The following is a 56,497-nucleotide window of genomic DNA, read 5'->3' on the forward strand; positions in this document are numbered from 1 at the left end:
GGGCACCGATCCGTCGGCGCCCGCGCTGCTCGTCCACGGCCACCTCGACGTGGTGCCCGCACAGGCCGGTGACTGGACCGTCCACCCGTTCTCCGGCGAGGTCCGCGACGGCGTCGTCTGGGGCCGGGGCGCGGTGGACATGAAGAACATGGACGCGATGATCCTCGCCGTGGTCCGCGCCTGGGCCCGGCAGGGCGTGCGGCCCCGCCGGGACGTGGTGGTCGCGTTCACCGCCGACGAGGAGGCCAGCGCCGAGGACGGTTCCGCCTTCCTCGCCGACCGGCACGCGGCCCTGTTCGAAGGGTGCACCGAAGGCATCAGCGAGTCCGGGGCGTTCACCTTCCACGACGGGGCCGGCCGGCAGATCTACCCCATCGCCGCCGGTGAGCGCGGCACCGCCTGGCTGAGGCTGACCGCGCGGGGCCGCGCGGGCCACGGCTCCCGGGTCAACCAGGACAACGCGGTGACGCGGCTGGCCGCCGCCGTCGCCCGGATCGGCGCGTACGAGTGGCCGCTGCGGCTCACCCCGACCGTCCGCGCCGCCCTCGCCGAACTCGCCGAGCTCTACGGCGTCGAGGCCGACCTGGGGAACGTGGACGCGCTGCTGGACAAGCTCGGTCTGGCCGCCGAACTGGTCGAGGCCACGGTGCGCAACAGTGCCAACCCCACCATGTTCGACGCCGGGTACAAGGTCAACGTGATTCCGGGCGAGGCCGTCGCCCATGTGGACGGACGGTATCTCGCGGGCGGCGAGGAGGAGTTCCGCGCCACCCTGGACCGGCTCACCGGCCCGGACGTGGACTGGGAGTTCCACCATCGCGAGGTGGCGCTCCAGTCGCCGGTCGACTCACCGACGTTCGCCGCGATGCGGGCCGCCGTCGAGGCGTTCGCGCCCGAGGGCCACGTGGTGCCGTACTGCATGGCCGGCGGCACCGACGCCAAGCAGTTCTCGCGGCTCGGCATCACCGGCTACGGGTTCTCGCCGCTGAAGCTGCCCGAGGACTTCGACTACCACCACCTGTTCCACGGAGTCGACGAACGCGTCCCGGTCGAGGCGCTCCACTTCGGCGTCCGTGTCCTCGACCGCTTCCTGCGGTCGGCGTGAGCGAGTTGGGAGCGAGTGTGCAGACCCTGCCGTACGGTTCCTGGCCCTCGCCGGTCGACGCGGCCCTCGCCGCCGCGCACGACGGCAGGCCGGAGTACGTGGGCTTCGTCGGGGACGAGGTCTGGTGGACCGAGCCGCGCCCGGCCGAGGGCGGACGACGTGCGCTGGTGCGGCGGAGCCCCGAGGGCGACGAACGGTCCGTGCTGCCCGCGCCGTGGAACGTGCGCAGCCGGGTGATCGAGTACGGCGGCCGGCCCTGGGCCGGGACGGTCGTGGACGGCGTGGTCTCGGTGGTCTTCGTGAACTTCGCCGACCAGCGCCTCTACCGCTGGGAGCCCGGCGGCGAGCCGCGCCCGCTCACTCCCGTCTCGCTGGTGGGCGGCGGACTGCGCTGGGCGGAACCGCGGTTGGTCGTGGAGCGCGGCGAGGTCTGGTGCGTCCTGGAGGAGTTCACCGGGCCCGGTCCCACCGACGTACGGCGGGTGCTCGCCGCGGTGCCGCTGGACGGCTCGGCGGCCGAGGACCGCGGCGCGGTGCGCGAACTCACCGGCCGGCGGCACCGGTTCGTCACCGGGCCGCGCCTCTCGCCGGACGGCCGGCGGGCCGCGTGGCTGGCCTGGGACCATCCGCGGATGCCGTGGGACGGGACCGAACTGGTGCTGGCCGACGTGGGGGAGGACGGCTCCTTCGGCGCGCCCCGGACCGTCGCCGGCGGCCCCGAGGAGTCGATCGCCCAGGTCGACTGGTCCGCCGACGGCGCGCTGCTGTACGCGAGCGACCGCAGCGGCTGGTGGAACCTCTACCGCGACGGCGAGCCCCTGTGCCCGCGCGAGGAGGAGTTCGGCGGCCCGCTGTGGAAGCTGGGCCAGCGCTGGTTCGCCCCGCTGGAGTGCGGACTGATCGCCGTGGTGCACGGCCGGGGCGCCGCCGCCCTCGGCATACTCGACCCGGAGACGGGCGAACTCGTCGACGCGCCGGGCCCCTGGAGCGAGTTCGACGCCACGCTCGCGGTGCACGGCGACCGGGTCGTGGGGGTCGCCGCCGGGCCGCACACCGCCTACGAGGTCGTCGAGCTGGACACCCGGACCGGACACGCCCGGGTGATCGGCGCGGCCCACCGGGACGCGGTCGACCCGGCGTACTACCCGCGGCCGCGGGCCCGCACTTTCACCGGCCCGGACGGCCGTGACGTCCACGCGCACGTCTACCCGCCCCGGAACCCGCGGTGCGCGGCGCCCGCCGGCGAGCTGCCGCCGTACGTCGTGTGGGCGCACGGCGGCCCCACCAGCCGGGCGCCGCTGGTGCTGGACCTGGAGATCGCCTACTTCACCTCGCGGGGCATCGGCGTCGTCGAGGTCGACTACGGCGGCTCGAGCGGGTACGGGCGGGAGTACCGCAACCGGCTGCGTGAGCGGTGGGGCGTCGTCGACGTCGAGGACTGCGCGGCCGTCGCGCTCGCGCTCGCCGAGGAGGGCAGCGCCGACCGCGCCCGCCTCGCGATCCGGGGCGGCAGCGCGGGCGGCTGGACCACGGCCGCCTCCCTGGCCGGTGCGGCGGCCTCCTTGGCCGGTACGGCGGCTGCCTCGACAGGCGCGGCCGCGTCGCCGACCGCTGCGGCGGGCTCCGCGGCGGGCGGCACCGCTTCCCCGGCGGGCGGCACCGCCTCCGGGGCCGGCGCCGGCGTCTACGCCTGCGGCACGATCCTCTACCCGATCCTCGACCTGACCGGATGGGGCTCGGGGGAGACCCACGACTTCGAGTCGCAGTACCTGGAGAGCCTGGTCGGGCCGCTCGCCGAGGTGCCCGAGCGGTACGCCGAACGGTCGCCCGCCGAGCACGCCGACCGGATCACGGCGCCCTTCCTGCTGCTCCAGGGCCTGGACGACGTCATCTGCCCGCCCGCGCAGTGCGAGCGGTTCCTGGCCCGCCTGGCCGGACGCGGGGTGCCGCACGCGTACCTCACCTTCGAGGGCGAGGGGCACGGGTTCCGGCGGGCCGGGACCATGGTGCGGGCCCTGGAGGCGGAGCTGTCGTTGTACGCTCAGGCGTTCGGCCTGGACCCGGCAGGCGACCTCCCGACCCTGGAGCTCGGCACGTGAAGGAACTCCTCCGCCCCGCACGGCTCGCCCCCGGCGCCCGTGTCGCCGTCGTCGCCCCGAGCGGCCCGGTGCCCGAGGAGCGCCTCCAGGCCGGTCTCGACGTGCTGCGCGGCTGGGACCTGGACCCGGTCGTGGCGCCGCACGTCCTCGACCGGCACGGCACCTTCGCCTACCTGGCCGGGACGGACGCCGACCGGGCCGCCGATCTCCAGACGGCGTGGTGCGATCCCGCGGTGGACGCGGTGCTGTGCGCCCGGGGCGGGTACGGCGCGCAGCGCATGGTGGACCTGCTCGACTGGGACGCCATGCGCGCGGCGGGACCGAAGGTCTTCGTCGGCTTCAGCGACATCACCGCGCTGCACGAGGCCTTCGCCGCCCGGCTGGGCCTGGTCACCCTGCACGGGCCGATGGCGGCCGGCGTCGACTTCATCAAGAACGCCCGGGCGCAGGAACACCTCAAGGCGACCCTGTTCGCGCCCGAGACGGTCCGCACCATCGCCTCGGGCGGCACGGCCCTGACCGGGGGGACGGCCCGGGGCGTGACGCTCGGCGGCTGCCTGTCCCTGCTCGCCGCGGACCTCGGCACCCCGCACGCGCGCCCCTCGGCGGCCGGCGGCCTGCTCTGCCTGGAGGACGTGGGCGAGGAGACGTACCGCCTGGACCGCTACCTCACCCAGCTCCTGCGGGCCGGCTGGCTCGACGGGGTGCGCGGGGTGCTGCTCGGCTCCTGGGAGGGCTGCGACGGCCGCGACCAGGTGCGCGCCCTGTTCATGGACCGGCTCGGCGACCTCGGGGTGCCCGTCGCCGAGGAGTTCGGATTCGGGCACTGCGCCGGGGCGGCGACCATACCCTTCGGAGTCGCGGCCGAACTCGACGCCGACGCGGGCACCCTGACCCTCGACGCCCCTGCCCTGCGCTGAGGGGGACGCGCGGCTCCGCCGTGTGCTGAGCCGAGCCCGCGCCATGCGCTGAGCGGGGCCCGCGTCCGCCCCGCGTCGAGGGGGACGCGCGTCCGCCCCGCGTCGAGCGGAGCCCCCACCCCGCGTCGAGCGGGACCCGCGCCCGTGGGCGCGGTTTCCGGGCTTCGCCGGGTGGCCGACGCGGGATCTCGGGCTCGGCCGGGTGGGGCCGCGGGGTTTCGGGCTCCGTCCGACGCGGGATCTCCGGGCTCCGCCGGGTGGCGGCGGCTCCCGCGCTTCGCCGGGCGCGCGGTCCTCGGAGCACGCCGCTGAATGGCCGTCAGAAACCACCGATCCGGTGATTGACGTCGCCTGACACGTGTCACAGCATGATCCCGGCCGGTACTTACCGATCGGTAGGTCGGGTTGCCCTCAGTGTGGAGGTCCTGTGTTCCGTCGCGCGCCCAGATCCCGCGCCGTCCTCGCCGCCGCGCTCGGTGCGGCGCTCACCGTGCCCCTCGCGCTCGCCGCCCCCGCGAGCGCGACCACCGGCCGGTACAGCGTCACCCCCCTGAAGTTCACCGTCCGAGCGGGCGACCGCGCCTGCACGGTCGACGCCGACCTGTACCGGCCGGCCGGCGCCGACCGCGCCCGTCCCGCACCCGCCGTGCTCGCCACCAACGGTTTCGGCGGCAGCAAGAACGACGGCACGACGAACGTCATCGGCACGGCCTTCGCCCAGCGGGGGTACGTCACCCTGGTCTACTCCGGCCTCGGCTTCGGCAGGACCGGCTGCCTGATCTCCCTCGACGACCCGGGCATCGACGGCCGGGCAGCCTCCCAGCTGATCGACTTCCTGGCCGGGACCCGGGCGGCCGACGACGGCACCCGGGCCGACTACGTCACCCTGGACCGCGCGGGCGACCCACGCGTCGGCATGGTCGGCGGCTCCTACGGCGGCGCCGTGCAACTGGCCACGGCCGCCGAGGACCACCGGGTCGACGCGCTCGTGCCGATGGCCACCTGGAACGACCTGGTCTACTCCCTCGCCCCGAACAACGCCGTCGGCGCGGCCGCGGTGCCCGGCGCCTTCAAATGGCAGTGGACCAACGGCTTCTACCTCATCGGCGAGAGCCGGCCGCTGACCGAGCCCGGCCTCGACCCCTCCCGCGTCAACTCCGTGGCCTGCCTGCACTTCGTGTCCGGCGCCTGCGACACCATCCACACCCTCGACTCCGGCAGCTACCCGGCGGACCGCACCGCGCGCCTGCTCTCCTACGCCAGAAGCGTCTCCCCGGCCTCCTACCTCGACCGCGTCAAGGCGCCCACCCTGCTGGTCCAGGGCCAGGCCGACACCCTCTTCAACCTCAACGAGGCGACCGCCACCTACCGGACGCTCCGTGCCCAGGGCACCGAGACCAGCATGATCTGGCAGTCCTGGGGCCACAGCGGCGGCGACAACGGCCCGGGCTCCGGCGAACTCGACCTAGCCCGGGGCAACCTGGAGAGCAGCTACGTCGGCCGCCGCGTCCTCGCCTGGTTCGACCGCCACCTGCGCCGGCAGCGCGGCACCGGCATCGAACCGGAGTTCGCCTACCACCGCGACTGGATCACCGACCCCGAGCACGCCTACGCCACGGCCGACCGGCTCCCCGCGCTCGGCCGGGAACTGTACCTGTCGGGCGACGGCCGGCTCGTCGACCGGCGCGACCAGGTGACCCGGGGCAGCCGCACCTACGCCAACTGGGCTCTTCCCACCAGCCACTCGGAGAACTCGCTGGCCGCGGTCACCGGGCTGCCCGACCCCGCGCCGTACGACACCGAGGGCACCTACCTCGGCTGGACCAGCGAACCGCTGGACCGCACCGTCGACGTCGTCGGCGCGCCCCGGGCCACGCTCAGGGTCCTCTCCCCGGCCGCGGAGCGCACCCAGCACTCCTCCGACGCCGCCGACAAGCTCGTGCTGTTCGCCAAGTTGTACGACGTGGCCCCCGACGGCGCCCAGACGCTGGTGCACCGACTCGTCGCGCCGGTGCGCGTGCCCGACGTGACGCGGCGCCTCACGGTGACGCTGCCGGGCATCGTCCACCGCTACCGGCAGGGGCACCGGCTGCGCTTCGTGATCGCGGCCAGCGACGACGCGTACTTCGGGAACCGGGGGATCAAGCCGGTCACGGTGGTCAGCTCGCCCGGGGACACCGGGGTGCTCCGGCTGCCCGTCGTGCCCGACTGAGTCCGGCACCCGGCTCCCCGTCATGCCCGACTGAGTCCGGCACCCGGCTCCCCGTAAGGTGGCGGGATGCCGCACACCGCCTCCCGCCACCTCGCCGAGGGCCCCCGCGTGGCCATCCGTCCCTTCACCCGGGAGGACGCCGCCGAGTTCACCGCCCGCGCCCGTGAAAGCCGGGAGCTGCACCGTCCGTGGCTCTTCCCGCCGGCCACCGCCGAGGCCTACGCCGCCTACGCGGCACGCCTCGCCGAGGACCCGGCGCGGGCCGGCTTCCTGGTCTGCGAGAAGGACGGCGGCGCCATCGCCGGGTACATCAGCATCAACAACATCGTCCACGGCGCCTTCCGGTCCGGCGCGCTCGGCTACGGCGCCTTCGCGCACGCGGCCGGGCGCGGCCTGATGAAGGAGGGCCTGGACCTCGTCATCGGCCACGCCTTCGGGCCGATGGGGCTGCACCGGCTGGAGATCAACGTCCAGCCGGGCAACACCGCGTCCATCGCCCTCGCCCGCTCCTGCGGCTTCCGCCTGGAGGGCTACTCGCCCGACATGCTCCTCATCGACGGCGCCTGGCGCGACCACGAACGGTGGGCGCTCACCGCCGAGATGCGGGCTTGCGGTTGACCTTCATCGTGTCGAGGTCCGTGACGGTCGACCTCAGGCCGCGGAAGCCGTAACCGAGGCCGCGCAGCGTCGTCTCCGCCCGGTCCTCGGCGATGGCGGCGGCCATCTCCTCGCCGTCCGCGGCGTCGGACACCACGACGTAACGCATCGAGAAGTGCTTCAGCGGCGCCGGCTCGTACGACAGCGAGCCCTCCTCGGTGAACCGCATGCTCGCCATCGCGTGGTCGGCCGCCTCGGCGAGCAGCCGCTCCCGCGCCTCGTCGGTCAGCCCGTCCCAAGTGCCCCGGACGATGACCCGGTAGGTGTGCTGCTCGCTCATCGGTCCCCTTACTCCCCGCTGTCCGCCCGAACCCCGTCGAAGGACCGACTGTACGTCGCCGGCGGACGCGCCGCCCACCGGATTTCGGCGGGCGCCTTTGCGCAATCCTGACCGGTGGAGCCCCTGGTCGGGACGGCGCCGACCGGGTTCCATGGTGATCGTGACGACGATCCGACAAGAGGTACTGACACTGCCCGTCGCACCGCCGGGGCCGGACAACCCGCTGCCGGCGCTGCGCCCGCTCGACGAGGTCCACCGCATCGACGACCGGGACAAGGAGGGCCTGCCGCACGACATGGCCCGGCAGATCGGCCACGCCCCGCTGCGCGGCCTGCTGCCGGTGCGGGTCCGCGACGGCTACGGCAGAGCACGCGAGACCCGTCGGATCGACGCCCTCGTGCTGGAGAACGACCGGCTGCGCGCCACCGTGCTCCCCGGCCTCGGCGGCCGGATCGCCTCCCTGCTGCACAAGCCGACCGGCCGCGAACTCCTCTACCGCAACCCGGTGTTCCAACCGGCCAACTTCGCCCTCAACGGGGCCTGGTTCTCCGGCGGCATCGAATGGAACATCGGCGCCACCGGTCACACCACCCTCTCCTGCGCGCCCCTGCACGCCGCCGCCGTCCCCGCCCCGGACGGCGGCGAGATGCTGCGGCTGTGGGAGTGGGAAAGGCTGCGCGACCTGCCCTTCCAGGTCGACCTGTGGCTGCCGGACGGCTCCGACTTCCTGCACGTCGGCGTCCGGATCCGCAACCCGCACGACCGGCCGGTACCGGCCTACTGGTGGTCCAACATCGCCGTCCCCGAGGAACGCCGGGTGCTCGCCCCCGCCAGTGAGGCCTACCACTTCGGCTACGAGCGCCGGCTGCGCCGGGTACCGGTCCCGGCGTACGACGGGGCCGACCGCACCTATCCCCTCAACAGCACCTACGCTGCCGACTACTTCTACGAGGTGCCCGACGGACGCCGCCGCTGGATCGCCGCGCTGGACGAGGCCGGCGACGGGCTGGTGCAGACCTCCACCGACGTGCTGCGCGGCCGCAAGCTGTTCGTCTGGGGCGCCGGCCCCGGCGGCCGGCGCTGGCAGGAGTGGCTGACCGAGCCCGGCACCGGCGGCTACTGCGAGATCCAGGCCGGTCTCGCCCGCACCCAGCTCGAACACGTACGGCTGGAGGCGGAGAGCGAGGTGGCCTGGCTGGAGTCCTACGGGCCGCTGAGCGCCCCGCCGCCCGACGGGGAGTGGGACACGGCCGTGCGACGCACCGAGGAGCGGCTGGAGGCAGCCCTGCCGCGCGCCGCCGTCGACGCCGCCCACGCGGCCTGGAGGCCGTACGCCGACGCCGAGCCGGGCGAGCCGCTCGCCACCGGATCCGGCTGGGGCGGGCTCGAAGTGCTGCGCTCCGGCTGGAAGCTGCCGGGCACACCGTTCACCGCCGCCACGATGGGCCCGGCCCAGGAACCATGGCGGGAGCTGCTGCGCTCCGGCTCCTTCCCGGAGCCGGAGCGGCCCGGACCGCCCGGCGACAGCCTGGTCGCCCCGCACTGGCGGGACCTGCTGGAGACGGCGCCCGCCACCGCGCTCGCCGAGTACCACCTGGGCGTCGCCCAGTGGCACGCCGGCGACCGGGCGCAGGCGGTGCGCAGTTGGGAGCGGGCACTGGAACTCGCGCGGTGGCGCTGGCCGTCGCTGCGCTGCCTGGCCGTCGCCGACCAGGAGGCCGGCCACCACGAGCGGGCCGCCGACCGGTACGCCGAGGCCTTCGACGACCTGTGCCGGGAGCGGCGCGAGGACGAGGAGCGGACGGCGGCCGGCGCGGCGCTCGGCCGCGAGGCGATCGAGGCGCTGCTCCGGGCGGGCCGGACGGCGGACGCCCGCGCGGTGTGGGACCGGCTGGACCCGGCGACCCGGGAGCGCGGCCGGTTCCGGCTGCTCGAGGCCGAGTTGCTGCTCGCCGAGGGGCGGTCCGAGCAGGCGCGCGCCGTCTTCGACGCGGGCTTCGAGGTGGCCGACCTGCGGGAGGGCGACGAGCGGATCGGCCGGGTGTGGCACCGGACCGGCGGCGGGGAGCTGCCCGCGCGCTACGACTTCCGGATGCGCCCGGAGCCCTCCTGAGGGCGTGGCGGCCGCTCCCGTCCTACGGGGCCGGCCGCCACTCAGCCGCGGCGGTCCACGTACTCGTACACCGTGCCGTCGGGGTGCATGGCGAGCAGGTTGCGGCCCGCCGGCGTCGGCACGGGGCCCGCCAGGATCCGGGCGCCGAGTTCGGTCAGGACCCGGTGGGCGTCCTCGACGTCCTCGACCGCGATCGTCGCCGCCACCTTGCGCAGCACCGCCAGCTCCGACTCGGGGCCGCTCATCAGCAGGAAGCAGCCGACGGCGGCCACCTGGACGCCGCCGCGTTCGAAACGCAGGGCTCTGCCGCCCGCGAGACGTTCGTAGAAGGGGACCGCGGTCTCCAGGTCGTCGACGCAGACACGCAGGCTGGTACCCAGAATCTCCATGCGCAGGAGCCTAGTTGGTGAGGGAGCCGACGCAGGAGGGCGTCCTCGGACCGCGCCGGGCCGGTGGTGACGCGGCGTTACCCGGATGCGCGCGCGGGTACCCGCAGGGAATGGAGCGCTTGGATCACCTGGAGCATCTGGACAAGCAACTGGTCGATGAGCTGGCGCAGGTGGCGCGCGAGACGGTGCGCGACGAACTGCGCGAGCAGACCCGCAGGCAGCGCCGTACGGCCATGCTGTACGCCGCGTCCGGCGCCGCCGCACTGTACGCGGGCGCGGCGGTCGCGCTCGCCGTGGGCCTGGCCCTGGCGATCGGCCTGCCCGGTTGGGCGTCGGCGCTGATCACCGCGGCGGTCATGGGCGTCGTGGCGTACGCGCTGCGCTGCGCCGCCCGGCCCGCCGGGACCCGGCCTGGGCCCGGGGCCGTGCCGGAGCCGGAGCGCACGGGCGGCCTCGCCTCCGGCCCCGCCGGCGAGCACGGCGGTGCGGGGAGCCGGTCCGTGCCCGCCCCCTCCGTGCCCCCGATGCCGGCCACGCCGCCCGCCGTCCCGCGGCCGACCCGCCCGGGGGACGCGGACGCCTGACGGGAACCGCCTCGACCGCGTGCGACCCGGTGCGACCCGGCCGGGCCCGACGGAACGGGCCCGGCCGGACGGACCTCCGACGACCAGCGCCCGCTCACCGGCCGTGAGCGGGCGCCCGTCCGGGCGGGCGGTCCGGGTGGCCCGGAACGGGATTCCCTCCCCGGTTCCGCCGTCACCGCGGCAGCTGCGGCAGCACCTTGGTGCGGTAGAAGTCGAAGAACCCGCGCTGGTCGGGGCCGATCTGGTTGACGTAGACCCGGTCGAAGCCCGCGTCGGCGAACGCCCGCAACGCGGACACGTGCTGGTCCACGTCGTCGCCGCACACCACCCCGTCCCGGACCATGTCCTTTGTGACGAGCGGCTTCAACTGCTCGAAGTGGCGCGGAGTGGGCAGTATCTGGCCCATCTCGCCGGGCAGTTGCTCGTTGTACCACAGCTCGTGCACGGTACGGACGCACTCCTCCCGGTCGTGCCCGAAACACACCTTCGTGCCGCCGCTCACGAGTTTGGCCCCGCCCCCGCCCTTGCGGTACTGCGTGACCATCTCCTCCTCCGGCGTCATCGTGATGTAGCCGTCGCCCACGCGAGCGGCGAGCGCGGTCGCCTTCGGGCCGAAACCGGAGATGTCGATCGGGACGGGCTCGTCGGGGACGGTGTAGAGGCGGGCGTTCTCCACCGTGTAGTGCGTGCCGTGGTGGGTGACCTCCTCGCCGGTCAGCAGCCGGCGCATCACCTGCACCGCCTCCTCCAGCATTTCCAGCCGGACGCCGGCGGGCGGCCACCGGTCGCCCAGGACGTGCTCGTTGAGCGCCTCGCCGGTGCCGACGCCGAGCCGGAACCGGCCCCCGGTCATCACCGCGCTGGTCGCGGCGGCCTGCGCCACCACGGCCGGATGGATCCGCACGGTCGGACAGGTCACGGCCGTCTCGACGGGCAGGGACACCGCCTCGGACAGCGCCCCGATCACCGACCACACGAAGGGGCTCTGGCCCTGCGCGTCGTTCCACGGGTGGTAGTGGTCGGAGATCCACAGCGCCTGGAAACCGGCCTGCTCGGCCATTCTGGCCTGCTCGACCAACTCCGCCGGGCCGTACTGCTCGCACGACAGGTGATAGCCGTACTCGGGCATGGGAGGACACCTCCGGGGCGTGGGCGGGTGAGGACGCGCTGCCGAGTACCCGGCGGCGACCGCGGAAACCGCGGGGCGGCCCGGCTGCGGCCGGCACACCGGGTCCGGCCTCCGGTTCCTTCCGGGTTCGGCCGCGGGGCGCCCGGCCGGCGGCTCCGGCGGCGGGCCCCCGGTCACCGGGCCCCGCCGCCGCTTTGAACACGGCTCCCGGCTCCCGGCGCCGTCCGCCGGGGGCGCGCCCCCCTCACGTTTGGCCGTTCCGGCCAGGGGGACGCGGAAGGCTCCGCACCAGGTACGCGACCGCGCCGGAGGCGAACCGTGACTCGACCCCGCATAGTGATCGTCGGCGCCGGGTTCGCCGGGTACCGGGCGGCCCGGACCCTGTCCCGGATGTCCCGGGGCAAGGCCGACATCACCCTGCTGAACCCCACCGACTACTTCCTGTACCTGCCGCTGCTGCCCCAGGTCGCCGCCGGCATCCTGGAGCCGCGCCGGGTCACCGTCTCCCTCTCCGGCACGCTGCCCCACGTGCGCCTGGTCCTCGGCGAGGCCGACGCCATCGACATGGACGCGCGCACCGTGCATTTCACCGGGCCCGAGGGGCACGGCGGCACGCTGGCGTACGACCGGCTGGTGCTCGCGGTCGGCAGCGTCAACAAGCTGCTGCCGATCCCGGGCGTCGCCGAGCACGCGCACGGCTTCCGCGGGCTGCCCGAGGCGCTGTACCTGCGCGATCACGTGACCCGGCAGGTCGAACTCGCCGCGGCCGAGGACGACCGCGACGCCTGTGCCGCCCGGTGCACCTTCGTCGTCGTGGGCGCGGGCTACACCGGCACCGAGGTCGCCGCGCACGGCAAGATGTACACCGACGCGCAGGTGCGCCGGCATCCGCTGCGGCAGGGCATGCGGCCCCGCTGGATGCTGCTGGACATCGCGCCGCGGGTGCTGCCCGAGATGGACGAGCGGCTCTCCGGCACCGCGGACCGGGTGCTGCGGGAACGCGGCGTCGAGGTGCGTATGGGCACCTCCGTGAGGGAGGCGACGCACGACGGGGTGCTGCTGACCGACGGCGAGTTCGTGCCGACCCGTTCGCTGGTGTGGTGCGTCGGGGTCCGGCCCGATCCGCTCGTGGAGAGCACCGGGTGGCCACTGGAGCGCGGGCGGCTCGTGGTCGACCCCTGCCTGCGGGTTCCGGGGCGGCCGGAGGTGTTCGCGTGCGGTGACGCGGCGGCCGTGCCCGACCTGGTCGATCCCGGCGAGTACACCCCGATGACCGCCCAGCACGCCTGGCGGCAGGGCAGGACCGCCGCCGTGAACGTCGCCGCCTCGCTCGGCGTCGGCGTGCGGCGCGCCTACCGTCACCGCGACCTGGGGTTCGTGGTCGACCTCGGCGGGGCCAGGGCGGCGGCCGACCCGTTCGGCATCCCGCTGTCCGGCCCGGTGGCCGGCGCGGTCACCCGCGGCTACCACCTCGCGGCGATGCCGGGCAACCGCGTCCGGGTGGCCGCCGACTGGCTGCTGAACTCCCTGCTCCCGCGCCAGGCTGTCCAGTTGGGGCTCGTACGGTCCTGGTCGGTGCCGCTGGAATCGGCGTCCCCGGAGCTGGCCCGCGTGCCGGGCGCCCCTGGCGCCCCGGCCACCGCGCCGTCTGCCGCCCCGGGCCGACGGGCGACGACGCAGGACACGGCGGAGGAAGGCACCGGGCGCGCCGGGCCGGCACCCGGCACGGGCGCGGCCGCCGGCACGGGCGCGGCCGACGGCAGGGGCGCGGCCGACGGCAGGGGCGCGGCCGCCGGCGCGGGCTCGGAGCCCGCGAAGAGCCGCCCGGGCGTGGAGCCCGCGCGAAGTCAGCCCGGCGGGGAGCCTGCGCGCAAACAGCCGGGCGGCGAGCCCGCGAAGAACCAGCCGGGTCCCGAGCCGGCACGGAAGCAGCCGGGCGGCGAGCCCGCGAAGAACCAGCCGGGTCCCGAGCCGGCACGGAACCAGCCCGGCGGGGAACCCGCGAAGAACCAGCCGGGTTCCGGGGCCGCGCGGAAGCAGTCGGCCGCGGAGTCCGGGCGGAGCGGGCCGGAGGCCGAGCGGAAGCAGCCCGGCGGCGGATCCGGGCGGAGCCGGCGACGGGCCGGGGGCCCGGCGGAGGACCAGCCGGGCGGGAAGTCCGGGCGGAACCGGACGGGCGGGAAGGCCGCGCGGAAGCAACCGGGCGGCGGACCCGCCGCGGAGCGGCAGCCGGGCCGCGGGCGGGCCACCGGGCGGCAGCCGGAGGACGGCCCCGCCACCGAGCCGCGACCGGGCCGTGGCCCCGCCGAGCCGCACCCCGCCCCGGGCCCGGTCAGGCGTAGTGACATTCCTGCGGAAGGAGACTCATGAACAGCGACGAACTCGTCGAACTCGGACAGCAGTTGAGGGTCGACAGCGTGCGAGCCGCCGCCGCGGCGGGCTCCGGGCACCCCACGTCGTCCATGTCCGCCGCCGACCTGATGGCCGTACTGCTGGCCCGCCACCTGCGCTACGACTTCGACCGGCCCGAGCACCCCGGCAACGACCGCTTCGTGCTGTCCAAGGGGCACGCCTCCCCGCTGTTGTACTCCGTCTTCAAGGCGGCCGGCGCCATCGACGACGAGGAGCTGCTGACCTTCCGTGAGCTGGGCAGCCGGCTGGAGGGACACCCCACGCCGCAGCGGCTGCCGTGGGTGGAGACCGCCACCGGATCCCTCGGGCAGGGACTGCCGATCGGCGTCGGCATCGCGCTGGCCGGCAAGCGGCTGGACCACGCCGACTACCGGGTGTGGGTGGTGTGCGGCGACAGCGAGATGGCCGAGGGGTCGATCTGGGAGGCCGCCGAGCACGCCGGGTACGAGCGCCTGGACAACCTGACCGTGATCGTGGACGTCAACCGGCTCGGCCAGCGCGGCCCCACCCGGCACGGCCACGACCTGGACGCGTACGCCCGCCGCTTCCGCGCCTTCGACTGGCACACCGTCGAGATCGACGGCCACGACGTGGACGCGATCGACCGTGCCTACGGTGAGGCGGTCTCGACCACCGGCCAGCCCACCGCGATCATCGCCCGCACCCTGAAGGGCAAGGGCGTGAAGGACACCGAGGACCGCGAGGGGCTGCACGGCAAGCCGCTGAAGGACGCCGACGAGGCGATCGGGGAACTCGGCGGCGTCCGCGACATCCGCGTGCGCGTCCAGGAGCCGCCGTCCGCCCGCTCGTTGCACAGCGTGGGGGACGGCCGCCTCGAACTGCCCCGCTGGGACAAGGGTGAGGAGGTCGCCACCCGGGACGCCTACGGGCGGGCGCTCGCGGCCCTCGGCGCCGCCCGCGGTGACGTCGTGGCCCTCGACGGCGAGGTCGGCGACTCCACCCGCTCGGAGTTCTTCGCCAAGGAACACCCCGAGCGCTACTTCGAGTGCTACATCGCCGAACAGCAGATGGTCGCGACCGCGGTCGGCTTCGCCCGGCGCGGCTGGGTGCCGTACGCCTCGACCTTCGCGGCCTTCCTCACCCGCGCCCACGACTTCGTGCGGATGGCCGCCGTCAGCGGCTCCGGGATCAACCTCAACGGCTCCCACTCGGGCGTCTCGATCGGCCAGGACGGGCCCAGCCAGATGGGGCTGGAGGACCTGGCGATGATGCGGTCCGTCCACGGCTCCACGGTGCTGTACCCGAGCGACGCCAACCAGGCAGCGAAGCTCGTCGCGGAGATGGCCGGTCTGGACGGCATCCGCTACCTGCGCACCTCGCGCGGTGAGAGCCCGGTGATCTACGGGCCGGACGAGGAGTTCCCGGTCGGCGGCAGCAAGGTGCTGCGCTCCTCCGGCGAGGACCGGCTGACGGTCGTCGCCGCGGGCGTCACCCTGCACGAGGCGCTGGCCGCCGCCGACGCCCTCGACCGGGAGGGCATCAGGGTCCGGGTGGTCGACCTGTACTCCGTCAAGCCCGTCGACCGGGCCACACTGCGCCAGGCCGCCGAGGACACCGGCTGCCTGCTCACCGTCGAGGACCACCGCGCGGAGGGCGGCCTCGGCGACGCGGTCCTCGACGCCTTCCTCGACGGGCGCCCGGTGCCGCGTCTGGTCCGGCTCGCCGTCCGTACGATGCCCGGCTCGGCCTCGCCCGCCGAGCAATTGCACGCGGCCGGCATCGACGCCGAGTCGATCGCCGCCGCCGCCCGGCTGCTGGTGGAGGAGGCGGTGGTGCGGTGAGCGACGGGCCGTGCACGCCGGGCAGTCCGCGCGGGCGACCGGCGGCAAACCCGACAAATGCGCAGGCCGAGTGTCCTGTGTGAGGGACATGTGTGGTCATGAAGGTTTGGCCGGAGAACCTGCGGCCACCCGAAGAGGAGAGGTGGCCATGTCGAATACGAGAAATACGTCCGAGTCACAGGACTCACACAAGCCACAGAAAACACAGGAGTCACGTACCGAGAACGACAACAGCGCGACCGACGGCAACGCGACCGACGGCGGCACGGACCGCGACCGAGCGGCCGAACGCCGGATGAGCCCCGTGGAGGTGCTGCGCGAGGCACGCGCCCAACTCGCGGAACTCACCGGGATGACCGTGGAGTCCGTCACCTCCTTCGAGCGGACGGAGGACGGCTGGTCGCTGGAGGTCGAGGTCCTCGAACTCACCCGGGTGCCCGACACCATGAGCCTGATGGCGAGCTACCTGGTCGAGCTGGACCACGAGGGGCTGCTCACCGGTTACCGGCGGCTCGGCCGCTACGAACGGGGACGGGCCGACGCACACCGCGGCCGGTAGGCCGTCCGCGCACACCCGTGATCGCGCACCACATCCCATTCACAGACAAGGAGGCACGGCAGGCATGACCGTTGTCCCGGCACAGACTTCCGGCGGTGGAGGCGGCAGCAGCGGCCTCTACGACGTACTGGAGCTAGTCCTCGACAGGGGGCTCGTGATCGACGCGTTCGTGAGGGTCTCCCTGGTAGGCATCGAGATCCTGAAGATCGACGTGCGTGTCGTCGTGGCCAGCGTGGACACGTATCTGCGCTTCGCCGAGGCGTGCAACCGGCTGGACCTGGAGTCCGGCCCGCACAAGAGCCCGGGCCTGCCCGACCTCGTCGGCGAGGTCACCGAGTCCGGCGCCCGAGGCAAGTCCAAGGGCGCGCTGTCCGGCGCCGCCCAGACCGTCTCCGACGCCTTCAAGCAGGCCCGTTCCGAGGGCGACACCGAGTCCCGGCCGCGTCCGCGCAAGGCCACGGCGGCCCGCAGGAAGGAGGAGCAGGAGTGAGCACCTACGTCTACGGGATCGTCGCCGCCTCGCATCCGCCGTTGTCCGAGGGCATGGGCGGTGTCGGCGACCCGCCGCGGCCGGTGCGGGTGCTGACGGCGGGCGAACTCGCGGCCGTGGTCAGCGACGCGCCCGATGGGCTGCGCCCCAAGCGCAAGGACCTGCTCGCCCATCAGAACGTGCTCAGCGAGGCCGGTGCGGCCGGGTGCGTGCTGCCCATGCGGTTCGGCAGCGTGGCCCCGGACGACGACGCCGTCACCGGCGTGCTCACCGAGCGTGCGGAGCACTACACCGAACGTCTGCGCGCGCTGGACGGCAAGGTCGAGTACAACGTCAAGGGCAGCCACGTCGAGGACGCGGTGCTGCACCGCGTGATGTCCGAGCACCCGGAGATCCGTGCCCAGGCCGAGGCCAACCGGTCGTCGGGCGGCGGAAGTTACGACGACAAGATCAGGCTCGGCGAGCTGGTCGCGTCCGCCGTCAAGGCCCGCGAGGCCGACGACGCCGCCCAGGTGATCCGGGCCGTCGAGGGACGGGCCGCCGCGGTCAGCGAGGGCCCCGAGTCCACGGGCTGGCTGGTCAACGCCTCGTTCCTGGTGGACCGCGACGAGGCGGCCCGGTTCCTGGAAGCCGTCGAGCGGGCCCGCGAGGACCTGCCCCACGTTGAACTGCGCGTCAACGGACCGTTGCCGCCCTACAGCTTCGTCGAGCCAGGCCCGGCAGAGCCGGCGGGTACCGCGGCGGGAGTCGACGCGGGAGCGGAGTGACGCCATGGGACTGATCTCGGAGGTGCTGCTGCTGCCGTTCGCTCCGGCACGCGGCGGCGCCTGGGCGATCAGGCAGGTGCTGCACGAAGCGGAGCGCATCTATTACGACCCGGCCACCGTGCGGGCCGAACTCGCACAGCTGGAACAGCGGTTGGAGGCGGGCGAAATCTCCGAGGAGGAGTTCGACCGCCAGGAGGACGAGCTGCTGGACCGGCTGGAGATCGGTCTGCGCGGGGGCCCGGGGACAGGCGAGGGGACGGCACGATGAATCGGATGGGACTCGGCCTCGCGGTAGGGGCCGGATACCTGTTGGGACGTACCAAGAAACTGAAGATGGCCGTCGCCGTGGGCAGCATGGTCGCGGGCAAGAAGCTGAACCTCGGCCCGCGCGGCATCGCGGAACTGGTCAACCAGCAGCTCAAGGGCAACCCCCAGTTCAAGGAGATCGGGGACCAGCTGCGCCAGGACCTGCGGGGCGTCGGCAAGGCGGCCTCCGGGGCGATGGTGGAGCGGCAGATGACCGCGCTCGCCGACCGGCTGCACAGCCGCACCGCGCAGGTCCGGGACGAGATGTCCGGGGCCGGCGGCGAGGCGAAGGGGAGCGCGCAGAGGGCTGCCGGGAAGAAGGGCGGCGGCTCCGAGGACGACTACGAGGACGCCTACGAGGACCGGGAGGGCCGCGAGGCCGACGAGGAACCCGAGTCGGAGGAGGAGTCGGAGGACGAGTCGGAGGACTCCGCGGACGGCTCCGGGCGGGACCGGCGCCCGGCCCGGAAGGCGTCCGCGAAGAAGGCGCCCGCGAAGAAGGCGCCCGCCAAGAAGACGGCTCAGCGCGGCCAGGGCGCCGCGCCGGTCCGGAAGGCGGCGAAGAAGGCCCCCGCCGGGAAGACGGCGGCGAAGAAGACCGCGGCCGCGAAGTCGGCCGCCAAGACGTCCGCGAAGAAGACGGCCTCGGCCGGCGGCGACGCGACCCGCGCCACTCGGTCCCGGCTGCCGAAGGGCGGTGGTGACCGATGACCGAGACCCTCAAGAGCGCCGTGTCCGCCGCGGGCAAGGCGGCGGGGCAGGCGACAGGCGGCGCGGGGAAGAAGACCCCGCTGGCCGACCTGGCGCACAGCGAGGCCGCCGACCGGCTCAAGGCGGAGGCGCAGGAGTACCTCTCCGCACAGGCCGAGCGGCTGCTGGCCGGCTTCGGCCGCAAGCTCGGGCAGACCACCGGCAAGCTCAACGACATCGCCGAGGGCAACAGCCCGGGGTTCGCCAAGCTCGCCCTGGACACCGGCCGCAAGCTCGCCGAGGGCAAGGGGCCGGTCCGTACCGCGCTGGAGGTCGGCGCCTCGCACGCCAAGGACAGCGTCATGGGCGCGCTGAAGAACATCGGCGGCGGCAAGGGCAGGCGCAAGACCCGCGGGGGCAACAAGCCCACGGTCATCATCGAGTCCGTCGACGTGGGCGTGCCGCTGCGCACCGCCTACGACCAGTGGACCCAGTACCAGGACTTCAGCACCTTCGCCAAGGGCGTCAAGAGCGCGAGCCGCGCCGACGACACCACCTCCGACTGGCAGGCGAAGATCTGGTGGTCCAACCGGAGCTGGAAGGCGAAGACCAACGAGCAGATACCCGACTACCGCATCCAGTGGACCTCGGAGGGTGCGAAGGGCACCACCAGGGGCGTCGTCTCCTTCCACCGGCTGGAGGACAACCTCACCCGCGTGCTGCTGGTCATCGAGTACTACCCCAGCGGCCTCTTCGAGAAGACCGGCAACATCTGGCGCGCCCAGGGCCGCCGGGTCCGGCTGGATCTGAAGCACTTCGCCCGCTACATCACCCTCAAGGGGGAGGCCGAGGACTCCTGGCGCGGCGAGATCCGCGACGGAGAGGTCGTCCGCAGCCACGAGGACGCGGTGGCGGAGGAGGAGCGCGCCGAGGAGCAGGAGGAGGCCGAGGAGCCCGAGGAGGAGCAGCCCGAGGAGGCCGAGGAGGCCGAGGAGCCCGAGGAGGCCGAGGAGGAGCAGCCCGAGGAGGAGGGCGCCTACGAGGGCGAGGAGGAGGAAGAAGAAGAGGAGGAGCCCTACGAGGAGGACGAGGAGGAGCCCTACGCCGAGGAGGAGGAGGACGGCGACTACGAGGAGGAACCCGGCGACGAGTCCGAGGGGGAACCCGAGGAGGAGCCTGAGGAAGGCCACGAGTACGCCGAGGGCGGGAACCGTCGATGACGACACCCAGCCGGCTGCCCGATCCCTACGGCCCGAGCAGCGGCGCCAACCTCGCCGACATCCTCGAGCGAGTGCTCGACAAGGGTGTCGTCATAGCGGGCGACATCCGTATCAACCTGCTCGACATCGAGCTGCTCACCATCAAGCTCCGGCTCGTCGTCGCCTCGGTCGACAAGGCCAAGGAGATGGGGATCGACTGGTGGGAGAGCGACCCGGCGCTCTCCTCGCGGGCCCGCCGCGACGAACTCGCGCGGGAGAACGCCGAGCTGCGCGAGCGGCTGGCCCGGCTGGAGGAGCTCGAACTGGGCGAGCGCACCAGCCGCACGGGACGCACGCTCCCGAAGGAGGCACCATGACAGGACTGCGGTACGTCTACGCCATCTGCCGCCCCCTCGGCGCGCCCCTGCAGGCGCAGCTGACCGGAGTGGCCGGCGCCCCGGCCAAGCCGCTGCACCACCACGGCCTGGTCGCCGTCGTCAGCGAGGTCCCGGAGCGGGACTTCGGCGAGGAGGCGTTGCGTGCCCACCTGGAGGACCTGGACTGGCTCGCCGCCACCGCCCGCGCCCACCAGGGCGTCATCGACGCGCTCACCGTCGTCACCACCCCGCTGCCGCTGCGGCTGGCGACCGTCTTCCGGGACGACAGCGGGGTGCGCACCATGATCGAGTCCCGCGAGGAGCACTTCCTGCGGACGCTGGACCGGCTGACCGGCCGGGTGGAGTGGGGCGTCAAGGTCTACCTGGAGTCCGAGCAGCCCCAGGAGAGCGCGGCGGAGCAGCCGGTGCCGAAGGCCGCGTCCGGCCGGGACTACCTGCGTCGGCGCCGGCAGCAGACCAGGGCGGACGAGGACCTGTGGCAGAGGGCCGAGACGTTCGCGACCGCGCTGCACGAGAGGCTCGCCGGGTTCGCCGAGGAATCCCGGCTGCACGCTCCGCAGAACCCGACGCTCTCCGGCGCCGCCGGACGGAACGTGCTCAACGCGGCCTACCTGGTGTCGCGCGGCGATTCCGAGGAATTCGTGGAACTGGTGGACCGCACCAAGGACGACGCCCCCGGGCTGCGCGTGGAACTCACGGGCCCCTGGGCGGCGTACTCCTTCGCCGGTGAACTACCGGGGGAGACGGCATGACGGTCGTGGAACGCCGTGAGATCGCCCTGGTCGACCTCCTCGACCGGCTGCTGGCCGGCGGGGTCGTCATCACCGGGGACCTCACCCTGCGCATCGCGGACGTCGACCTGGTCCGCATCGACCTGAACGCGTTGATCAGCTCGGTGAACGCGAAGGTGCCCTCCCCCTTCGAGGCAGTGGAGGAGGCACCGTGACCCAGCGCAGGCGGGTGGAGCTCGAGCCCGACACCGTCGAGCGCGATCTGGTGAAACTCGTCCTCACGGTGGTGGAACTGCTGCGCCAGCTCATGGAACGGCAGGCGCTGCGCCGCTTCGACGAGGGCGACCTGACCGAGGAGCAGGAGGAGCGGATCGGTCTCACGCTCATGCTCCTGGAGGACCGCATGGCCGAGCTCCGGAACCGCTACGGACTGCGGCCCGAGGACCTCAATCTGGACCTCGGGCCGCTGGGCCCGCTGCTTCCCCGGAACTGAGCCGGCCCGCGCGCCACGCCGGCCGGCCTGGGCCACCTTGCGGCCGGCCCGGGCCACGTCGCGGCCCGCCCGAGGCGCCTCACGGCGCTCGGGCGGGCGGTCAGGCGTCCTTGCGGCACAGGACCTCTCCGTGCAGGACGGCGAACCATCCGTCCTCCCGCTCGCCCCACTCCCGCCACGCCCGGGACACGGCCAGGAGCCGTTCCCGGGTCGCGTGACCGCCCTCGACGGCGCGCTCGGCGTACTCGGAGGCCAGGGTGCGGTCGGCCCACAGGCCGCTCCACCACTCCCGCTCCTGCGGTGTCGAGTAGGTCCAGGTGCTGGAGGTGGCCGTGACGTCGGTGAAGCCCGCCGCCAGCGCCCAGGACCGCAGTCGACGGCCGGCGTCCGGCTCGCCGCCGTTGGCACGCGCCACCCTTTCGTACAGGTCCAGCCAGTCGTCCAGCCCGGACACCTCGGGGTACCAGGTCATGGCGGCGTAGTCGGCGTCCCGGACGGCGACGAAGCCGCCCGGCTTGGTCACCCGCCGCATCTCGCGCAGCGCCTGCACGGGATCGCCCACGTGCTGCAGCACCTGGTGGGCGTGGACGACGCAGAAGGTGTCGTCCGGGTAGTCCAGGGCGTGCACGTCCGCGACCGCGAAGTCGGCGTTGTCCAATCCCCGTCCGGCGGCCGTGGCCCGGGCCTTCTCCACGATGCCCGGTGCCCGGTCGACACCCGTGACGTGCCCGTCGGGGACCAGCGCCGCCAGGTCGGCGGTGATGGTGCCCGGCCCGCAGCCGATGTCCAGGATCCGCATGTGGGGTTTCAGCGAACCGAGCAGGTAGGCCGCGGAGTTGGCGGCGGTGCGCCAGGTGTGCGAACGCAGCACGGACTCGTGGTGCCCGTGCGTGTAGACGGCCGTCTCCCTCGGTGCAGGCATGGCTGTACCCCTTCTCGTCACCTGACCCCGCTCGGGCCCGCGGCCCCGGGGCGGTGGCCCTCACGCTACGCCCGCGTGCCGAATGATGAGACCCGCGTTTCAAGATGTGGACTGACGTGGCGTCAGGCCGGGTCGGCCGACGCCACGCCAGACGTGACACTCCGGAGGGCTTCCGGTCAACCGGCGGGCAGCGGCCGGTACACCGCCAGCGCCTCGGGCAGCTTCTCCAGGCGCACCTCGTCGTCCACCTCCATGACCTCTCCGTCGTAGGCGAGGAGCGTGCCCGGCTCGACACCGGTCAGGCGCAGCCTGCGCACCTGGACCGCCGCGTGGGCGGGGGAGCGGGTCAGCGGGCCCGCCAGGGCCGCCGACAGCAGCCGCAGGGCCGGCCTGCGACCACCGTGCACCACCCGCACGTCGAGGACCCCGTCGGCCAGGTCCAGCCGGCGGCCCGAAGCGAGGCCCTTGCGGTGGTAGGTGCCGTTGCCGGCGAACAGCAGCCACAGCGGACGCCGCCGCCCCTCGAACACCGCCTCCAGCGGATGACGGTCCGCGCGCAGCACCCGGAGCGCCGCCAGCACCCCCGCCGGCCAGCCGCCGATCCGGTCCGTCCAGCGCTCCCGCTCCCGCACCAGCTCCGGGTACACGCCCAGGCTGAAGGTGTTCAGGAAGATGCCCTCCTTGCGGCCGGAGCCGAAGCGGCCCACGTCCACGCGCACGCCGTCGCCGCGCTCCAGCGCCCGCCCCAGGTCCCGCGCGTCCTCCACGCCCAGGTCGTAGGCGAAGTGGTTGAGCGTGCCGCCCGGCAGCACCGCGAGCGGCAGGCCGTGCCGCAGGGCGACCTGCGCGGCCGTGTTCACCGTGCCGTCGCCGCCGCACACCCCCAGCACCCGGGCGCGGCCGGCCGCCTCCTCCAACGCGGCGGGCACGTCCTCCGGCTCGCACTCGACCACCTCCGCCTTCGGCAGCGCGTCGCGCAGCGCCCGGGCCCGGTCCGCGGTGCCGGAGGCCTGGTTGGCGACGAGCACCAGCCCCTCGCCCTCCGGCAGCGCCGGGAGGTCCGCCCGCGGCCGGGCCGGCGGCACGATCTGGGCTCGTGTGGGCACCAGGCCCCGTACCGCGAACGCGGCGCCCGCTCCCAGGGCGGCGCCCGCCAGGACGTCACTCGGGAAGTGCACCCCGGTGTAGACGCGGGACAACGCCACCGAGGCGGCCACCGGGGCCACCGCCGCGCCCCAGGCGGGGGACTCCAGAGCGACGCCGGCCGCGAAGGCGGCGGCTGAGGCGGCGTGTCCGGAGGGGAACGACGTGGTGATCGGTTGCTGCTTGAGCCGGCGCACTATCGGCACCGGGTCCAGGACGGGCCGCGGGCGGCGCACCGAGCGCTTGCCGAGCGTGTTGATGGTGAGCGAGGCCAGGCTCAGGGAGGCCAGGCCCCGCACGGCGGCACGGCGGGCGCGCGGTGTGCGGCTCGCCGCGATGGCTGCCGCCGTCGCGAACCACAGCACGCCGTGGTTGGCGCTCCGGCTCAGCCGGGGCAGCACGGGTTCGGCGCCGGGCCAGTGGCGCTCGGCCGCCACCGTGAACAGCCGGCAGTCCAGCGCGAGCAGTCGTTTCAGGGCGGTGTGGGCGCCGGTCTTCGTGGCGGTGAGGTCGACGTCTGGGCTCATACAGCCACCGTTACCCTGAAGTGGCCGTTTCTTGTGCACAGCCGTCTACCGGACGGCCCCGTACCGTCGTCCCGGGAAACCACGTATGCGCCTGCTCCTCGTCCGCCACGGCGAGACCCCCTCCAACCTCGCCTCCCTGCTGGACACCGCCGCTCCGGGACCGGGTCTGACCGAGCTCGGGCGGCGGCAGGCCGCCCTGCTGCCGGAGGCGCTCGCCGGGGAGGACATCGAGGCCGTGTACGCCTCCACCCTCGTACGCACCCGGCTCACCGCCGCCCCGCTGGCCGCCGCGCGCGGCCTCGGCGTGACCGTCCGCGACGGCATCCGCGAGGTGTCGGCCGGCGCCCTGGAGATGGAGCCGGGCGGCTCCGAACGCGGGCGGGCCTATCTGCGCACGGTCCTGGCCTGGGCCGCAGGTGACCGGGAACTGCGCATGCCGGGAGCGGGCGGCGAGAGCGGCGGCGAGGTCCTGGCGCGCTACGACGCCGTCGTCGCGGAGGCCGCGGACAGCGGGGCCGGAACCGTCGCCATGGTCAGCCACGGCGCGGCGATCCGTCTGTGGACCGCCGTCCGCGCCCACAACCTCGACGCGGACTTCGTCGCCGCCCACCCGCTGCGCAACACCGGTGTGGTGATCCTGGAGGGCTCGCCGGCCGACGGCTGGAAGGCCCTGTCATGGGCGGGCGCCGTCGTCACCCCCGCCGGCGAGGGCGGTCCGGCGGGGCGCGCGGTCGGCATCGAATAACGGTTTGCCGGGGCTTCGGGGCCGACAGCAGAATGCCTGCCCATGGGACATCTGGAAGCCGCGCATCTCGAGTACCACCTCCCCGACGGGAGGACGCTGCTGGGCGATGTGTCCTTCCGGGTGGGCGAAGGGGCCGTGGTGGCCCTCGTCGGCCCCAACGGCGCGGGCAAGACCACTCTGCTCCGCCTGGTGTCGGGCGAGCTTAAGCCGCACGGCGGCACCGTCACCGTCAGCGGCGGCCTCGGCGTGATGCGACAGTTCGTGGGCTCGGTGCGGGACGAGACGACCGTACGCGACCTGCTGGTGTCGGTCGCCGCGCCGCGCATCCGGGAAGCCGCCCGGGCCGTCGACGCCGCCGAGCACGCCATCATGACCGTCGACGACGAGGCCGCCCAGCTCCGGTACGCGCAGGCGCTCGCCGACTGGGCCGAGGCGCGCGGATACGAGGCCGAGACGCTGTGGGACATGTGCACCACGGCCGCGCTCGGAGTGCCGTACGACAAGGCGCAGTGGCGGCTGGTGCGCACCCTGTCCGGCGGGGAGCAGAAACGGCTGGTGCTGGAGGCGCTGCTGCGCGGCACCGACGAGGTGCTGCTGCTCGACGAGCCCGACAACTACCTCGACGTGCCCGGCAAGCGCTGGCTGGAGGAGCGGCTGAAGGAGACCCGCAAGACGGTGCTCTTCGTCTCCCACGACCGTGAACTCCTCGCCAGTGCCGCCGACCGGATCGTCTCGGTGGAACCCGGACCGGCCGGCGCCGACGCCTGGGTGCACGGCGGCGGCTTCGCCACCTACCACGAGGCCCGGCGCCAACGCTTCGCCCGCTTCGAGGAGTTGCGAAGGCGCTGGGACGAGAAGCACGCGCAACTGAAGAAGCTGGTGCTGAATCTGCGGCAGGCCGCCGAGAACAGCACGGACATGGCGTCCCGCTACCGGGCGGCGCAGACCCGGCTGCGCAAGTTCGAGGAGGCCGGTCCGCCGCCGGAGCCGCCGCGCGAACAGGACATCCGGATGCGGCTGAAGGGCGGTCGCACGGGTGTACGCGCCGTCACCTGCGCCGGCCTGGAGCTGACCGGTCTGATGAAACCCTTCGACCTGGAGGTCTTCTACGGCGAACGGGTCGCCGTCCTCGGCTCCAACGGTTCCGGGAAGTCCCACTTCCTGCGGCTGCTGGCCGGCGAGGACGTGGCGCACACGGGCATGTGGAAGCTCGGGGCGCGGGTGGTGCCCGGGTACTTCGCCCAGACCCACGCGCACCCCGAGCTTCAGGGCCGCACGCTGCTCGACATCCTGTGGAAGGAACACTCCCAGGACCGGGGTGCCGCCATGTCCCGGCTGCGCCGCTACGAACTGACCGGCCAGGCCGAGCAGACCTTCGACCGGCTCTCCGGGGGCCAGCAGGCCCGGTTCCAGATCCTGTTGCTGGAACTGGCCGGCGCCACCGCCCTGCTCCTGGACGAGCCGACCGACAACCTGGACCTGGAGTCGGCCGAGGCGCTCCAGGAAGGCCTCGAGGCGTACGAGGGAACGGTCCTCGCCGTCACCCACGACCGCTGGTTCGCCCGTTCCTTCGACCGCTGTCTGGTCTTCGGCAGCGACGGCCGGGTCCGGGAGACCGCGGAGCCGGTCTGGGACGAGCGGCGGGTGGCCCGGGAACGCTGACGCCGGCGCGCGGGACGGCCCTCGTCAGCGGGCGGTTTCGCGCGCCGGCGCGGGCGGTCACTTCCAGCGGAGGATGGCGCCCAGGCCGCCGGCCGGCGCGTCGTCCTGTCCCGCCGGGGCCGCCGGGGCCAGCGACACGGCCACGGCGTCCGTGGCGACGGCGGAGCGGATCAGGGCGTCGTCCGCCCGTGCCGACCAGGAGTTCTGCTCGCCGAGGATCTTCAGGTCCGTACGGCGCACCGCCAGCTGGTCCGGGTCCTCCCCGACCCACACCTCACGGTGGGCGTCGGCCCCGTCCGAGCGGATCAGCAACTCCTCGAGACGGTGCTCACGGGCGGCCTCGACCAGCGCGGGCACACCCTCCACGGCTCCGGTCCGGCCCTCGTCGTCGGGGGTGCGGGCGGCCCGGAAACGGTCCAGCTCCCCGTCGACCCGCTGTCGTACGTGCTCGGCGCGGATCCTCTCCACGTCCTCGTCCAGCAGCCGGCTGCCGGTGCCGTGCGTGGCCTCCACCACCTGTTCGTGCAGCCTCTTGGGGAGCCGTTCGCGCACCTCGCGCCGCTCCCGTTCGTCACCGACCATGATCAGCAGATCGGCCCGCGTCTCCTCCTGGCAGACGCTGAGCGCGTCGGCGATCTCCGCCGCGTTGTGCTCCCAGGTGTTCTCCACCTTCAACTGGAAGTGCCGCTCCGACCAGTCGACACTGCTCGTCCGGTGGATGGGCCACTGCTGTCCCACCACCGTGCCGGCCCGCTCCCGGCCGAGCGAGCTGCGCAGCTCGAAGTCGGCGCCCTTGCGGTCGACGTACGCGACGATCGCGACCGGGTCCTCGCCCGCCAGTTCCAGCAACGGCCCCACGCGCGGCAGCGGCGCCCACTCGGCCCGGCTGCCGCCCTGCGGCGGACGTGCCAGCCGCGGATCGAGGACCACCTGGCCGGCCCGTGCGAAGAAGGCCCGCCCATGCGGGTCGGGGGAGTGACGCAGATCCTCGATCGCGTTCTCCACGGCCTGGCAGGTGTCCTCGTCCGCGCCCTGCCGGGCCAGCTCCCGCGCCATCGCCTGGGCCGTCAGATGCAGCTCGTGGGAGGTGTTCTCCGTGTGCCGGGAGGTGTCGACGTACACGGAGGCCCAAGGACCCGGGTGTTCGTACAGTGGATTCAGGAAAGCGAGATCCATGGCTCCCTCCCGGATGCCGTTCGGTGGTAGTGCACGCCGGGCGGGTACCCGGACCGTATGAACGAACACGACGAGCGGGGCAGCACCATGACCGGAGTCGACCCGGGCCGGCTGGACGACCAGCAGCTGATGAAGGAGCTGGAGACCATCCACCGCACGCGTCACGACACGCTGCTGTACGGCTCGAACGACGCGCTGCGGGCCCATAACGAGCGCATGGCGCAGCTCGAGGGCGAGTACCTGCGCCGCAATCCTCGGCGGCCCGTCGCCGCGGGCCGCACCCGCGAGGGAGCACGGGAACGCGGTTGCGGCGAGACGACGGCCCCCCACGGCTGACCCTGCCCGCGGTGCCCGCCCGCGGCCGTGGCTCGCCAGCGGCCTGCGACCGGCTTCTGGCCGACGCCTCCCGGGCCGGACCGCCTTCTGGCCGACGCCTCCCGGGCCGGACCGCCTTCTGGCCGACGCCTCCCGGGCCGCCTTCTGGCCGACGCCTCCCGGGCCGAGTGCTGGACGGCCCTGCGCGGAGCGGTGCCCCGGCCCTTCGGCCGCGGCTCCGCGACCGGCCGCTGTCGGCCGCCGCTCCTGGTCGACGGGTGACCGGCCGCTCGTCGTCGATGGTGTGCGGATCGGATTGTGGTCGAGTCCGAGGGGCCATGTTTCGGCGGCCTCTGGTCGACTGTCGGTCGGTGTCGGTGTCGGTGTTGGTGTCGGTGCAGGTGCAGGTGCAGGTGCAGGTGCAGGTGCCGGCACCGGTGGCGCGGCGGCGGAGTCGGAATGATCGGCCGGTCGTGTCGGTTTCAATGTCGTGCTCGTCGGCGCGCTTCCTGCGGCGCGTCGGCGGGCACCCACTTGTCCTCGTGTCTCCAGGGCGGATCGTGTCTCCGGGGCGGATCGGATCTCCGGTCCCGGCCGATCTCTGGTTCCGGCCGTTCCTTGGTTCCGGCCGTTCCTTGGTTCCGGCCGATCTCTGGTTCCGGCCGATCCCCCGGTCCCGGTCGGTAGCCGGGGATCGGGGGATCGGGCCGGTGGGTGGCCGTTAGGCCGTGGCCGGTCAGGCGGTCTTCTTCTGCGCGAACACCTCCAGGAAGGTCTCGCAGAAGGCCTTCAGGTCGTCCGGCTTGCGGCTGGTGACCAGGGTGTTGGGGCCGTTGTCGCAGACCTTCACCTGCTCGTCGACCCAGGTGCCGCCCGCGTTACTGATGTCCGTACGCAGGCTCGGCCACGAGGTGAGCGTACGGTCGCGTACGACATCGGCCTCGACCAGCGTCCACGGCGCGTGGCAGATCGCGGCCACCGGAAGCCCTCGCTGGAAGAAGTCCTTCACGAAGGCGACGGCCTTCTCGTCCATCCGCAGGAAGTCGGGGTTGGCCACCCCGCCCGGCAGGACGAGCGCGTCGAAGGAGTCCGCGGAGGTGTCCCCGACGACCGCGTCGACGGGGAAGGCGTCCGCCTTGTCCAGGTGGTCGAACGCCTGGACCTCCCCGGACTTCGTGGACACCAGCACGGTTTCGTGCCCGGCGTCCTCGGCCGCCTTCCGGGGCTCGGTCAGCTCCACCTGCTCGACGCCCTCGGGTGCGGTCAGAAATGCGATGCGCATGATGTCTCAGAGTCCTTTCTCCGCGCGCCGACGGCCGCTCGGCCCCGGCGCGCTCGTTCATCGGCTCGCCGTCGCCGTGGGGTGTGTGTGCCGAAAAGCGAAGACACTTGAGTCGTAAGTGTTCTTATGGCGCTCATCTGAGAGGGGATGGAGCACCCAACCGCTCAGTGTCTTCGGTTTCGACCACATACCCCCCGGAGACGGGTCGGCAGGGGCGGGCCCGACGGCCCGGCCGTACAGCCGACCGCACGGTCGGACGGGCCCCTTGCCTCATGGTGCGGCGTCGGCGTCCGCTCTTGCGTCCGCTCCGGCGTCCGCTCTTGCGTCCGGTCCGGCCTCCGGCTCGGACCCGCGGACGCCGGCGACCGCCGACCCCGGGGCCTGCTGCTCGGCGAGCCCCGGGGTCTGCTGCTCGGCGAGGTCGCTCAGACTGAGCATGCCGACGGGCAGGCCGTCCTCGACGACGGGCAGCCGGCGTACCGCGTGCTCGCGCATGAGCACGACGGCCGCGCCGAGGAGGTCGTAGGGACCGACGGTCAGCGGGTCGGGCGTACATACGGACCGGGCGCTCACCGTTTGGGGATCGAGGCCCTCGGCCACCGCCCGCACCGTGATGTCGCGGTCGGTGAGCACACCGACGACCTCCTGGCCGTCCGCCACCACGACGCCGCCGATGTTCTGGGCACGCATCAGCCGGGCCGCCTCCACAAGCGAGGCGTCCGGCCGGACGGCGACCACGCCCGGCGTCATGACGTCCCTGACGAATTCAGCCCTCACGTCGGGGCCCACCTGCCTTTCCGCCCCGGCCGGGGCTACGCGCGGTCCTCCCGCGCGGGCCGCTCGGCATGGGTCAGTTCCTTCGCCAATTCCTGGACGTTGGCGTACCGCGCCTTGCGCGGCAGCCGCTCCAGTGCCTCGATCAGTGCGTCGGGCGCGTTGTTGCGGCGCAGTGCGCGGGCCACTTCGTCCGGGCCCGCGGGGAAGGCGCTGCGGCTCAGGTTCCGGGCCAGTTCCAGGCGCACGGTCTCCAGGGACGCCCGGGAGTCGCCCGGTGCCACCGGTCCGCCCCACACCTGCGGGTCGTCCTCGGCGGTCGGCTCCGGGTCGTGCCACTCCTCGCTGCGCGTGGGATGGCCGGACCTGAGCAGACCCTGCAGTTCGTGTTTCATCTCGTCGTCACGGTGGACACTCAGCCGGTCGCTGCCTCGCTGCATGTCTCCCTCCAGATCGTCGGGGGTGGCCACCGCGTACCCGTGCTCGCGCGGCCAACACCGTATTCGTGCGGCTCGTCGCGTTCCGCCGTCGGGGCTCCGGGCCCGCCGGCCCCGTCGGGGAGTCATACGACGGCTACGACACCAAGGCCGCTGTACAGCTCGGCCCTCCCGCCTCACCCGATAGGCCGTCGGTGTCCCGCGAATGGGGCTCGGCCGCGCGCGGCCCGCGCCGCCAGGGGCTGTGATGGCAGCGCGGGCCACGAACGCCGTGCCCGTCCGCGCCGCCGGTCCGAGGAGCCCAGCCATGCGCCGTACCCCGCCCCGCGTCCTGTCCGCCACCGTCCTGGCCGGCCTCATAGCGGGCTGCGCCGCGGCGACCGCCGCAGCGGCGCAGGCGGCGCCGACGGCGGTGCCCGTGTCGCGTACGCACACGTCGCGGCAGGCGCCGCCCCCCGGTGGCCCGGCCGCCGCCCCCGCTGCCGCTGCCGCTGCCTCTGGTGCTGCCTCTGCCTCTGGCGCTGCCGCCTGTGAGCCGGGCGGCGCGGGCGGCCCGTACGGCGGGGCCGGCGCCGTGCCTCCTGCCCCCATCTCCCCTGCCCCCGTGCCTCCTGCCCCCATCTCCCCTGCCCCCGTGCCTCCTGCCCCCATCTCCCCTGCCCCCGTGCCTCCTGCCCCCGTGCCTCCTGCCCCCGTGTCGCCTGTTCCCGTGCTCCCCGCTCCGGTACCCCCCGCTCCGTTACCCCTCGGCGCGCCTGCCGCCGGGTCCGGTTCCTGTCCGGCGGTGGCCGGTGGCATGGGTGGGCAGCGTGGTGTCTCGCCGGAGGCCGCGTCCCGAGCCCCCTACGGCGACTCCTACGACAACTCCTACAAGGTCCCCTCCGGCGGAGCCCTCCCGGACCCGGCCCTGGATCCGGTGTTGCAGGACGCCCTCGCCCACGACCCCGCCGCCCGTGCGGTGTCCTCCGCGGCGCCCTCCCAGGACCGCCTCCCGAACGACCCGGGCCGCGATCCGGCACTCGACCCGGCGCTCGACCCGTCGAGCGGCCTGACGGACGACCCGGCGCGCACTCCGTCCCGCCTCGCCGCCCCCATCGCGCCCGGCGGTGACCAGCCGTCCCTGGACCCGGGCCGCGACCAGGCGACCCGTAACCCCTCCCGCGCCCCCGGACGAGATGCGGGCGCGAGCGACGCCCCGCTGGACTCGGCCTCCCACGAGCCGGGCGGCCGCGACTCGGCCTCCCACGACCCGGGCCGCGACTCGGCCTCCCGGGAATCCCCCCGGGCCCCCGCCGCCCGCGACCCCGAACCGTCCTGTTCCGGTCAGGCCGGCCCCTCCTGTACGGGAAGCGCGGTGCAGCACGGTGTCGAGGCGGGCGCGGGCGGTCCCTCCACCACGTCCCTGCCCGCGCTGATCTGCGGCGGCGCATTCGTCGCGGCAGCCTTCGGCGCCGCCGCGCACCGCATGTGGGGCCGCCGGGGAGCGGAGGACTGACCTGGCAAGGACCGCGGCACGCCGGACGGCCCCGCGGACGCCTGTGACGTCCGCTACCCGGCCCGGTGGCCATGGAACGGCGTTCACGTGGGTACTCGCCCGCCGAGGGCGCGGCTCCCGCCGTACCGCCCCTCGCCGTACGGACGGGCCGGCCCCGATCGGCCGGCCCCACGGCGGTCCCACGGACCCGCACGGCCCGACGGTTACAGGACCGACAGTGCCGATGGGACCGATCGGACCGATCGGACCGATAGGACCGGCCGGTCCGGCCGGTCCGGCGGGCCCCGCCGGACCGACGGGACACGGCACCAGGGACTGCGCGGAGGTACCCATGCGGCGGACGGACCCGGAAGGTCACGGCCCCGTCCGCTACGGGCCGTCGGCCCTCCCGGACGACGGGCTGCCGGTGCTTCCCGAACTGTCCGGCGTGCTCGCCGGGGCCGCCGGCCGGAGCCGGGAGGGAGTGATCGGCGGCGGCACGGACCTCCTCGACGCGGCCGGCGGCTACTGGCTGCGCCGCGGGCTCGCCACCGGGTCCGGACGCGTCGCGTCGGCGCCCGGAGCTCCCGCACTGCTGCTCGCGCTGACCGCCGCGCTCGGCGGGGACGTGCTGGTGCCCCGGCCCTGCGCCGCCTGGTGGGCGCCGTACGCGCGTCTGCTCGGCAGACCCGCCTTCCCCGTGGCCACTCCGCCCGAATGCGGCGGCGTGCCCGACCCGTACGCCCTGCTGGAGACGGTCCGCAGGGTCCGCGCCGAGGGCGGTGACCCCCGGCTGCTGGTCCTGTCCGTCGCCGACGACCCCACCGCCACCGTCGCCCCGCCGGAAGTGCTGCACGAGACCGTCGAGGCCGCGGCGGGCGAGGGACTGCACCTGGTCAGCGACGAGACCTGGCGCGACACCGTGCACGCGCCGCACGAGACGGTGATGCTCAGCCCGGCCGAGATGCTGCCCGACCGGACCACCGTCGTCACCGACCTCGCCGGGGCCCTGCTGCCCGCAGGCTGGCCCGCGGCCATCGCCCGCTTCCCGGCCGGCGCCACCGGCGGCGCACTGCACGCGCGTGTGCTCGACGTGCTCACCGCGCTGGACGCCCGCATCGCGGTACCGGTCGCCGCCGCGGCCGCCTGGGCACTCGACGAACCCGCCCCGGTCACCGCGCGCCTGACCGCCGCCGTCCGACTGCACGCGCGCGTGGCCCGCGCCGCGCACGACGCGCTGGTCGCCGCGGGCGCGCTCGTCCGGCCGCCGCAGGCCGGCCGGCACCTCTACGCCGACCTCGGTCCGCTGCGCCCCGCGCTCGCCGCCCAGGGGGTCGGCGACGCGCAGGAGCTGGAGGAGTTCCTCGGCGCCCGGCTGGGGATGCCCGCGCCCGGCGGGCACCGGTTCGGCGACGACCTCGGCGCACTGCGCGTACGGCTGTCCACGGCGGAACTGCTCGGTGGCACGGACGAGGAGCGGGCGGAATGCCTCCGGTCGCCCGCGCCACTTGAACTGCCTTACATTCGACGCGCGTTGATCTCCTTGAGTTCGGCCTTCGACGATCTCCGTGACGACGCTCAGCGATGGGAGCCTCCTCGATGACGCAGCAGTCCGAGTCGACCACACCCACGACCACGACCACACCCACGACCGCGGACACGCCCCCGACCATGAGCGCCACGACGTCCACGAGCGGGGTCAGACCCGACGACGCCACGGTCTCGCGCACCCTCGCCGCTCCACCGGCGCCGTACCCACCGCTGGCCGAACCCCGGCGGCCGGCCGAGCGGCGGGTGTGGCCGCGGACCTTCCACGACCGGCTCACCGCCCCGCTGCCCGGCCTGAAGGCGCTGGCCCGGTTCGCCCGCGAGGGCGCCGTGCGACCGGGCAAGGAGGGCCTCGCCGACATCCCGCTGCTGCCGTACGAGCCCGGCCCGCTGCCCCGGGTGGACGCCCGGACCACGGCCGTCACCTGGGCGGGGCACGCGAGTTGGGTCGTGCGGATCGGCGGGCTGACCGTGCTGACCGACCCGGTGTGGTCCCGCCGCATCATCGGCACCCCGGCGCGCATCACACCCGTCGGCGTGCCCTGGGACACGCTGCCGCCCATCGACGCCGTCGTCATCAGCCACAACCACTTCGACCACCTGGACGCCCCCACCCTGCGCCGGCTGCCACGCGACACCCCGGTCCTCGTGCCCGCCGGACTCGGCCGCTGGTTCCACCGCCGCCGGTTCACACAGGTCACCGAACTGGACTGGTGGGAGGCGGTCGAACTGTCCGGGGTGCGCTTCGACTTCGTGCCCGCCCACCACTGGTCCAAGCGCACCCTCACCGACACCTGCCGCAGTCTGTGGGGTGGTTGGGTGCTCACCGCCCCGGACGGACAGCGCGTGTACTTCGCCGGCGACACCGGCTACGGCCACTGGTTCTCCCGCATCGGCCGCCGCTACCCCGGCATCGACCTAGCCCTGCTCCCCATCGGCGCCTACGACCCCCGCTGGTGGCTCAGCGACGTCCACTGCGACCCGGAGGAGGCCGTCCTGGCCGTGCGGGACCTCGGCGCCCGCCGCATGGCGCCCATGCACTGGGGAACGTTCGTCCTGTCCGCCGAACCGGTCCTGGAACCCCTCACCCGGGTCCGTACCGCCTGGCAGAAGGCGGGTCTGCCCCGCGAGGACCTGTGGGACCTGCCGGTCGGAGCCTCCCGGGTGCTGGACTGACCGCGCCGGGCGGGGTCAGTTCGAGCGGTGGGCCGGGATCGCCTGCCGTATCCGGCGCCAGGCACTCGGGGCCGCGCCCACCAGCACGGTCAGGAGGATCGCGGCGGCCACGCCCTCCCAGGGCTTGTCGAACAGGGAACCGCCGAGGATGCCGATCAGCTGGTAGGTCACGGTCCAGGCCAGGCAGGCCGGGAGGTTGCCGCGCGAGAAGCGGCGCAGCGGCCACTCCGCCAGCAGGCAGGCCAGCATCACCGGTATCCGCCCGGCCGGGACCAGCCGGGACAGCACCAGCACCGCCACGCCGTGCTCGGCGAGCTTGTGCTGCGCCTGCTCCAGCCGGTCCTCCGGGGCGCGCGAGCGGATCGCCTCCAGCCAGCGCGAGCCGTTCTTCGACCCCAGCCCGCGCCGGCCGAGCCAGTACAGCGCGGCGTCCCCGAGGAACGCGGCCAGCGACGCCGTCACGAAGACCAGCGCCAGCGAGTAGGGCGCCGTCCGGTGCACGGCGACCACCGCCGCCGAACTGACCAGCGCGCCCGTGGGCACCACCGGCACCAGCGCCCCGATCAGCACCAGCAGGAACAGCGAGGGATACCCGAAGGCCTGCTGGGTGGACTCCGTGGGCACCACCGACGTCACGGCGGCGGCGAGCGGTATCACCGGGCGACCTCCAGGCGCACGCTCTCCCCGTGCGCCAGCCGGTGCACCGCCACGTCGGGCGCGCGCAGCGCCGCGTGGCGCACGAACTCGTCGCCCGGCGCGTGGAACTCGTGGGGGCGCACGGCGTCCATCCCGATCGGCCAGTACGTGCCGTAGTGCACCGGCACAGCGGTGCGCGGCGCCAGCCGGGCCAGCGCCTGCGCCGCCCGTCCCGGGTCCAGGTGCCCCTCGCCGAGGTACGGTCCCCAGCCGCCCACCGGCAGCAGTGCCGCGTCCACCGGCCCGACCTCCTCGGCCATCGTCTCGAACAGGCCCGTGTCCCCGGCGAAGTACGTCCGCGCCCGGCCCTCGACGACGTAGCCGAGCGCGGGGGAGCGGTGCGGACCCAGGGGCAGCCGCCGCCCGTCGTGCAGCGCGGGCACCACCCGCACGACCACCCCGCCGACCTCGACCCGGTCCCCGGCCGTCACCTCGGTGATCCGCAGCCGGCCCGGCCGCCCGAGCCGGCGCAGCCCCGGCACCGCCCGGGGCGCGCCCCGGGGCACCAGCAGGCGCGTGCCCGGGGCGAGCCGCGCGAGCGAGGGCACGTGCAGATGGTCGGCGTGCAGGTGGGAGACGAGCGCCACGTCCGCCCGCCAGGCGCTCGGCGGGGGCAGCGCGCCGCGGCGGCGCCGCAGGTGCGCGAGCCGGCCGGCGAACAGGGGATCGGTCAACACGCGGACGTCCGAATCCTCGATCGTGCACGTGGCATGCCCCCACCAGGTGATCTCCACCGGCACCTCTTTGCCTCCTTCGCGCGACTCCCCCCGAGCCTACGTGCAGGGGTAGGGTCGGCGGCGAAAACCCGGAGGTGAGGGGGACGCCATGGGCGAAGCGCGCAATCCCCGCGGCGGGGCTGCCGCGACGCCGGTCCGCGTCACGGCGATCGCCAGCCTGACACCCCTGGAGGAGCTGAACGACGACCCCTTCCTCGTGGACTCGCGCGGCCAGCACGAGATGTGCGCCCAGTGGGCCGCCGCGCACGGCTACGTCATCACGCGCGAGCTTCTGGTCCGGGGGCTGCGCACCGACCACAGCGCGCTGTGGGACGGCGTCCGGCCCGGTGTGGACCTGTTCGTCGCCCCCAGCCGACGGGTGCTGGAGCGGGCGCTGTCCTCGGTGGAGGAGTTCACCGCCGAGTGCGCGCGGCGCGGGGTGCGCGTGGAGACGGTCGGCGAGACCGAGCCGTCGTACGACGCCCAGATGAAGGCCTGCGTGCACCGCCGCCTGTCGATGCCGACCGCGGGCTACGACGGGCGGTAGGCCCGGCGGCGGCGGAACCGGAGGCCCCGCGCACGAGCGTCCGGGGGCCGGACGACACGGGCCTCCGGGGACCGGACACCTTGACCTGCGGGGCCGGACACATTGACTTCCGGGGCCGGACACACGGGCTTGCGGAGCCATGGACGCGCGGGCCTTCGCGGGCCCGGACGTACGGACGGTCCGGTGGTTCGCCGCACGGCCGCCGCGGTCCGCGCCCGTCGGTCCCGCGAGGGCCCGGTGCGCCCCGCGGGACCGACGGGCCCGCGGCCTCGCGCGACACGTATGACAAGCTGGTGCGGGCCTGTGCGGAGGACCGGGCCGGGACGTGAGGTGTTTCGTGCGTGGCGGGTGGTGGCGGCGCGCCGCCAGTCAGGTCGGGCGGAGCGTCGCGGTGTGGGCCGTCTCCACGGTCACCATGCTGGTGCTCGCCGGAATCCTGCCGGACTTCCAGTTGCAGTCGCCCGACGGCGACAGCGCGACCACCATCGCGGTGACCGCCGCGCTCGGCGCCGGCGCCTTCGGTGTGCTCTCGGCCGTCGTCTGGCCGCTGCTCGTGCGGCTGCTGCTGCTGGTGCCCGCGCTCGTCCTCGGGCTGCTGGTCTTCTTCCTCAACGGCTCACTGCTCCTGCTCGCCCTGCACGTCAACCCCTCCGGGCAGCCCCAGGCGGCCCCGGAGACCGCCGTCATCGTGGCCGCCGTGATGTCGGCGGTCGCCTCCGCCACCGGCGCCGCCCTCGCGGTCCGAGACGACGACGCCTACCGCAGTCGGCTCCACCGGCTCGCCGACCGCCGCCGCAGACGGTTCCCGCCCTGCTCCACCACGCCCGGCACCGTCGTCCTGCAACTCGACGGCGTCGGTCACGAGGTGCTGCGGGACGCGGTGGAGGAGGGACTGATGCCGACCGTGGCGCGCTGGCTCGGCGCCGGGCCGGGACAGGGCGCCGCCGGGGCAGGACAGGGCGCCGCCGGGGCGGGACCGGACGCCGCCGGACCGGGACAGCCGCCCACTCACCGGCTCACGCCCTGGCGCACCGACTGGTCCAGCCAGACCGGGGCCAGCCAGCTCGGCATCCTGCACGGCACCAACCACGACGTCCCCGCCTTCCGCTGGTACGAGAAGGACACCGGCGAGGTGATGGTCTGCAACCGGCCGACCAGCGCCGTGGAACTCCAGCGCCGGGCGGTCGAGCTCAGCGGCGACGGCGGGCTGCTCGCCGCGGACGGGGCCAGCCGCGGCAACCTGTTCAGCGGTGGCGCCGGCGAACTCGCCCTGGTCCTCTCCGTCTCGGCGCGCCGGGGGCCCGGCAACCGTTCGCGCGCGGGTTACTTCGCCTACTTCTCCGATCCCGCGAACGCCGTCCGCACCGCACTGTCCTTCATGGCCGAGGTCGGCCGGGAGATCGGCCAGTCCCTGCGCGCCCGGTTCCGCAAGCAGCGGCCCCGTGTCTCCCGGGGCGGCCTCTACCCGCTCGTACGCGCCTTCGCCACCGTCGTCGAACGGGACGTCGTGGTGGCCGCAGTGATGGGCGACCTGCTCGCCGGACGCACCGCCGTCTACGCCGACCTGGTTGCCTACGACGAGGTGGCCCACCACTCCGGGCCGCGCAGCCGGGACGCGGCGAAGGTGCTGCGGCGCCTGGACCGCTCGCTGGCGCTGATCGAGAACGTCGCCGAGCACGCCCCGCGCCCGTACCGGATCGTCGTGCTGTCCGACCACGGCCAGAGCCCCGGCGAGACCTTTCGTGCCCGCTACGGCCTCACCCTGGGCGACCTGGTCCGGGCCGGCTGCGGGCTGCACGTGCCGCGCCGGGCCGAACGCACCCGCAGCGGCGCGGAGGCCCGGGCCGCGGTGCGGGCGGCGCTGCGCCGCCCGGTCGAGGAGCGCGGCGAGCACCACCGTCCCGCCCGTCGCCCGGAACCGGTCGTGCTGGCCTCCGGCAACCTGGGCCTGGTCTCCTTCCCGGACGTACCGCACCGGATGAGCGAGGAGGAGATCGACGCCCGGCACCCCGCGCTGCTGCCCACTCTCGCCAACCACCCCGGCATAGGCTTCCTGCTGGTCCGCAGCGAGGAGCACGGTGGCGTGGTGCTCGGCGCGAGGGGCGCGCGCATACCGCTGGACGAGCTGGACGCCGATCCCGGCCCGCTCGCCGCCTTCGGCCCCGGCGCCGCCGACGCCGTCCGCCGTACGCATTCCTTCCCGCACACCGCCGACATCATGGTCAACTCCTTCCACGAGCCGGCCGACGGCGAGGTCCTCGCCTTCGAGGAACAGATCGGCTCCCACGGCGGCCTCGGCGGCGCGCAGTCCCGTCCCTTCCTGCTGTCGCCGCTGTCGTGCTCCCCGCCCGTCGAGGGGAGCGCGGAACTGGTCGGCGCCGAGCAGGTCCACCGCGTCCTGCGCCGCTGGCTGGACGAGGCCGCCGGCCGGCCGGAGCCGCTTGCCGAGGAACCGGAGGAGCGGGCCGCCTGAGCGCGCCGGACCGTCGGTGCGCCATGAACCGTCGGTGCGCCCCGGGCCGGTGTCCCGGGGCGTGGAGACCGACGGCGTGCGCCGCCGGGTCCGGCGGGCCGGTACGGCCACGGACCGCCCGCCCGCGCGACGGCGGGAAAACGCCCCGCGTCGCGGCCCGTTCGCCGGATACGTGCGCGACGGATGTGATCGTATGAGGGCAACGGAACCCCGGAAACGGGTACCAAGACGAAAGGCATGGATCACATCGTGGCAACCACGCGCACCGCTCACACCGTCTGGGAAGGCAACCTGCTCGAGGGCAACGGCGTCGTCACCTTCGACTCCTCCGGCATCGGCCAGCAGCCGGTGTCGTGGCCGTCGCGCGCCGAGCAGGCGAACGGGAAGACCAGCCCCGAGGAACTGATCGCGGCGGCCCACTCGAGCTGCTTCTCCATGGCGCTGTCGCACGGCCTGGCCGGCGCCGGCACGCCGCCCACCAGGATCGAGACGAAGGCCGACGTGACCTTCCAGCCGGGCGAGGGCATCACCGGCATCCACCTCACCGTCGAGGGCACCGTCCCCGGCATCGACGCCGACACGTTCGCCGCCGCCGCCGCGGACGCCAAGAAGAACTGCCCGGTCAGCCAGGCCCTGGCCGGCACGACGATCACCCTGGACGCGAAGCTCGCCTGACGCGGGGGGCCGCCCGGCCGCACGCCTGCCCGAAGCGTCGCGGACGGCCCGGCCCGCCGCCGGTGCCGCGCCCCCGTTCCACGGGTGCGCGGCATCGTCGTTTCCGTGCGCCGGGGTACCCGGCACCGGAGAGGGGCCGCTGTCGTCCCGGGCCGGAACCGGGGACGGCGCCCCGGCGGCGAACGGCGGAAGGGGACGACGATGACACGGGCGGTCGGGATCGATCTCGGGACGACGAACTCGGTGGTGGCCGTCCTGGAGGGCGGCGAGCCCACGGTCGTCGCCAACGCCGAGGGCGCGCGGACCACGCCGTCGGTCGTGGCGTTCGCCAAGAACGGCGAGGTGCTCGTCGGCGAGGTCGCCAAGAGGCAGGCGGTGACCAACGTCGAGCGCACCGCCCGCTCGGTCAAGCGTCACATGGGCGACGCGCACTGGCGGTTCCCCGAACAGGGCTCGGTCGACGGCACCCGCTACCGGGCGCAGGAACTGTCCGCGCGCGTGCTGCAGAAGCTGAAGCGGGACACCGAGTCCTACCTCGGCGAGGACGTCACCGACGCGGTGATCACGGTGCCGGCGTACTTCGACGACGCGCAGCGGCAGGCCACCAAGGAAGCCGGGGAGATCGCCGGCCTGAAGGTCCTCAGGATCATCAACGAGCCCACGGCCGCCGCGCTCGCCTACGGCCTGGACCGGGGCGAGGAGCAGACGGTCCTCGTCTTCGACCTGGGCGGCGGCACCTTCGACGTGTCCCTGCTGGAGATCGGTGACGGCGTCATCGAGGTCAAGGCCACCAACGGCGACACCCACCTCGGCGGCGACGACTGGGACCAGCGGATCGTCGAGCACCTGGTCAAGAAGTTCAAGGGGCAGTACGGCATCGATCTCGGCAACGACAAGATGGCGTTGCAGCGGCTGCGCGAGGGCGCCGAGAAGGCCAAGATCGAACTTTCGTCGTCCTCCGAGACGAGCATCAACCTGCCCTACATCACCGCCTCCGCCGAGGGCCCGCTCCACCTGGACGAGAAGCTCACCCGGGCCCAGTTCCAGGAGCTCACCGCCGATCTGCTGGACCGCTGCCGGACGCCCTTTCACCAGGCGGTCAAGGACGCCGGCGTCAAGCTCTCGGCCATCGACCACGTGATCCTCGTCGGCGGCTCCACCCGGATGCCCGCGGTCACCGAACTGGTGCGTGAACTCACCGGCAAGGATCCGCACAAGGGCGTCAACCCCGACGAGGTGGTGGCCGTCGGCGCCGCCCTCCAGGCGGGCGTGCTCCGCGGTGACGTCAAGGACGTCCTGCTCCTCGACGTGACCCCGCTGTCCCTGGGCATCGAGACCAAGGGCGGCATCATGACCAGGCTGATCGAGCGCAACACCACGATCCCGACCCGGCGTTCGGAGATCTTCACCACCGCGACCGACAACCAGCCCTCGGTCGGCATCCAGGTGTACCAGGGCGAACGCGAGATCGCCGCCTACAACAAGAAGCTCGGCGTCTTCGACCTCACCGGCCTGCCGCCCGCGCCGCGCGGGGTGCCGCAGATCGAGGTCGCGTTCGACATCGACGCCAACGGGATCATGCACGTCTCCGCCAAGGACCTCGCCACCGGCCGCGAGCAGAAGATGACGGTGACCGGCGGCTCGGCGCTGCCCAAGGACGACATCGACCGCATGATGCGCGAGGCAGAACAGTACGCCGAGGAGGACCGCCGGCGCCGCGAGGCCGCCGAAACCCGCAACCAGGCCGAACAACTCGTCTACCAGACCGAGAAGTTCCTCCGTGACAACGGCGACCGCATCCCCGCCGACACGAAGAGCGAGGTCCAGTCGGCCGCGGCCGAGGTACGGACGCTGCTGGAGCAGAACGCCGACACCGCCGCCCTGCGCACCGGCGTCGAGAAACTCGCCTCGGTCAGCCAGCGGATGGGCCAGGCCATGTACGCGCAGGCCCAGCAGTCCCCGGCCGAGGAGGCCGGGCAGCAGCACACCGGGCGGCCGGAGCGGGAGGACGAGTCGGTGGTGGACGCGGAGATCGTCGACGACGACCGGGACACCAAGGGCGGAGCCGCCTGACGGTCCCGGGCGAGCCGGGGCCCGGGCCCAGCCCCGGGTCCCGGCTACGGCCCTGGGTGCCGGAATCGGCCCGGCCGTCCCGAACTCGGTCCCGGGACGCGCGCCCAGTCCAGGGCCCCGCGCTCAGCACCGGATCCCGCGCCCAGCCCCGGCCCCGCGCCGAGCTCAGCCTCGCGCCGAGCTCAGCCTCGCGCCGAGCTCAGCCCCGCGCCGAGCCCGGCCCCGCGCCCAGTCCTTGGACTCGCGCTTCATCCCGGGCACCCCGGACCCCGGGCACCCCGGACCCCGGGTACCCCAGGTTCCGGGCCCGGCCGTCCCGGGGCCCGGCTCCCCGTTCAGTCCTTGACGGCGACCCCGGCGTACACCGGCACGATGCCTTCCGTCTGGGCCGCCACGTCCTCCGGGTCCGGCCGCCACCCGGTCACCGGGATCACCCCGGGACCCAGCAGCCGCAGGCCGTCGAAGAAGCGCGAGAACTCGGCGAGGGAACGGGGGAAGAACGGCGTGCCGCCGCGGTGGAACAGTTCGGTGGCCTTCCGTACGGCCTCCGGGTTCAGGTCCGGAGTGACCTGCGACAGGATGAGGTGGCTTCCCGGGGCGAGGGCGGCGATGTACCGCTTGAGCAGACCGTGCACGTCGTCGGGCCCGTCCGAGAGGTAGTGGGTGAGGGCGACCAGCGACAGGGCCACCGGCCGGGAGAAGTCCAGGGTCTCGGCCGCCCGCCGCAGGATCGTCTCGGGGTCCCGGGCGTCGGCCTGCACGTAGTCGGTGCCGCCTTCGGCGGTGCCGTGCAGCAGCGCCTCGGCGTGCCGCAGCACGATCGGGTCGTTGTCGGCGTAGACCACCCTCGACTCCGGGGCGATCCGCTGGACCACCTGGTGCAGGTTGGGTTCGGTGGGGATGCCGGTGCCGATGTCGAGGAACTGCCGGGTCCCGGCCTCGGCGGCCACCCGCACGGCCCGGTGCATGAAGCGGCGGTTGGCCCGCGCCCCGCGGACGGCGGTGTCGTCCGCGGCGAGGATCGCGCGGGCCAGTTCCTCGTCCACCGGATAGTTGTCCTTGCCGCCCAGCCACCAGTCGTACACCCGGGCCGGGTGCGGACGGCTGGTGTCGATGCGGACGGGGACGGCTTCGGGTCCGGTCATGCGGCTGTTGCTCCTCGGCTTGGTCGGGGCGTTGGAAAGCGGTCCGGCCCACGGCGGGGCGGCCCGACGGTGCGGTGCGGTTCAGTAGCTCTCGCGGCACTCCCGCAGCAGCTTGCGGCTGCGTTCGGCCGACGCGGCGCGTGCCGTCATGTGGTCGAGGACCTCCAGGTGCGTGGCGACCTCCCGCCGGGAGTCCAGGTACAGCGCACCGGTCAGGTACTCGGTGTAGACCATGTCCGGCAGTTCCGGCTCGGCGAAGCGGAACAGCGTGAACGGCGCGTACGTCCCCGGGTGCGGACCGTCGGCGAACTCGGCGACCTGGACCGTCACCCGGTCCCGCTCGGTGTGTTCCAGCAGCTTGTCCAACTGCCGGCGCATCACCTCGCGGTCGGCGCTCACCGGACGGCGCAGCACCGTCTCCTCGACGATCACCCACAGGTGCGGCGGGTCCGCCCGCTCCAGCAGTCGCTGCCGGGCCATCCGCAGCGACACGTGTCGCTCGATCACCTCCGGCCCGGTCTGCCCGACCGTCCCGGCCGTCAGGACGGCCCGCGCGTACTCCTCGGTCTGCAGCAGCCCCGGCACGAAGTGCGGCTCGTAGGAACGGATCAGCCCGGCGGCGCCCTCCAGGCTCACGTACATGCTGAACCAGTCCGGCAGCACGTCGTGGAACCGCTGCCACCAGCCCGGCTGGTTGGCCTCCTCGGCCAGCGACACGAACGCGGCCGCCTCCTCCTCGCCGACCCCGTACGTGGTCAGCAGGACCTGCACGTACGGGATCTTCAGCGCGACCTCGGCCAGTTCCATGCGCCGTACGGTCGCGGCGGCGACCCGCAGCACCCGCGCGGCCTCCTCACGGCTGAGGTCCGCCGCCTCCCGCAGCTCCTGCAGCCTCCTGCCGAGCACCACCTGGCCCACCGTGGGCGCGGGCCGCCGTTCACTCACGCCACGCCTCCCCATACGCGCCGAAGTTCGCCCAGCAGTGTGACACAGCGGCCTCAGGACATCATCGAATGGAGGTACTTGACGGTCGCCGGGTCGGCCGGCAGGAACGTCTCGATCGCCAGCTCGGCCACCGTCACGTCCATGGGAGTGTTGAAGGTGGAGATCGAGGAGACGAACGACAGCACCCGGCCCTCGTGCTCGATCCGCATCGGCAGCGCGAAGTACGGCACGTCCTGGTCCGGTTCCTCCACGACACCGTGGCCCGCCTCGGGCACCGGGTAGGCCGCGACCTCCTCGTACAGCGCCCGCAGCGTGCCCGAACGGTGCAGTGCGATCTGCCGCTCCATCTGGGCCAGCAGGTGTCCGCGCCACTCGCGCAGGTTGTGGATGCGCGGCGCGAGGCCCTCGGGATGCAGGGTCAGCCGCATCGCGTTCAGCGGCGGGGCGAGCAGCGACTCGGGGACGCCCTCGAGCAGCATCGTGATGCCCCGGTTCGCCGTCACGACGTCGTAGTGCGCGTCGACCACCAGCGCCGGATAGGGCTCGTAGCCCAGGATCAGCCGCTCCAGGCCCTCGCGCAGCGCCCCCAGCGCCGGGTCGTTCAACGGAGTCTCCGGATAGTGCGGGGCGTAACCGGCGGCCAGCAGCAGCGCGTTGCGCTCGCGCACCGGCACCTCCAGGTGTTCGGCCAGCCGCAGCACCATCTCCTCGCTGGGCCGGGACCGGCCGGTCTCGACGAAGCTGATGTGCCGGGCCGAGGAGTCGGCGCGCAGCGCCAGTTCGAGCTGACTGACCCGCCGCCGCTCCCGCCAGGCCCGCAGCAACGGGCCCACGCCCGGTCCCGCGGAGGGCACGGCGGAGGCGGCGGGGGACAGGACGGCGCCGGAAGCGACAGTGGTCATAGGCACGACCGTAATGGAAACCACCGCTCAGCAGGGAACACATGAGCGAATCGCGGCACCCTCGACCGGACGACACCCCCGGTCATCGACCGGACGACACCTCCGGCCGTCGACCGGACGACACCTCCGGCCGTCGACCGGACGACACCTCCGGCCGTCGACCGGACGACACCTCCGGCCGTCGACCGAACGACACCTCCGGCCGCCCGCCCCGGCCGCCCGGCCGCCCGCCCCCGCCGACGGCCAGGCGGCCAGGCGGCCGGGCGGCCGAATGTGTGCCCGACCGGCTCCGGCCCCTGCTCGACCGGGGACGCGGGAGCGGTCCTGTGGCAGGCTGAGCGGGAGGACGGCCCGCACCCGTCAGGCGGGCGGCGGCCGTCACGCACGCCCAGGAAGGGAGCCGGCCCATGCCCGTCGAACCGCTGTCGTACAAGGAGATCGAGGACCGGCTGGCCGAACTGCCCGGCTGGTCCCTCGACGGGGACCGGCTCACCCGCTCCTTCCGGCTCGGCTCGCACTTCGCGGCGACCGCGATGGTGGTGCACATCGCCCAGGTGCAGGAGGAGCTGAACCACCACTCCGACCTCACCCTCGGCTACAACACCGTCTCCCTCAGCGTGAACACGCACAGCGCGGGCGGCGCCGTGACCGAGAAGGACTTCGAGCTCGCCCGCCGGGTCCAGGACCTCGCACCGCGCCACGGCGCGAGCTGAACCGCGCGGGGACGGGGGGAGCGGCGTGCTGGACTACGACGAGGAAGCCGACCGCTACGACGCCTCACGTGGCGGCGAGCCCCGCGCCGCCGCCGCGGCCGCGGCGGTCCTCGGCCTCCTGCCCGAGGACGCGCGGGAGCTGCTGGACGTCGGCTGCGGCACCGGCATCGTGACCCGTCGCCTCGCCGACGCCCGCCCCGGTCTGCGGGTCACCGGCGCCGACCGGGCGTCCGGGATGGCACGGCAGGCCGCCGCGCGACTGCCCGGCGCCGTCGTCCTCGCCGACAGCCGCCGACTGCCCTTCCCGGCCCGGCGGTTCGACGCGGTCACCAGTGTCTGGCTGCTGCACCTCGCGCCGAGCCAGGAGTCGGCCCGGGCGGTCGTCGCCGAGTGCGCCCGGGTACTGCGGCCCGGCGGCCTCTACATCACCACCGTCGACAAGGCCGCCGCGCACAACGTCGGCAGCGACATCGACACCGTGCTCGCCGACCGGCCGCACGGCCCCGTCCGGGACGCCGCCGGACTCGTCGCCGAGTACGCGGCCGCACACGGCCTGGTCCCGGCCGGACAGGCCCGCTTCGCCGGGCGCGGGCAGGGCCGAAGCCCCCGCCGTACCATCGCCGACCTGCGGCGCGGCTGGTTCGTGACGCTGCCGCCCGGCGAGCCGCTCGCCGAGGACTTCGCCGCCCGGCTGGCGGCCCTGCCCGACCAGGACCGGCCCCGCCCGGACCCGGTCTTCACCCTGCGGGCGTTCCGCCGGGCCGACGCCTGAAAGAGTCCGTCCCGCACGGCGACCCGCGTGCGCGCGGCGGCGACCGAGAGAGGAGAAGCGACCGCCGTCCGCGCGGTGCCCGCTGCCAGTGCCGAGGGAGTGCCGGCCAGCGGTCCGGCGGCGAGCGCGAGCACGGCCGTCAGGACGCGGCCTGTGCGGTGGGGGTTCTCCGGAGGGTTCTTCGCACGGTGGGGTCCTCTCGCGGGAGGGAAGACGGGCACGCCGACCGGGTGGACCCCGGCAGCATCGGGGATCCACCCGGCGGTACGCGGAGCGTCAGCGGGGACTTATTCGAGGAGCTCCGCGTACGAGCCCATGGCGAGGGCGATGTCCGCCTGGGCCCAGAACCGGTGGTACGTGAAGGTGGGAGCGGCCCCGCCCTTCAGATAGGCCTCGATCTTCGACCAGGCCGGGTCGTTCTTGTAGAAGGACCGGATCGAGGCGAACGTGGACGACGAGTCGATCTTGTCGCCGTTGGGCATGGTGCCGGTCCAGCCGCTCGGCACGTACACGCTGTCGTTGAACCTGCTGTAGTCGGTGCGGGTCTCCGGGACGGCGATACCGAGGCTGTCCTGGTAGTTGTTCCACATTCCGTCCAGCAGCGCCTTCGCGGTCGACTTGGCCTGCGAGTCACCGGACTTGGCGCCGTAGTAGGACAGCGTCTTGGCGTACGCGGCCGCCACGCCGACGTCGTTGGTGTAGTCGGCGACCGTGACGTGCAGGGAGCTGTTGGCGCCGGGGGAGGACGCGTTCCAGGTGTCCGGCTTGCCGGACCACTGCAGGGTGGAGGGGATCCGGTAGGTGCCGTCCGGGTTGACCGTGGTCTTGGACAGCGCCCACTTCACCCACTTGTCGAGGACGGCCTTCGCCTTGGTGTCCCCGGTCTGCTGGTAGTACTCGGCGACGCGCTCCATCGACCAGGCCTGGAAGCCGAACCACTGGTTGGACGGCGGGTCGTGGTAGACGGGAGCCTCGTCGTAGTACATGCCGTAGAAGGTCGGAGTGCCGGCCGGCGGGGTGGCGTAGCGGCCCTGCCAGCTGTTGGTCGCGCCGCCCGCGATGGCGCCCTCGGAGGACTGGAGCCACTGGTAGAACTCCAGCTGCCGCTGGAGCGACTTGCTCCAGTCGCTCGCGCCCGTCGCCGACTTCGGCTTCAGGTCGGCGTAGGAGCTGAGCGCGTACGCGGCCAGCGGGTTCTGGTAGCCGCCGTGGACGTGGCTGGAGCCGATGCGCCAGGCCCAGCCGGCGCTGGTGTCCGTGGCGCCGCCCCAGGCGTAGTACCAGGACAGCAGGTAGTCCGAGGCGTCCTTGCCGGTACCGGCCGCGCAGGTTGACGGACCGGTGCAGTTGCCGATCTTCTTGAAGTACTTGTCGTACATCGCGTAGCGCAGATAGTCGCCCATCTTCGCGGCCTTGCCCACGGTCGCGGAGACGTCGCCGCTCCTGCCCTGCGCCTTGGCCCACACGTCCGCCCAGTACGCGGCCTGCACGGCGCGGGCGTCGGCGTCCGGGGCGTCGGTGTACTTCCACTGCTTGGCGTAGGACGAGTCCCCGGTGAACAGGTCCAGGTAGCCGTTCTTGCCGCCGTACTTGAAGGCGTCGCAGGTCGGCTGCGGGACCGTCTCCCAGACCGACTCCTGCGGGCCGCGCTGGAAGGTGTTGATGTACGACGGTCCGGTGGCCGTCGGGCCCGCCTCGCACTTGCCGGGCTCGTTGCCGTAGCCGTAGACGTTGTCGACGTCCTGGATCCAGTGCATGCCGTAGACGTCGTCCGTGCCGTACGCGGACTTCAGCTCACCGGCGATCGGGTCCGAGCCCACCGGCACCGAGGAGTCGAGCCTGGCCGGGTACTGGTCCGGGGTGTCCTGCTCGGGGGCGTAGGTGGCCGGTTTGGAAGCGTTGTAGTACGCGTTGGTCGGCTGGTCGGCGTGGGTGGGGATCATGTACTTCTCCATGATGTCCCAGGCGCCGTTGAACTTGGACCAGTCGCCCGTCACCTTGCCGTACATGGCCTGGAGCCAGAGCAGGTAGCTGTAGGCCTCCGACGTGGTCTCGTGACCGTTGTCGGGCGCCTCCACGATCAGTGTCTCCACCGAGTGATAGGGGATGCCCTCGGGCGAGAAGTAGCCGTTGGCCGGGTTGGTGATCTTCCCGTAGAGGTCCAGGAAGCGGGCGTCGTACGCCTTGGAGGCGGCCAGTTCGGTCACGGTGACCGTGGCCTTGGAGTGGCCGGCGGCCGAGGCGGTGAAGGTCGCCGCGCCGGTCCCGGAGGAGTCGGCCGTGACGGTCACCTTCTGGGCCGTGTTCCAGGTGGCCGGGGTGAAGGTGAGCGAGGAGCCGCCGGTCACGGACAGGCCCGTGTTGCCCCCGGTGCGGGCGACGCTCACGGTCACGTCGGCGCTCGGCTGGGTGGAGAGCTTCACGTCGAAGGTGCCCGACTTGCCCTGCTGGACGCCCAGCTGGCTCGGCGAGGCCACCACGGCGGGTCCCGAGGCGACGGTGATGCCGACCGGCGTGGACTCCGCGGACGCGCCCAGGCTGTCGTAGGCCTTCGCGAGCAGAGAATGACTGCCCACGGTCAAGCCAGAGGTCGAGAGGGTGAACGGCGCGCTGGTGTCGGTGCCCAGCGGCGTCGTGTCGTCGTAGAACTCGACCTTGGTGATCTTCGCGTCGTCGGCGGCCGCCGCGGTCGCCGCGAGCGGCACCTCGTCGCCCTGGGCGTAGGTGGCGCCGGGGGCCGGGCTGGTCAGCACGGTGATCGGCGGCTGGTGCGCGCCGGCGCAGGTGGTCCCGTTGACCGCGAAGGCGGTGGGAGCGGTGTTGGCGCCGCTGTAGGTGAACTGGGCGCCGGTCGTCACGGCGGCCCCGGCGGCGATCGCCGCGTTGTACGGGGCGTTCTTCACGGTGACCGACTGTCCGGACTGCGACCAGGCGCCGTTCCAGCCGTTGGTCAGCTTCTGGTTGCCCGCGTACCCGTACGTCAGGGTCCAGCCGTTGACGGCGTCCGTGCCGCGGTTGGTGATCGTCAGGTCCGCGGTGAAGCCGGAGCCCCAGTCGTTGGTCTTGTAGTCCACGCTGCACGCCAGGCCCGCCGCGTGCGCGGTGGTCGAACCCGCCGCCAGCATGGTCGTGGGGAGCGCGAGGGCCGCCACGACGGCGGTCCACAGCCGCCGCGCGAGACGGCGTCTGTGTCTGTGTACGGGGTGCATGTGCTGGTCCCTCCTTGCGGCTCGAAAGAAGGTGAGGTGGGGGAGGAGCAACAAGCCCTGACCAGTGGGAGCGCTCCCATAGTGCGGACGTGTCAGGGCACGGTCAAGTACTTGAAGGGCCGAAAAGATTCGGACCCCTTCTGACGGGCCGCGTTGCGGGAAAGTCGATCGAAACTCCGTGACCCCCTGTTCTTCCCCCACGCTTGGCGCTACCTTCACTGGCACCAGTGGGAGCGATTCCATCAGTCGACGCGTCGTACCGGCGCGCCAGGTCTGCAAGGAGTCGCTCATGCGACACCCCCCGCGTTCAGTACTTTTAGCCGTCGCCGGCGCGGTCGCGCTCCTGGGGAGCGTGGTCGTACCGACCGTGACGGCGCAGGGAGCCACTCCCGCGTGCTCGGTGGAGTACTCCGTCACCAGCCAGTGGTCGGGCGGCTTCCAGGGTGCCGTCACGATCACCAACAACCGTGCGGCGCTCACCGGTTGGAGTCTCACCTTCGACTTCGCCGGCGGCCAGAAGGTCACCCAGGGCTGGAACGCCAAGTGGTCCCAGTCCGGCACGACCGTGACGGCCGTCAACGAGAGCTACAACGGCTCGCTCGGCACGGGCGCGAGCGTCAGCGCCGGGTTCCTCGGCTCCGGGCCGGGGAGCACGGGTGCGCCGACGGCGTTCAAGCTCAACGGGACCACGTGCAACGTCGACCCGGAGCCCACCCCGACTCCGACCGACCCGCCGCCCACCGGCGGTGACGGCAAGGCGCCCGCCCTGCACGTCTTCGGGAACAAGCTCGTGGACGCCGCCGGCAACACCCGCCGGCTGCTCGGCGTCAACCGCTCCGGCGGCGAGTTCATGTGCGTCCAGGGCTACGGCTTCTTCGACGGCCCGGTGGACGACGCGGCGATCAAGGCGATCGCCGACTGGAAGGCGAACACCGTCCGTATCCCCGTCAACGAGGAGTGCTGGCTGGGTCTTTCCAACGTCAAGCCCGAGTACGCGGGCGCCAACTACGTCAGCGCGGTCAAGGACCTGGTGGCCCGGGTCGAGGCGCACGGCATGACCCCGGTCATCGACCTGCACTGGACCTACGGCCAGTACACGGGCAACTCGGCGGGCTGCTCCGACGTGCACGCCACCTGCCAGAAGCCGATGCCCGACGCCCAGTACACGCCGAAGTTCTGGTCCTCGGTCGCCGGCGTCTTCAAGGACGACCAGGCCGTCGCCTTCGACCTGTTCAACGAGCCGTACCCGGACCGGGCCACGTCCAGCCTCACCGACGCGTGGAAGTGCTGGCGCGACGGCGGCACCTGCCCGGGCATCGGCTACCAGGTCGCCGGCATGCAGAGCCTCGTCGACGCCGTCCGCGCGACCGGCGCCAGGAACCTGATCCTGGCCGGCGGGCTCGCCTACTCCAACGACCTCGGTCAGTGGCTGACGTACCGGCCGACCGACCCGGCGGGCAATCTCGCCGCCGCCTACCACGTCTACAACTTCAACGCCTGTGCCAGTGAGAGCTGCTGGAACTCCACACTCGCCCCGGTCGCGGCCCAGGTGCCGCTGGTGGCGGGGGAGATCGGCGAGAACACCTGCTCGCACGGGTTCACCGACCAGGTCATGAAGTGGTTCGACGACCGGAACCTGTCCTACCTCGGCTGGACCTGGAACACCTGGGACTGTTCCTCCGGCCCGTCCCTGATCTCCGACTACGACGGCACGCCCACGGCGTACGGCGCGGGGCTGCGCGACCACCTGCGCGCCCTCAACCCCTGACTCCCCTTTTCCGCGAAGTTCGGCAACCCCCTTCAACAGGAGGAATTCCCCACTCATGAGCCGCACCAGAACAGCGATGCTCGCTGCCCTGACCCTGGTCGCCGGAGGCGCCGGCATGGCGCTCACCACCGCCGCGCCGGCCAGCGCCGCGGTGCCCTGCACCGTCGACTACAAGGTGAACCAGTGGAGCACCGGTTTCACCGCCGACGTCACCGTCACCAACAACGGCGCCGCCAAGTCGTCCTGGTCGCTGAAGTGGTCGTACGCAGGCAACCAGCAGATCACCAGCGGCTGGAACGCCAAGATCACCCAGAGCGGCACCGCCGTCACCGCCAACAATGAGAGCTACAACGGCTCCCTCGCCACCGGCGGCTCGGCCAGCTTCGGCTTCCAGGGCACCTACAGCGGCACCAACGCGATCCCGGCCACCTTCACCCTCGACGGCGTGACCTGCAACGTCGACAACGGCGGAGGCACCGGCGGAGGCACCGGCGGAACCGGTGGAGGCACCGGGGGAGACACCGGGGGCACCGGCGGGGACACCGGCGGCACCGGTGGCGGCACCGGTGGCGGCACCGGTGGCGGCGGCACCCCCGACCCGAGCGGCCGGGCCGACAACCCGTACGTCGGCGCCAAGGTCTACGTGAACCCCGAGTGGTCCGCGCTGGCCGCCGCCGAGCCGGGCGGCAGCCGCATCTCCGGCCAGCCCACCGCCGTCTGGCTCGACCGCATCGCCGCCATCAACGGCGTCAACGGCGGCATGGGCCTGCGCGCCCACCTCGACGAGGCCCTCAAGCAGAAGGGCTCGGGCAACCTGGTCGTCCAGCTGGTCATCTACGACCTGCCCGGCCGCGACTGCTCCGCCCTCGCCTCCAACGGCGAGCTCGGAGCCACCGAGATCGACAAGTACAAGACCCAGTACATCGACCCGATCGCGTCGATCCTGTCCGAGTCGAAGTACGCGGGCCTGCGGATCGCCACCGTCATCGAGCCCGACTCGCTGCCCAACCTGGTCACCAACGCCGGCGGCACCAACACCACCACCGACGCCTGCGTGACCATGAAGGCCAACGGCAACTACGAGAAGGGCGTCAGCTACGCCCTGGACAAGCTCGGCGCGATCTCGAACGTCTACAACTACATCGACGCCGGTCACCACGGCTGGCTGGGCTGGGACACCAACCTCGGTCCCTCCGTCCAGGAGTTCTACAAGACCGCGACCAGCAACGGCGCGAGCGTGAACGACGTGGCCGGCTTCATCGTCAACACGGCCAACTACGGGGCCACCAAGGAGCCGTACTTCAAGGTCACCGACAGCGTCAACGGGCAGACCGTGCGCCAGTCCAAGTGGGTGGACTGGAACCAGTACGTGGACGAGCAGTCCTTCGCCCAGGGGCTGCGCGACAAGCTCGTCGCGGCCGGCTTCAACTCAGGCCTCGGCATGCTGATCGACACCTCCCGCAACGGCTGGGGCGGCACCGCCCGGCCGGCCGGCGCCGGTCCGCTGACTTCGGTGGACAACTACGTCAACGGCGGCCGCATCGACCGCCGCATCCACACCGGCAACTGGTGCAACCAGAGCGGTGCGGGCCTCGGCGAACGGCCGACCGCGGCTCCCGCCGCCGGGATCGACGCCTACGTCTGGGTGAAGCCCCCGGGCGAGTCGGACGGGTCCAGCTCCGCCGTCTCCAACGACGAGGGCAAGGGCTTCGACCGGATGTGCGACCCGACGTACGGCGGCAACGCGCGCAACGGCAACAACGCCACGGGGGCGCTCGCGAACGCCCCGGTGGCCGGTCACTGGTTCTCCGCCCAGTTCCAGGAGCTGATGAAGAACGCCTACCCGGCCCTGCCGTAGGCGCGTGACACACAGGTGATCCGCCGGGACGGCCCGGACCGACGAGGTCCGGGCCGGGCCTCCCGGGCCCGGGTGGGGCCGGGCCCGGGAACCGGCCTGGCGGGACCGGCCCGGCGGGTCCGGGCCGGGGTGGGACCGCCCCGGCGTCCGGGCCGGGGTGGGACCGGCCCGGCGGGTCCGGGCCGGGGTGGGACCGGCCCGGGACCGACCGGTCAGACCTCCCGGGCCGGGGTGGGACCGGCCCGGGACCCGCCGGTCGGCCCTGCCGGGCCGGGCCCCGACGGATCGCCGACTCCGCGGAAGCAGCTTCCGCACGGCCGCTCCAGCGCGTACGGCGCCGCCGGGCACAGCGGCGGCTGGGCCATGACACGGGGCCGTACGCCATGGTGCGGCCGGGGCCGCGCGTACCGGGAAGGGGTGACACCGACAGGCGTCGCCGGGGCGGCCGGCGGCGTGGGCGAGCGGGCGGGGCGCCCGGGCCTCGACCAGCTTGGGGGCGATCTCGAGCCCGGACACGCCCGTCTCGCCGTACGGCGCCGGCAGCCGGGGCACGGCCAGGCGTGAGCCCGGCCGTGCCCCGGGCGCGGTCCCGCACGACGCGCGGAGCGACGGCGCCCTCGATCCGCACGGACCCGGCCTCGACGAACCGCTGCGCCTCACGTCGCCCGTCCGCCCAGGGTGGGGCGCCACCCGGGAAACGGGCACCCGAATATTTGCCGTACCGGCAACGGAACTGGCCCCTTCACGGTACGCAGGCCCAGGCTGGCGGCACCGACCAGGAGAGGCTGACCACCATGGCGAAGGAACAGCGGGAACAGCGGGAACAGCAGGGAGACCAGGCACGGCGGGGACGGCACGAACACCACGGCCAGCACGGCCAGCACGGCCAGCACGGCCAGCACGGCCAACACAGCCACCACGGCTCGCACGGCCACGACGGAGACCGGAAGCACCACGGACACCACACCGACCTCGACTGGGCCGAGATGGCCCCGCTGCTGGAGTCCCAGGCGGAGCTGTTCACGCCGCTCTACCAGCAGGTCATGGCCTGGCTGGCCCAGCGGGTGACCGATCCCGGGCTGATCGCCGACACGGGCAGCGGGCCGGGCGTCGTCTCCTGCCTGTTCGCCGAGACCTTCCCGGGCGCCCGGGTCGTCGCGGTGGACGGTTCCGCGCCGCTCCTCGAACGCGCCCGCGCCCGAGCCGCCCGCCTCGGCCACGCCGACCGTTTCAGCACCGTGGCCGGCAGGCTCCCGGGGGCACTCGCCGAGCTGGAGTATCCGGCGGACCTGCTGTGGGCCGCCAACAGCCTGCACCACCTGGGCGACCAGCGCGCCGCCCTGACCGCGTTCGCCGAGCGCCTCGCGCCCGGCGGCACCCTGGCCCTGCTGGAGGGCGGACTGCCCGCCCGCTTCCTGCCCCGCGACATCGGCATCGGCCGCCCCGGCCTTCAGGCCCGAATGGACGCGGTCGAGGCAGACCTGTTCACCCGCATGCGCGAGGAACTGCCGGGCTCCGTCGCCGAGACCGAGGACTGGCCGGCGCTGCTGACCGCCGCCGGACTGAAGCCCACGGGCACCCGCAGCTTCCTCCTCGATCTGCCGGCCCCCGCCTCCGGCCCGGCCCGCGACTACGTCGCCGCCACCCTCGCCCGTCTGCGCGAGGGGCTCGCCGAGGCCATCGATCCGGAGGACCGCGCCACCCTGGACCGCCTCCTCGACCCCGGGGACGAGGCGAGCGTGCACCGCAGGAACGACGTCTTCGTCCTCAAGGCGTACACCGTGTACACGGCGGTCCGCCCGGCCTGAGCAGGGGGTGCGGGCGATCGGGTGGTCGGCCGGCGCCGATGTCGGGACCCGCGTCGCACGGCCCCCCCGGGACGGCCCGACCGACCGGGCGCCCGGGCCCGGGCCCGGGCCCAGACCCGGACTCGGCCCCGGACAGCGCGGCGGGCCCGTGCCACGAGCGGTCGATCCGCTCCTGGCACGGGCCCGCAGCCGTCCGCCGGCCCGCAGCCGTCCGCCGGCCCGCAGCCGTCCGCCGGGCCGCAGCCGTCCGCCGGCCCGGTTCGTCCGCCGGGCCGGGTGGTCGGTCAGGCCGGGTGGTCGGTCAGGCTGGGTGGTCGGTCAGGCTGGGTGGTCGGTCAGGCGACGTCGAACGTCGCCGGGTCCGGGCCCAGCCGCCGGTCCTCGTTCAGCGCGCTGATCGCCGCCAGGTCCTCCTCGTCCAGGCTGAAGTCGAACACCGCGATGTTCTCCTTGATCCGGGACGGCGTCACCGACTTGGGGATGACCACGTTGCCGAGCTGGATGTGCCAGCGCAGCACGACCTGGGCCGGAGTGCGGTTGTGCTTCCGGGCGATCGCCACGATCGCCGGGACCTCCAGCAGGCCCTTGCCCTGGCCGAGCGGCGACCACGCCTCGGTGGCGATGCCCTGCTCCGCGTGCAACTCACGGGCGGCGCGCTGCTGGAGGTGCGGGTGCAGCTCGATCTGGTTGACCGCCGGGATCACCGAGGTCTCCGCGATCAGGCGCTCCAGGTGCTCCGGCAGGAAGTTGGACACGCCGATCGCCCGGATCCGGCCGTCGGAGTGCAGCTTCTCGAACGCCTTGTACGTGTCGACGTAGGCGTCCTTGGACGGCAGCGGCCAGTGGATCAGGTACAGGTCCACGTACTCCAGGCCGAGCTTGCCCATCGACACGTCGAAGGCGCGCAGTGTGGCGTCGTAGCCCTGGTCGCTGTTCCAGAGCTTGGTGGTGACGAAGACCTCCTCACGGGGAAGGCCGGAGGCGGCGATGGCCTTGCCGGTGCCCTCCTCGTTGCCGTAGATCGCCGCTGTGTCGATGCTGCGGTACCCGGCCTCCAGCGCGGTGGCGACGGCGCGCTCCGCCTCGTCGTCCGGCACCTGCCAGACGCCGAAGCCCAGCTGGGGCATCTCGACGCCGTTGTTGAGGGTGATCGGGGGGACCTTGCTGCTCACGAGCTCTTGATCCTTCGGTTGTCGTCAGGTGGTACTCATATCGTCAACGATCACGGGCCGTGCCGCATTCCTGCCCGGCGGAACCGTCCGAAAGCGGTTGCCGTCCCGCTGCGCGCGTCCGGTGCCCGGCCCGTGCCGCCCCGGTCCTGTGCCCCGCCCCGCCGGTCTCACGCGCGCTCCGGACGTTCTCGCTTCCGGTTCCCGCGGCCTCACGCCCGGTACAGCGCCTCGACCTCGTTCGCGTACGCGTTCTCGATGGCCTTGCGCTTCAGCTTCAGGGACGGGGTGAGCAGCCCGTGCTCCTCGGTGAACGGCTGGGCGAGGATGCGGAAGGTGCGGATCGACTCGGCTTGGGAGACCAGGGTGTTGGCGGCGACCACGGCGCGCCGGACCTCCGTCTCCAGGTCGGGGTCGCGCACCAGCCGGGCGGGTGTCAGCTTCGGCTTGTTGCGCATCTGGAGCCAGTGCTCGACGGCCTCCTGGTCGAGGGTGACCAGCGCGGCGACGTA

General features: G+C 73.6%; 51 protein-coding genes (2 of these 51 only partly in view). 34 read left to right on the top strand and 17 right to left on the bottom strand.

Features of this window, described 5'->3' with window-relative positions:
• From ACF061_RS19845 to ACF061_RS19865, 5 genes are all read left to right on the top strand, one after another.
• Positions 1–1,105: the 3' portion of a M20/M25/M40 family metallo-hydrolase gene (locus tag ACF061_RS19845; protein ID WP_392268200.1), read on the top strand. Its footprint begins 200 nt before the window's first position; only the last 1,105 of its 1,305 coding nucleotides appear in the window; the start codon falls outside the window, past its left edge; the stop codon is at positions 1,103–1,105.
• Positions 1,106–1,122: 17 nt separating this feature from the next.
• Positions 1,123–3,204: a prolyl oligopeptidase family serine peptidase gene (locus tag ACF061_RS19850; RefSeq protein WP_392268363.1), complete on the top strand. Its 2,082-nt coding sequence runs from the start codon at positions 1,123–1,125 to the stop codon at positions 3,202–3,204.
• Positions 3,201–4,124: an LD-carboxypeptidase gene (locus ACF061_RS19855; RefSeq protein ID WP_392268201.1), complete on the top strand. Its 924-nt coding sequence runs from the start codon at positions 3,201–3,203 to the stop codon at positions 4,122–4,124. The genes ACF061_RS19850 and ACF061_RS19855 overlap by 4 nt, the downstream gene beginning before the upstream one ends.
• Before the next feature lie 427 nt (positions 4,125–4,551).
• Positions 4,552–6,336: a CocE/NonD family hydrolase gene (locus ACF061_RS19860; RefSeq protein WP_392268202.1), complete on the top strand. Its 1,785-nt coding sequence runs from the start codon at positions 4,552–4,554 to the stop codon at positions 6,334–6,336.
• A 66-nt stretch (positions 6,337–6,402) separates the two neighbouring features.
• Positions 6,403–6,954: a GNAT family N-acetyltransferase gene (locus tag ACF061_RS19865; RefSeq protein WP_392268203.1), complete on the top strand. Its 552-nt coding sequence runs from the start codon at positions 6,403–6,405 to the stop codon at positions 6,952–6,954.
• Here ACF061_RS19865 and ACF061_RS19870 read toward each other — a convergent pair.
• Positions 6,926–7,273, bottom strand: coding sequence for a DUF6204 family protein (locus ACF061_RS19870; protein WP_392268204.1), 348 nt, complete (start codon positions 7,271–7,273; stop codon positions 6,926–6,928). The genes ACF061_RS19865 and ACF061_RS19870 overlap by 29 nt on opposite strands.
• 151 nt (positions 7,274–7,424) lie before the next feature.
• Here ACF061_RS19870 and ACF061_RS19875 point away from each other — a divergent pair, with 151 nt between their 5' ends.
• Positions 7,425–9,386 (top strand): DUF5107 domain-containing protein, encoded by a 1,962-nt coding sequence (locus ACF061_RS19875; protein WP_392268205.1) that lies wholly within the window; start codon positions 7,425–7,427, stop codon positions 9,384–9,386.
• 41 nt (positions 9,387–9,427) lie between these two features.
• On the opposite strand, the gene ACF061_RS19880 is transcribed toward ACF061_RS19875, so the two are convergent.
• Complete coding sequence (locus tag ACF061_RS19880; RefSeq protein WP_392268206.1) at positions 9,428–9,775, bottom strand: VOC family protein; 348 nt, start codon at positions 9,773–9,775, stop codon at positions 9,428–9,430.
• A 110-nt stretch (positions 9,776–9,885) separates the two neighbouring features.
• Here ACF061_RS19880 and ACF061_RS19885 point away from each other — a divergent pair, with 110 nt between their 5' ends.
• Positions 9,886–10,359, top strand: coding sequence for a phage holin family protein (locus ACF061_RS19885; RefSeq protein ID WP_392268207.1), 474 nt, complete (start codon positions 9,886–9,888; stop codon positions 10,357–10,359).
• Between the two features lie 172 nt (positions 10,360–10,531).
• Here ACF061_RS19885 and ACF061_RS19890 read toward each other — a convergent pair whose 3' ends face one another.
• Entirely contained in the window at positions 10,532–11,488 is a 957-nt protein-coding gene (locus tag ACF061_RS19890) for an LLM class F420-dependent oxidoreductase (RefSeq protein ID WP_392268208.1), read from the bottom strand.
• Positions 11,489–11,824: 336 nt separating this feature from the next.
• On the opposite strand from ACF061_RS19890, the gene ACF061_RS19895 reads away from it, so the two are divergent.
• The 12 genes from ACF061_RS19895 to ACF061_RS19950 all read left to right on the top strand — a co-directional run bounded on the left by ACF061_RS19895 (position 11,825) and on the right by ACF061_RS19950 (position 21,335).
• On the top strand, positions 11,825–13,858 hold the full coding sequence (locus ACF061_RS19895; RefSeq protein ID WP_392268364.1) for an FAD-dependent oxidoreductase: 2,034 nt from the start codon (positions 11,825–11,827) through the stop codon (positions 13,856–13,858).
• Positions 13,855–15,702, top strand: a complete 1,848-nt coding sequence (locus ACF061_RS19900) for a transketolase (RefSeq protein ID WP_392268209.1) — start codon at positions 13,855–13,857, stop codon at positions 15,700–15,702. Before ACF061_RS19895 ends, ACF061_RS19900 begins: the two co-directional genes overlap by 4 nt.
• 148 nt (positions 15,703–15,850) lie before the next feature.
• Positions 15,851–16,261 (top strand): gas vesicle protein, encoded by a 411-nt coding sequence (locus ACF061_RS19905; RefSeq protein ID WP_392268210.1) that lies wholly within the window; start codon positions 15,851–15,853, stop codon positions 16,259–16,261.
• Between the two features lie 64 nt (positions 16,262–16,325).
• Positions 16,326–16,751 (top strand): gas vesicle structural protein GvpA, encoded by a 426-nt coding sequence (locus tag ACF061_RS19910; RefSeq protein WP_392268211.1) that lies wholly within the window; start codon positions 16,326–16,328, stop codon positions 16,749–16,751.
• Complete coding sequence (locus ACF061_RS19915; RefSeq protein ID WP_392268212.1) at positions 16,748–17,518, top strand: GvpL/GvpF family gas vesicle protein; 771 nt, start codon at positions 16,748–16,750, stop codon at positions 17,516–17,518. The genes ACF061_RS19910 and ACF061_RS19915 overlap by 4 nt, the downstream gene beginning before the upstream one ends.
• A gap of 4 nt (positions 17,519–17,522) precedes the next feature.
• Positions 17,523–17,786, top strand: a complete 264-nt coding sequence (locus ACF061_RS19920; RefSeq protein WP_392268213.1) for a gas vesicle protein GvpG — start codon at positions 17,523–17,525, stop codon at positions 17,784–17,786.
• On the top strand, positions 17,783–18,535 hold the full coding sequence (locus ACF061_RS19925) for a PE-PGRS family protein (RefSeq protein WP_392268214.1): 753 nt from the start codon (positions 17,783–17,785) through the stop codon (positions 18,533–18,535). The genes ACF061_RS19920 and ACF061_RS19925 overlap by 4 nt, the downstream gene beginning before the upstream one ends.
• Positions 18,532–19,734, top strand: coding sequence for an SRPBCC family protein (locus ACF061_RS19930; RefSeq protein WP_392268215.1), 1,203 nt, complete (start codon positions 18,532–18,534; stop codon positions 19,732–19,734). Before ACF061_RS19925 ends, ACF061_RS19930 begins: the two co-directional genes overlap by 4 nt.
• Positions 19,731–20,090 carry a gas vesicle protein gene (locus ACF061_RS19935; protein WP_392268216.1) on the top strand — a complete coding sequence of 120 codons (360 nt, stop codon included), beginning with the start codon at positions 19,731–19,733 and terminating at the stop codon, positions 20,088–20,090. Before ACF061_RS19930 ends, ACF061_RS19935 begins: the two co-directional genes overlap by 4 nt.
• Positions 20,087–20,863 (top strand): GvpL/GvpF family gas vesicle protein, encoded by a 777-nt coding sequence (locus ACF061_RS19940; protein ID WP_392268217.1) that lies wholly within the window; start codon positions 20,087–20,089, stop codon positions 20,861–20,863. The genes ACF061_RS19935 and ACF061_RS19940 overlap by 4 nt, the downstream gene beginning before the upstream one ends.
• Positions 20,860–21,057, top strand: a complete 198-nt coding sequence (locus ACF061_RS19945) for a gas vesicle protein (RefSeq protein ID WP_392268218.1) — start codon at positions 20,860–20,862, stop codon at positions 21,055–21,057. The genes ACF061_RS19940 and ACF061_RS19945 overlap by 4 nt, the downstream gene beginning before the upstream one ends.
• Positions 21,054–21,335 carry a gas vesicle protein K gene (locus ACF061_RS19950; protein ID WP_392268219.1) on the top strand — a complete coding sequence of 94 codons (282 nt, stop codon included), beginning with the start codon at positions 21,054–21,056 and terminating at the stop codon, positions 21,333–21,335. The genes ACF061_RS19945 and ACF061_RS19950 overlap by 4 nt, the downstream gene beginning before the upstream one ends.
• Before the next feature lie 100 nt (positions 21,336–21,435).
• Here the strand turns inward: ACF061_RS19950 and ACF061_RS19955 are convergent, their stop codons facing one another.
• Together ACF061_RS19955 and ACF061_RS19960 are read right to left on the bottom strand one after the other, a co-directional pair.
• Complete coding sequence (locus ACF061_RS19955) at positions 21,436–22,257, bottom strand: class I SAM-dependent methyltransferase (RefSeq protein ID WP_392268220.1); 822 nt, start codon at positions 22,255–22,257, stop codon at positions 21,436–21,438.
• Between the two features lie 176 nt (positions 22,258–22,433).
• Positions 22,434–23,927, bottom strand: a complete 1,494-nt coding sequence (locus tag ACF061_RS19960; protein ID WP_392268221.1) for a bifunctional phosphatase PAP2/diacylglycerol kinase family protein — start codon at positions 23,925–23,927, stop codon at positions 22,434–22,436.
• Positions 23,928–24,012: 85 nt separating this feature from the next.
• Here ACF061_RS19960 and ACF061_RS19965 point away from each other — a divergent pair, with 85 nt between their 5' ends.
• Positions 24,013–24,672, top strand: coding sequence for a histidine phosphatase family protein (locus tag ACF061_RS19965; protein ID WP_392268222.1), 660 nt, complete (start codon positions 24,013–24,015; stop codon positions 24,670–24,672).
• A 42-nt stretch (positions 24,673–24,714) separates the two neighbouring features.
• Positions 24,715–26,334 carry an ABC-F family ATP-binding cassette domain-containing protein gene (locus ACF061_RS19970; protein WP_392268223.1) on the top strand — a complete coding sequence of 540 codons (1,620 nt, stop codon included), beginning with the start codon at positions 24,715–24,717 and terminating at the stop codon, positions 26,332–26,334.
• A 57-nt stretch (positions 26,335–26,391) separates the two neighbouring features.
• Here the strand turns inward: ACF061_RS19970 and ACF061_RS19975 are convergent, their stop codons facing one another.
• A complete protein-coding gene (locus ACF061_RS19975) occupies positions 26,392–27,510 on the bottom strand; it encodes a Vms1/Ankzf1 family peptidyl-tRNA hydrolase (RefSeq protein WP_392268224.1) in 1,119 nt (372 codons plus the stop codon).
• Between the two features lie 57 nt (positions 27,511–27,567).
• Between ACF061_RS19975 and ACF061_RS19980 the strand changes: the two genes are divergently transcribed.
• Positions 27,568–27,846 (top strand): DUF6158 family protein, encoded by a 279-nt coding sequence (locus ACF061_RS19980; RefSeq protein ID WP_392268225.1) that lies wholly within the window; start codon positions 27,568–27,570, stop codon positions 27,844–27,846.
• 715 nt (positions 27,847–28,561) lie between these two features.
• Here ACF061_RS19980 and ACF061_RS19985 read toward each other — a convergent pair.
• The 3 genes from ACF061_RS19985 to ACF061_RS19995 form a co-directional block, all read right to left on the bottom strand.
• The gene (locus ACF061_RS19985) at positions 28,562–29,107 is read right to left on the bottom strand and encodes a type 1 glutamine amidotransferase domain-containing protein (protein WP_392268226.1); all 546 of its coding nucleotides are present in this window, start codon (positions 29,105–29,107) and stop codon (positions 28,562–28,564) included.
• A 270-nt stretch (positions 29,108–29,377) separates the two neighbouring features.
• Positions 29,378–29,884, bottom strand: a complete 507-nt coding sequence (locus ACF061_RS19990) for a CBS domain-containing protein (protein WP_392268227.1) — start codon at positions 29,882–29,884, stop codon at positions 29,378–29,380.
• Positions 29,885–29,919: 35 nt separating this feature from the next.
• Positions 29,920–30,321, bottom strand: coding sequence for a DUF2795 domain-containing protein (locus ACF061_RS19995; RefSeq protein WP_392268228.1), 402 nt, complete (start codon positions 30,319–30,321; stop codon positions 29,920–29,922).
• Between the two features lie 793 nt (positions 30,322–31,114).
• Between ACF061_RS19995 and ACF061_RS20000 the strand changes: the two genes are divergently transcribed.
• The 3 genes from ACF061_RS20000 (at position 31,115) to ACF061_RS20010 (ending at position 34,516) form a co-directional block, all read left to right on the top strand.
• The gene (locus ACF061_RS20000) at positions 31,115–31,813 is read left to right on the top strand and encodes a hypothetical protein (RefSeq protein ID WP_392268229.1); all 699 of its coding nucleotides are present in this window, start codon (positions 31,115–31,117) and stop codon (positions 31,811–31,813) included.
• A 331-nt stretch (positions 31,814–32,144) separates the two neighbouring features.
• The gene (locus ACF061_RS20005) at positions 32,145–33,395 is read left to right on the top strand and encodes an aminotransferase class I/II-fold pyridoxal phosphate-dependent enzyme (RefSeq protein ID WP_392268230.1); all 1,251 of its coding nucleotides are present in this window, start codon (positions 32,145–32,147) and stop codon (positions 33,393–33,395) included.
• Entirely contained in the window at positions 33,392–34,516 is a 1,125-nt protein-coding gene (locus ACF061_RS20010) for an MBL fold metallo-hydrolase (RefSeq protein ID WP_392268231.1), read from the top strand. Before ACF061_RS20005 ends, ACF061_RS20010 begins: the two co-directional genes overlap by 4 nt.
• 15 nt (positions 34,517–34,531) lie before the next feature.
• Here the strand turns inward: ACF061_RS20010 and ACF061_RS20015 are convergent, their stop codons facing one another.
• On the bottom strand, positions 34,532–35,173 hold the full coding sequence (locus ACF061_RS20015; protein ID WP_392268232.1) for a DedA family protein: 642 nt from the start codon (positions 35,171–35,173) through the stop codon (positions 34,532–34,534).
• Positions 35,170–35,952: an MBL fold metallo-hydrolase gene (locus tag ACF061_RS20020; RefSeq protein WP_392268233.1), complete on the bottom strand. Its 783-nt coding sequence runs from the start codon at positions 35,950–35,952 to the stop codon at positions 35,170–35,172. The genes ACF061_RS20015 and ACF061_RS20020 overlap by 4 nt, the downstream gene beginning before the upstream one ends.
• A gap of 85 nt (positions 35,953–36,037) precedes the next feature.
• Here ACF061_RS20020 and ACF061_RS20025 point away from each other — a divergent pair, with 85 nt between their 5' ends.
• The 4 genes from ACF061_RS20025 to dnaK all read left to right on the top strand — a co-directional run bounded on the left by ACF061_RS20025 (position 36,038) and on the right by dnaK (position 41,696).
• Positions 36,038–36,475, top strand: coding sequence for a hypothetical protein (locus ACF061_RS20025; RefSeq protein ID WP_392268234.1), 438 nt, complete (start codon positions 36,038–36,040; stop codon positions 36,473–36,475).
• A gap of 337 nt (positions 36,476–36,812) precedes the next feature.
• The gene (locus ACF061_RS20030) at positions 36,813–38,948 is read left to right on the top strand and encodes a phage holin family protein (protein WP_392268235.1); all 2,136 of its coding nucleotides are present in this window, start codon (positions 36,813–36,815) and stop codon (positions 38,946–38,948) included.
• 249 nt (positions 38,949–39,197) lie between these two features.
• On the top strand, positions 39,198–39,623 hold the full coding sequence (locus ACF061_RS20035; RefSeq protein ID WP_392268236.1) for an OsmC family protein: 426 nt from the start codon (positions 39,198–39,200) through the stop codon (positions 39,621–39,623).
• Positions 39,624–39,824: 201 nt separating this feature from the next.
• A complete protein-coding gene (dnaK, locus tag ACF061_RS20040) occupies positions 39,825–41,696 on the top strand; it encodes a molecular chaperone DnaK (RefSeq protein ID WP_392268237.1) in 1,872 nt (623 codons plus the stop codon).
• A gap of 335 nt (positions 41,697–42,031) precedes the next feature.
• On the opposite strand, the gene ACF061_RS20045 is transcribed toward dnaK, so the two are convergent.
• The 3 genes from ACF061_RS20045 to ACF061_RS20055 form a co-directional block, all read right to left on the bottom strand.
• A complete protein-coding gene (locus ACF061_RS20045; RefSeq protein WP_392268238.1) occupies positions 42,032–42,841 on the bottom strand; it encodes an SAM-dependent methyltransferase in 810 nt (269 codons plus the stop codon).
• A gap of 81 nt (positions 42,842–42,922) precedes the next feature.
• Positions 42,923–43,786 carry a DUF5753 domain-containing protein gene (locus ACF061_RS20050; RefSeq protein WP_392268239.1) on the bottom strand — a complete coding sequence of 288 codons (864 nt, stop codon included), beginning with the start codon at positions 43,784–43,786 and terminating at the stop codon, positions 42,923–42,925.
• Between the two features lie 53 nt (positions 43,787–43,839).
• Positions 43,840–44,688, bottom strand: coding sequence for a helix-turn-helix domain-containing protein (locus ACF061_RS20055; protein ID WP_392268240.1), 849 nt, complete (start codon positions 44,686–44,688; stop codon positions 43,840–43,842).
• Between the two features lie 407 nt (positions 44,689–45,095).
• Here ACF061_RS20055 and ACF061_RS20060 point away from each other — a divergent pair, with 407 nt between their 5' ends.
• Together ACF061_RS20060 and ACF061_RS20065 are read left to right on the top strand one after the other, a co-directional pair.
• On the top strand, positions 45,096–45,401 hold the full coding sequence (locus ACF061_RS20060) for a 4a-hydroxytetrahydrobiopterin dehydratase (protein WP_392268241.1): 306 nt from the start codon (positions 45,096–45,098) through the stop codon (positions 45,399–45,401).
• A 25-nt stretch (positions 45,402–45,426) separates the two neighbouring features.
• Positions 45,427–46,173: a class I SAM-dependent methyltransferase gene (locus tag ACF061_RS20065; protein WP_392268242.1), complete on the top strand. Its 747-nt coding sequence runs from the start codon at positions 45,427–45,429 to the stop codon at positions 46,171–46,173.
• Between the two features lie 287 nt (positions 46,174–46,460).
• Here ACF061_RS20065 and ACF061_RS20070 read toward each other — a convergent pair whose 3' ends face one another.
• On the bottom strand, positions 46,461–49,382 hold the full coding sequence (locus ACF061_RS20070; protein WP_392268243.1) for a glycoside hydrolase family 48 protein: 2,922 nt from the start codon (positions 49,380–49,382) through the stop codon (positions 46,461–46,463).
• A 289-nt stretch (positions 49,383–49,671) separates the two neighbouring features.
• Here ACF061_RS20070 and ACF061_RS20075 point away from each other — a divergent pair, with 289 nt between their 5' ends.
• From ACF061_RS20075 to ACF061_RS20085, 3 genes are all read left to right on the top strand, one after another.
• Positions 49,672–51,150, top strand: a complete 1,479-nt coding sequence (locus ACF061_RS20075; RefSeq protein WP_392268244.1) for a cellulase family glycosylhydrolase — start codon at positions 49,672–49,674, stop codon at positions 51,148–51,150.
• A gap of 55 nt (positions 51,151–51,205) precedes the next feature.
• Complete coding sequence (locus tag ACF061_RS20080; RefSeq protein WP_392268245.1) at positions 51,206–53,008, top strand: glycoside hydrolase family 6 protein; 1,803 nt, start codon at positions 51,206–51,208, stop codon at positions 53,006–53,008.
• A gap of 794 nt (positions 53,009–53,802) precedes the next feature.
• Positions 53,803–54,816, top strand: a complete 1,014-nt coding sequence (locus ACF061_RS20085; protein ID WP_392268246.1) for a class I SAM-dependent methyltransferase — start codon at positions 53,803–53,805, stop codon at positions 54,814–54,816.
• Between the two features lie 335 nt (positions 54,817–55,151).
• Here ACF061_RS20085 and ACF061_RS20090 read toward each other — a convergent pair whose 3' ends face one another.
• On the bottom strand, positions 55,152–55,988 hold the full coding sequence (locus ACF061_RS20090) for an aldo/keto reductase (protein ID WP_392268247.1): 837 nt from the start codon (positions 55,986–55,988) through the stop codon (positions 55,152–55,154).
• Between the two features lie 209 nt (positions 55,989–56,197).
• Positions 56,198–56,497, bottom strand: partial view of an AMP-dependent synthetase/ligase gene (locus tag ACF061_RS20095; protein ID WP_392268248.1) — the 3' portion only. Its footprint extends 1,527 nt past the window's final position; only the last 300 of its 1,827 coding nucleotides appear in the window; the start codon falls outside the window, past its right edge; it ends in the stop codon at positions 56,198–56,200.

This window comes from Streptomyces sp. NPDC015220 (genome assembly GCF_043079345.1).
Taxonomy (GTDB): domain Bacteria; phylum Actinomycetota; class Actinomycetes; order Streptomycetales; family Streptomycetaceae; genus Streptomyces.

Coding starts and splice junctions, on each gene's coding strand:
- ACF061_RS19885 (WP_392268207.1), top strand. CDS start 9,886: ATGGAGCGCTTGGATCACCTGGAGCATCTGGACAAGCAACTGGTCGAT.
- ACF061_RS19865 (WP_392268203.1), top strand. CDS start 6,403: ATGCCGCACACCGCCTCCCGCCACCTCGCCGAGGGCCCCCGCGTGGCC.
- ACF061_RS20060 (WP_392268241.1), top strand. CDS start 45,096: ATGCCCGTCGAACCGCTGTCGTACAAGGAGATCGAGGACCGGCTGGCC.
- ACF061_RS19905 (WP_392268210.1), top strand. CDS start 15,851: ATGTCGAATACGAGAAATACGTCCGAGTCACAGGACTCACACAAGCCA.
- ACF061_RS20085 (WP_392268246.1), top strand. CDS start 53,803: ATGGCGAAGGAACAGCGGGAACAGCGGGAACAGCAGGGAGACCAGGCA.
- ACF061_RS19975 (WP_392268224.1), bottom strand. CDS start 27,510: ATGGATCTCGCTTTCCTGAATCCACTGTACGAACACCCGGGTCCTTGG.
- ACF061_RS19965 (WP_392268222.1), top strand. CDS start 24,013: ATGCGCCTGCTCCTCGTCCGCCACGGCGAGACCCCCTCCAACCTCGCC.
- ACF061_RS19985 (WP_392268226.1), bottom strand. CDS start 29,107: ATGCGCATCGCATTTCTGACCGCACCCGAGGGCGTCGAGCAGGTGGAG.
- ACF061_RS19920 (WP_392268213.1), top strand. CDS start 17,523: ATGGGACTGATCTCGGAGGTGCTGCTGCTGCCGTTCGCTCCGGCACGC.
- ACF061_RS20045 (WP_392268238.1), bottom strand. CDS start 42,841: ATGACCGGACCCGAAGCCGTCCCCGTCCGCATCGACACCAGCCGTCCG.
- ACF061_RS19940 (WP_392268217.1), top strand. CDS start 20,087: ATGACAGGACTGCGGTACGTCTACGCCATCTGCCGCCCCCTCGGCGCG.
- ACF061_RS20080 (WP_392268245.1), top strand. CDS start 51,206: ATGAGCCGCACCAGAACAGCGATGCTCGCTGCCCTGACCCTGGTCGCC.
- ACF061_RS20010 (WP_392268231.1), top strand. CDS start 33,392: ATGACGCAGCAGTCCGAGTCGACCACACCCACGACCACGACCACACCC.
- ACF061_RS19890 (WP_392268208.1), bottom strand. CDS start 11,488: ATGCCCGAGTACGGCTATCACCTGTCGTGCGAGCAGTACGGCCCGGCG.
- ACF061_RS19910 (WP_392268211.1), top strand. CDS start 16,326: ATGACCGTTGTCCCGGCACAGACTTCCGGCGGTGGAGGCGGCAGCAGC.
- ACF061_RS19970 (WP_392268223.1), top strand. CDS start 24,715: ATGGGACATCTGGAAGCCGCGCATCTCGAGTACCACCTCCCCGACGGG.
- ACF061_RS19945 (WP_392268218.1), top strand. CDS start 20,860: ATGACGGTCGTGGAACGCCGTGAGATCGCCCTGGTCGACCTCCTCGAC.
- ACF061_RS19875 (WP_392268205.1), top strand. CDS start 7,425: ATGGTGATCGTGACGACGATCCGACAAGAGGTACTGACACTGCCCGTC.
- ACF061_RS20075 (WP_392268244.1), top strand. CDS start 49,672: ATGCGACACCCCCCGCGTTCAGTACTTTTAGCCGTCGCCGGCGCGGTC.
- ACF061_RS19955 (WP_392268220.1), bottom strand. CDS start 22,257: ATGCCTGCACCGAGGGAGACGGCCGTCTACACGCACGGGCACCACGAG.
- ACF061_RS19930 (WP_392268215.1), top strand. CDS start 18,532: ATGACCGAGACCCTCAAGAGCGCCGTGTCCGCCGCGGGCAAGGCGGCG.
- ACF061_RS19870 (WP_392268204.1), bottom strand. CDS start 7,273: ATGAGCGAGCAGCACACCTACCGGGTCATCGTCCGGGGCACTTGGGAC.
- ACF061_RS19935 (WP_392268216.1), top strand. CDS start 19,731: ATGACGACACCCAGCCGGCTGCCCGATCCCTACGGCCCGAGCAGCGGC.
- ACF061_RS20070 (WP_392268243.1), bottom strand. CDS start 49,382: ATGCACCCCGTACACAGACACAGACGCCGTCTCGCGCGGCGGCTGTGG.
- ACF061_RS19925 (WP_392268214.1), top strand. CDS start 17,783: ATGAATCGGATGGGACTCGGCCTCGCGGTAGGGGCCGGATACCTGTTG.
- ACF061_RS20000 (WP_392268229.1), top strand. CDS start 31,115: ATGGGTGGGCAGCGTGGTGTCTCGCCGGAGGCCGCGTCCCGAGCCCCC.
- ACF061_RS19995 (WP_392268228.1), bottom strand. CDS start 30,321: ATGCAGCGAGGCAGCGACCGGCTGAGTGTCCACCGTGACGACGAGATG.
- dnaK (WP_392268237.1), top strand. CDS start 39,825: ATGACACGGGCGGTCGGGATCGATCTCGGGACGACGAACTCGGTGGTG.
- ACF061_RS19880 (WP_392268206.1), bottom strand. CDS start 9,775: ATGGAGATTCTGGGTACCAGCCTGCGTGTCTGCGTCGACGACCTGGAG.
- ACF061_RS19900 (WP_392268209.1), top strand. CDS start 13,855: ATGAACAGCGACGAACTCGTCGAACTCGGACAGCAGTTGAGGGTCGAC.
- ACF061_RS20055 (WP_392268240.1), bottom strand. CDS start 44,688: ATGACCACTGTCGCTTCCGGCGCCGTCCTGTCCCCCGCCGCCTCCGCC.
- ACF061_RS19960 (WP_392268221.1), bottom strand. CDS start 23,927: ATGAGCCCAGACGTCGACCTCACCGCCACGAAGACCGGCGCCCACACC.
- ACF061_RS20005 (WP_392268230.1), top strand. CDS start 32,145: ATGCGGCGGACGGACCCGGAAGGTCACGGCCCCGTCCGCTACGGGCCG.
- ACF061_RS19980 (WP_392268225.1), top strand. CDS start 27,568: ATGAACGAACACGACGAGCGGGGCAGCACCATGACCGGAGTCGACCCG.
- ACF061_RS20025 (WP_392268234.1), top strand. CDS start 36,038: ATGGGCGAAGCGCGCAATCCCCGCGGCGGGGCTGCCGCGACGCCGGTC.